Here is a 57,196-nt window from a genome sequence, read left to right as displayed (position 1 = left end):
TGCTGCTGCCCCTGCTGTTGCTCGCCGTCGTCCCCGCCGGCGTCGGCGCCGTCCTACACGCCCGGGTCACCTACCAGACCCACTACGCCAACATCGGCGACCGCAACGTACGCACCAACCTGCGCGGATGGGCCACCTCGGCCAAGTTCACCGACGAGATCCGCGCCAACACCATGACCGGCTACTTGACCTACTGGTACCGGGCCATTTCAGAGCGGATCGACGCGCGCACCCTGGCCGCGGCGCCCAAGATGCTGAAGATCAACCTGGCGAGCTCGGCGATCAGCGGAACCTTTCTCGTGGCGACCTGGGCCGCGCTGGCCTGGCTCGTGTCCACTGGGAGGATCGAGCCGGCGATCGCCGGTACCGCGGTCGTCGCCGTACAGACCACGCTCGGCGCCCTGTCCCAGCTGGTCATCAACGGCGCGGCCATGTTCCACACCTCGCTCTACCTCGCCGATTCGGACTCCTTCCTCGACTACGCCGCCCAACACGCCCCGATCCGGGGCCCGTTGACCGTAGACGGACCGCTGGAGAACATCACCGTGGAGGAGGCCGTCTACCGCTATCCCGGCAAGGAGAAGCCGGCCGTGGACGGTGTGTCCCTCACCGTGCGGCAAGGCGAGGTCCTGGCCCTGGTCGGGGAGAACGGCTCCGGGAAGTCCACCCTGGTGAGGCTGCTCGCCGGAATCTTCCTGGCCGACAAGGGCACAGTCCGCTGGAACGGCGAGAGCGTCACCGACCTGGACCCCGACAGTCTGTGGAAGGTGTCCGGGCTGGTGCCGCAGCACTTCGCGCAGTGGCCGCTGTCCGTGCGGGACAACGTCACCCTCGGCCAGCCCCAGGAGGAAGACGATCGCCTGGTGTGGGAGGCGCTGGAGGCGGTCGGCCTCGCCGAGGCCGTCCATGACCTCCCGGCCGGGCTGGACACGCTGCTCGCCCGTGAACTGTGGGGCGGCAGCGAACTCTCCGGCGGGCAGTGGCAGCGCCTGGCCTGCGCCAGGGCCCTGTACCGACGTGCCGGGCTGTTGATCCTGGACGAGCCGACCTCGGAGATGGATGCCCGCGGCGAGTACACCATCCTTCAGCAGATCAAGGCCCACGCCAGCGACTGCATCACGATCCTGGTGACGCACCAGCTGGTCAACTGCAAAATCGCCGACCGGATCCTCGTCATGAAAAGTGGCCGGATCGCGGAACAGGGCCCCTACGACGACCTTGCCGCCGGCGGCGGGCTCTTCTCGGAACTCCTGGCCCTGTCCACCGACCGCTGACACCCGGGGTGTCGCGCCGCTTCCGGGCCCGGCGCGGCGCCCCCTCCCCGTCAATATCCCGCCCGTCCACATGGAGGAACCCTCAATATGGCCGAGCCGCCCCCGGGCACCCCGCTTGCTGCCCTCCCCGTCCGCACCCCGGGCACCAGGACCGTAGCCAACATCGTCGGCGTGCACCTGTATGCGGAACGCGACGGTCACATCCTGCTCGGCATGCGCCATCCCGACTCCCCGTATGCGCCGTCGCACCACCACTTCCTGGCCGGGCACTGCGAACAGGAGTCCGCCATGGCCTGCCTGGTCCGCGAGGCCCAGGAGGAAGCCGGCCTCACCATCACGGCCGACGATGTCGAGTTCGTCCACGCTGTCCACGTCCTGGACGCGCCGGGCACCCAGCCGCGTCTGCAGCTCGTCTTTCGGGCGCGAGCGTGGTCGGGCGAGCCCCGCGTCATGGAACCGGACAAGTGCGTCAGCTGGGACTGGTGGCCCGTCGATGCTCTCCCGGAGCCCACAGTCGAGTACACCCGCGCCGCAATCGACGGCATCCGCCACGGCCGCCTCTACACCGAAATGGGCTGGACCTGACGTGTCATCCCGCGCCGCATCTGAAGACGACGACAACCACGGCGCTGACCCGCCACGCGAAGGACGCTCGGCGACTGGGCCGCGCAGCACCGTGAAGATCACGGAGTACACGCTGGCGGTCGACGTCCACATGTTCCTGCGCCAGCAGACTCCAAGCCCGCTGGTCCTGCTGTCCCGACGCGCGGGCCCCGTCTACGCGACGGGTATGTGGCACGCCCCGTCCGGCCGACTCGACGGCCCACACGAGGACGTGGTCGACGCGGTCATCCGCGAGACCCGTGAAGAGACCGGGGTTCTCGTCGACCGCCAGGACGTACGACCGACGGTCACCATCCACCACCGCGCACCCGGTGGCACGGCACGCATCGGGGTGTTCTTCGAAGCCCGGCGCTGGCAGGGCACCCCGCAGATCACGGAGCCGGACCGGTGCGACGCCATGGACTGGTTCACCCTGGATGCGCTGCCCGAGCCGATGGTGGCCTACTGCCGAGCGGGTATCGACGCCTACCGCGCCGGGGTCACCCTCGCCATGCACTTCCAGGAGAGCAACGACCCCATCGCCTACCAGCCGGCCAATGACCGGCTCACCCTCTCCACCAGTTTTCCCGCCGATGGCGCAAAGGGGCCGGAGGAGGCAGTGTGTGATTTCGTCGAGCGGGCGGTCGGCCCCATCGCCGCCTGGTCGGACCGCTCATGGCTCCGGCCGGAAAGCCGGGTATGGCGGGTCACCGGTGCACGCGGCGGCGCTTGGTACGTCAAGCAGCACCAGAACCATCGGTTCCATCAGCGTGAGGTACACGCCCTGCGGAACTGGACCCGTTCACTCGGCGCGTGTGCCCCGCGGCTCGTCGCGGTCGACGGCACGCAGCGGGTGGTGGTCCTCTCCGAACTGCCGGGGCAGCCCCTGCACGGACGGGTCCTCGCTCCCGAGATGGAGCGCGAGGTCTACCGGCAGGTCGGCGAACTCACTGCGCTGTACCACCAGGCAGCCGCTCCCGCCCCGGCTCCGCCACCAGGGCCCGGCAAACTCCAGCGCCACCTCGACGCCGCCCGGCCCCTGCTGGCCGACGGCGACGAGGACCTCGTGCTCACCCTGGCCGCCCTGCTTGACACCCGGACCGCCGACCCGTGGGTGCCGACCCTGGGCGACCTCCAGCCCCGCAACACGCTCATCACCACCACAGACGCCACGTCTCCCGCCTCCGTGCAGGTTGGGCTGATCGACTTCGAACGCAGTCAACTTGGCCCTGCTGTAAGTGACTTCGTCCGACTGGCCGACACCTGGCAGGGCCGGCCGGACCTGTACGAGGCGCTGTTCACCGGCTACGGCCGCCCCCTGACCGGCATGGAGCGCCAACGCCTGTGCTGTGAAGCCGCGTTGGACGCAACGAGCGGCATCGCCTACGGCCGCGGCCACGACGACCCCGAACTCATCGAACGCGGACTGCGCACCCTGCGCGCCCTGCGCACGCACACCTTCATCTGACCCGATCCTGGCAAGGAGCCTTCCCGGTGGCCTTCACCACGCCCGACGAGTGGGACGCGCACTACACGAGCGGCAAGACCTTCCGGCCTCTCAGCGACGCCGAGCGCCAGCTGCTGGCCGAGCACGCTCCGGCCCCCGACCAGGGACTCGCTCTGGAGGTGTGCTGCGGGCTGGGGGAACTCGCCCGCCACCTCGCCGCCACCGGTTACACCGTCGACGCCATCGACTTCGCCCCCGAAGCCCTCACCCTCGCCCACACCCAAACTCCCGCTCTCACGCCCCGGGCAGTCACCTACCTGGTGCACGACATCGAGCGAGACGGCACCGAGGGCCTGCCCCACACGGCGTACGACCTGATCACCATCCGTCTGGCCTGGGCTTTCGTCGGCGACCGGACACGCGTGATGAACCGGCTACGGGAACGCCTGCGCCCCGGTGGCGCACTCGTCGTCATCACCCCCGTCACCGCGAACGTCCCCGCAGACCGACGCAGCATCGCCCTGGACGAGGACGAACTCGCGGTGCTGGGCGAGGGCTGGCAGACCGCCGAACGCCACGACGCCGACGGGCTCGCTGTCCTCGTCCTGCGCGCCCCCTCCCCCACCCGCCCAACATGTACGGAAAAGGGGGAGCCCGCCTCCAACTGCCTCATCAGCGGCGGCGCCGTTGTCACCGACCAAGCGGGGCGGATCCTGCTGGGCTGGTCCGCACGGCACGGCGTCTGGGAGCTGCCCGGCGCAGGGCAAGACGCCAGCGCGGACTTCCTTCATGACGCTGTCCAGGCAGTTCAGGAAGAGACCGGCCTCACGGCGGATCCGGCCGGGGCCCGGCTGCTGGCCCTGTTGACGGACACCGTCCACGGTGTCCCGCGCCTGACCGCAGCGGTCCGCATCACCTCCTACGAGGGCAAACCGGCGGCCAGGCAGCCGGACGTGATCAGCCGCTGGGAGTGGCACGAGGTCGCCGACCTGCCTCATCTGTCACAGCCGCTGTTCACGCCGAGCACCCAGGTCATCGACACCGTCTGGCCCGGCCTGCTGGCCGGGCTGCCGCCCGTGAACCGCTACCCCGTCACCGTGCCTGTACCGCCTGGGGCTGCCCGGCAGAACGAGGAGGCTGCCGGGCTGCGAGCGGTGATGACCGACCGGCTGATCGACGCCGACTGGGTGGACGGCGGCGATGCGATCGAGGCCGCCTTTTTGCGTGTGCCCCGGCACCGCTTCCTGCCCGGCTTCAGCCTTATCGACGCCTACGACCCCTTCCCTGTGGGGGCAGCCGTCACCAAACGCGACTCGGCCGGCCGTGCCACCAGCAGCGTCTCGGCGCCCTGGCTGCAGGCCGACATGCTCCGTGACGCCCGCCTGCGGCCCGGCGACACGGTGATCGAGATCGGCTCTGGCGGCTACAACGCCGCCCTCGCTCAAGAAATCGTCGGCCCCGACGGCAGGGTGACGAGCATCGACATCGACCCCTGGGTCACCGAACGTGCCCGCCGCTTCCTTGACGACACCGGCTACCACCACACCCGCGTCCACTTCGGCGACGGCGAGCAGGCTCCGGCCGAACTCGCCGCCCCCGGCAGCGTGGACGCCGTCATCGTCACCGTCGAAGCCCGTGACATCCCGCCCGCCTGGACCAGCTGCCTGACCGACGGCGGACGCCTGGTCGTCCCCCTACGCACCCACGGATACACCTGGTCCATCCCCTTCACCCACCACAACGGAGTACTGACCGCCGACCGGTTCGAGGTGTGCGGATTCGTCCCCCTGCAGGGACCCGGCTACCGCGAGGACCACATCATCCGGCTGCGCGGTGGTGAGATCACCGTCCGGTTCGCTGACGGCACCCCAACCGACACCAGCCGTCTGGAAGCGGCCCTCGCCATGCCGCGCATCGAACGTTGGACCGGCGTCACCATGCCCGGCAAGACGCCGTTCGACATGCTCATGCTGTGGCTGGCCACCCACCTCGGTACCGGGTTCGCCCGCCTCGCCGTCGACAAGGACCTCGACACCGGCCTGCTCACCCGGCCCGACGGCTGGGACGCCGCCACCCTCGTCCGCGACGACACCCTCGCCCACCTCCTGATGCACAGGCTGGACGACCCCCAACCTGGCAGCAGCCTCTGGGAGTTCGGCATCCACGCCTACGGCCCCGCCGCCGACCGCCTCGCCGACATCATGGCCGACTGCGTCACCGCCTGGGACCGCACCGCCCGCCACACGACCCCCACTCTCACCGTCCACCCCGCGGATGCCCCCGACCCCGCCGAAACGAGCCCCCAGGTGATCACCAAGCGCCACGCCCGCCTCGTCTTCACCTGGCCGACCAAAGACAGAGACACGGCATGACCAATACTCCGGAGTCGGCCAACAGCAGCGCGTGGACGACGTACGGCGCCCACCACCTGCTGCGCGGCACCCAGCCGGCGGAGGTCGACCGCATCGACTGGGGCCCCGACGGCGCCGGCCCGGGCGACCAGCCGCTCGGTGACCTGGCCGGTAAGCGGGTGCTCGATCTCGGCTGCGGCACCGCACGACACGCCGCCCACCTCGCCCGCGTCCACGGAGCACGGGTGGACGCCGTCGACGCCTCGGCCCCGCAGATCGAGCGTGCCCGCGCCCGCTACCACCGGTTACCCGGGCTCACTCTGACCGTCGCGGACGCCGTTGCGCACCTGCAGACCTGCGCACCGTACGACGTGATCTACTCCGTCCACGCCCTCCCCTACATCGACCCGCACCGCCTCCTGCCTGCCCTGGCCACCGCCCTCAGGCCCGGGGGCCGTCTCGTCTTCACCGTCCTGCACACCAATTCTCTCGGCTGCGGGCCGGGCACCTCTGTGACCGCGCGGCCGGAGACCTTGCGCCTGGCCGGGGGCGACGACGTGACGGTGCAGATGTGGGTCCTCAGTTCCGCGCTGTGGCAGGACCTCCTCGTCCAGTACGGGCTTGAGGTGGAGAAGGTCACCGTCCTGGACACACCCGAGGCGACCAACCACGCTTCCTACCGGCTCTTCGAGGTCCGCAGGCCAAAGCGGATCCGCTCCCGCCCGCGCACCGGTCTGCCACCCCACGCACATGCGGCACTCGGGGTCGGCGCCGTCCTGAGCGGTCCGGACGGCGTGCTGCTGGGCCGGCACCGACGCGGCACGTGGGAGCTTCCAGGCGGACGCGCCGAGCCCGGCGAATCGCTCCAGCAGGCGGTCGTGCGCGAACTCATGGAGGAGACCGGGCTGGTCGCCGATCCAGCCGATGTGCGGCTTGTGGGGACGCTGCTGGACAGCGTGGGCGGCGTGGTCCGCATGACGGTCGGTGCCGTCGTCACCCGCTGGCACGGCGAGCCCGCCGACCAGGACGGCGAAAGCGTCGGCACCTGGCGCTGGTGGCCCCTCGATGCCCTGCCCAACGGCCTGTTCGTGTGCAGCGCGCAGATCCTCACCGCCTGGCAGCCCAAGCTACCCATCGACCATCCGCCTGCAGTCCTCAACCCCTTCGCCGACCGGCCACTGAATTCCGGAGAATAATCATGAGTTTGACCGTGATGAGTCTGAACGCCCAAATAGGCGCTCAGCACGACGGCCGCTGGGCCCACCAGACTCGCCTGGTGCGCGGCATCGATCCCGCGCTTGTGATGCTGCAGGAAGTGGACTGGCTCGCCGACCCCGTAGCAGCCGAAGCCGCCCGCGAGGCCCTCGGCATGAACCTGTACGTGGCTCCGTCGAGGATGTTCAACACCGCGATCGCCTGGAACCCTGATCTCCTGGAACTGCAAGACACCGAGTCCCGGTACAGCACCACGGATCTGCACCACGGTTACGCACTGGCTCTGTTCACTCCACTCGGCACCGGCACGCGATGGCCGGTTCCCCTGACCGTCCTCAGTACCCATCTGACGCCGTTCGCCGCGGACCGCGCCGGCGCGGAAGCGCAACTCGTCGTCAACCGCGCCTGGCGCTACGGGGGCATCGGCCTCGTCGGCGGCGACATCAACTACCAGGGCCTGACCGATCCGGAGCCCGACTGGCCCACCCTCCAGCCCCACCACCGTGTCTCGCGGTGCCTGCGCCGCGAACATCCCGACGACCCCTGGCGCGGCAACCCCGTCGTCGGGCAGACCTTCCGTGACGGCGAGTTGACCGACGTCGCGGCCCACCTGGCCGTTCTCCACCAGGACCGAGCATTCCTGGCGCCGACGGCCAGCGAGTTCCTGCGGGTGGATCAGTTCCATGTCACGCCGGCGCTTCGCCCCACGATCGTGGACTACCAACTCGTGGACACCGGTGACTTCACCGATCACAGCGGCATCCTCGCCACCTTCGATCTGGACCGGACCGACCACTCTGCCGGCCGCGCATACACCTGAGCCGCAACTGCAACGGCTCCCCACCCCTTGCCAGAGCTTCGAAAGGACACCGTCGCCATGAGACGGTTCATGAGCCGCTCCCGCAGGTGGGCCCCCGACGGTGCACCGGAGGAAGACTGGATCCGGCCACACGTGCTGTGGCTGCCGGACGGTCAGCTGCAGGTCGCGGCCTACTTCGCCCGCATCCGCGCGACCCTCGCCGACTATCCGGACATCATCACTCCGGTCGCCGACCCCGACCTCCACATGACACTCCAGAAGATCGAGAGCCACGACACCGACGGGCAACGGGTGAACGAGCAACGGCTGCGCCGTACCGCGCCCCTCATCCAGGAAGAACTCGCTCACCTGGCGCCGCTCGATATCCAGATCGGACCGCCCCGCACCTCGGCCTCCGCCGCTCTAGTGGACGTCGGACCGGACACCGCCCTGCACGAGGTCTACCTCGCCGTACGGGCCGCACTGCTCGCCGCCAACCTGAACCTGCCGCCCGCAGCCGACCTGTTCTGGGGACACCTGACCGGCGGCTACGGCCTGCAGGACACCGACACCCCCGAGCTCGCCGCCCGCTCGGACCGCCTCGCCTCCCAACTCGGGCGCGGCCTACGCCCTGGCAGCCGGACCGCTGCCACGCTCTCTTCCGTCTGGCTCGTCCTGGAGAAGCAAGACCCCCGGTCCAACACCTACACCTTCCGGCGCGTGCAAGAGATCCCTCTCGGCCGCCCCAGACAAGGAAGCAACGTATGAAGCCGTTCGTCCCGGTCTTCCGGAACCGGCCGTGGCAGTCCGGTGTTTCCGTGCTGCACCTGTACGTCGTCCCCGACCCGGCTGTGGACGCGGAGTTCGTCGACCTCGTCGCCACGTGCCGGACCGCCATGCAGGGGTATCCGATCTGGTGCCTGCCCGACGGCCTCGTGCACATCACCATCGAGATGGACGCCGCGGCCCCCAGCGAGCAGATCTCCGCCGGCCAGCGTGCCCGTCTCATCTCCGCCCTCACGGCCCGGCTCAGCGAGATCGAACCCTTCACGGTGCTGTGCGGTTCGCCGATCGCGAACCGCTCGGGCGCTGTCCTCGACGTCCATCCCGACCAGGGGCTTGGCGCCCTGCGGAACGTGTCCCGGGCCGCCCTGTGGGAGGTACACGATTCCCCAGCGATCGCGCATGAAGGCGGCCGCCCCCACGCATCCCTGGGCTACGCCTACGGCACCGCCGACTCCGACCCCCTCCAGAGCGCCCTGCGCAAAATCAGCCCGAGCCACGCCCCACTCAGGGTGTCTCATCTTCACCTGCTCGACGTGTGCTGGACCGCCCACCCTGCACCGGACGGCGGAGACCGGTGGGAAATGTCCTGGGAGACCGTCGTTGTACTCCCCCTGGGAACAGCAACATCCAGCACAGCAGGAACCGAACTGAAGCCGAGTCGTCCTTCATCCGCGGAAAGGACGATTCCATGACCACTGCCGCTGCCGGTGTGAAGAGCGTGCCCAGCAGGGTTCGCTCCGCCCCGGCCCGCTCCCGTGAGAGTTCGCTGTCAGTGCAAGGTGTCGGTGAAGTCTCCGCTTGGCGGGGGCCAGGTGGGCACGACAGCCCGGATGATCGCACCGAGGGTGGCCCAGTCACACAGAGGATCAGACCGATGGGCGAGCAGATCCGCGACCCGGTGGACTTCCACTGCCACCCCCTTCTCGCCCTCAGCTCTATGCATGGCTTCCAGCCCGTCGAATTCGACATCAGTCAACTCCAGTGCGAAGCACTGGTGTTCGGCGACCAGGAGACCGGACTCAAGGCGGACACCCACACCACGCAGCCGGTCCGTGCCGATCGTCAGGCCCAGACCGGCGGCCAGCGTCCGCAGAGCCGCGCCGCGGTCCTGTTGAAACCACTGATGGGCGCTGCTCACATCCACGCCTGGCAGCCGGAGCGGAAACAGCGCCGGCCCGGTGCTCAGCGTGCTCGGGTCCGCGCCGTTGGGGTGACGCCACAGGACGACCTGGCTGTCGGTCCATGTCGGCCTCCGTCGAAAAGCGGCGAGGCTGAGCACGCCAGCGCGGCCGACGACCAGTTCATCAGTGATGGAGTCGTTCTGGTGGCGGATCCGGGCGGAGATGGCCCACCAGGTGGCCGTGTCCTCGGGGCGACCAGCATGCTGCCATGTCCAGTCGACCGTGGCGTCCTCAAGGAGCAGGCGGTTGGAAATCAAGGCCGTCGTCCATCGGTGGTAACCGGAACTGCGGGCCACTCTCAGAGGCACATGCCGCTGTCCCCCCTTGCGTTCCAAGCCCCGGCCCAGGCGAGTGAGCACCGCCGCCGCGGCATCGGCCGGAGTCCGCGCCACCGGTACCGCATGCCGCCCCGCCCACCGCGCGGTCGCCTCATCCGGGGCGGCCATCTGCAAAACCAGCCGGTCACACGCAGTTCCGGCGTCCAACGATGGCTGAGCCGGAACGCCATCCGGGGACGGGAGCCCGGTGCTGATGATCGCGTCGGCCCACGTGTACGCATCATTGAGCCACTGGCGATGTTCCGGCGGTACCAGCCGGCCATCGGGCCGTTGGGGGACGAGAACGGCCAGACGTCCTCGCGCTGGGGGCCAGCCGCCGTCCAACGCCGTGATCACCTCGCGCTGCCAGGATCCGGCAGGCTCCGCGTCAGCCAGCAGCACGGCCCCGGCCCATTCCATGGGCATCGGCTGGCCCGCATACACCACCGCGAAACGCCGGTCCCACTCCGGCAGCGCCATGATGTCCGTAGCTGCGATGTCCGCCCGTCCCCAGCGGTCGTCGAAGCTGACGGTGAAGGAGACCGGGGGCTCCCGGCACAAACGTTGCTCGTCGTCGGTGCTCCAGGTGACCGCGGCCACCTTCCCGCTGCGTCCCTTGTGTACTCCTTCGGTCACCAGCACCTCGCGGAACAGAGAGATCGCGCCGCTGGCCAGCAGAAGCATCCGGTCGAGCACCTGCACCAGGTGCTGCACGCTGTTCTCGAACACCGTCCTGCCGGACGGCCTGTATCCCCGGTCAAGGCCCGATGCGTCGTAGGCGGCCAACTCGTCCGAGGTCAGGGTGTCCTCGTAGAGAACACCATGCGGCGCCTGGAGGGCGGCCCATCGCCGCCAGATCCGCCCCTCCAGGGGAACGGGCCCCGTAAAGGGGCCGCGCTCCCGGAGGACGGCCTCGATGTCGCCCCGGAGCAGCTCCTCCACATCCGAGCGGCCGGTGAACTGGCCTTCTTCATCGACGAGTTCATCGATCCGAATGCGCCTGGCCTCCGCGCGCCCGCCCTCCACCGTGTCGGGGACCTGGTCCAGCGGGCCGGGCAGTACAGCGGTCAGGGCCTCGTGCAGGCGGCCTGGATCACCCAGCCGGTAGCGCACCGCCCAGAGGGAAATGGCGTCGACCGTCGCCCCCTCTTCGGCAGCCGCCAGGGCATACACCAGTGCAAGAACATCCCGGTCATCCACGGCAACGCCCCTGAGTTGACCGGCCCGTTCACAGGCCGCGTCCCAGTGCGCCGCAATGCGGTTCGCCATGCCCGGATCCTAATCACCAGACGAACACACAGCCACGGGACTGCGCGACGGCCCGCCACAGATACTGAGCCGCTTCGTCGCAGCACGGGACATCCTCGCCCCGGACACCAGCAGCCGGCGTCCGAGCAGGGCACCGCTCCCCGAAATCCCGTACGGCGCCTTACCGCCGGCCGCCGCACCTGCCGGCGCTTTTCCTCATTCAACGTACTGGCCGAAGTGACGAACGAGAAGAACTGGCTCACGATGAACCGCGACCTCGCCGCCGAGCTCCACCGCCGCGCCGAAGAAGACCAGGCCGCGCGCCGCCTCGCGGCCAAGACTCAAGACGGACAAGAGATACTCCGAATCGACGCCGACAACACTGCCTGGCTCAAGGCGGTCATCGCCGAACACGGCTGGCCGGGGGTTGCGTTGGTGGGTGAACAGGGTGCCGAAGATGCATGGCTACTTGCTCAGCACGCCGACCGCGACCCTGCTTTCCAGCGCCAGACCCTCGAACTCCTGGAGGCTGCGGTTGCGGCCGAAGACGCCGCTCCCAGCCAACTCGCTTACCTCACCGACCGAGTTCTGATTGCAACCGGCGAACCCCAGGTGTACGGAACGCAGTACATCGCCGACCCGGACGGCTCGAATCTACGCCCGCACCCCGTGGCCGACCCTGGCCGGCTCGATGAACGGCGCGCTGCGATGGGGCTGGGACCGGCGGCGGAATACGACCAACGCATGCGGGATTCCTGACCGCCGGCCGACCTCAGCACGGTGCCGCCAGCCCGTCCTATAGACAGCGCCCCGCAGGTAACCGTCACTTGCGGATGCATCTGGCCGCCTCGACGGCACCGGCACCAGCAACCGGGGGACAGCCTCGGCAGCGTCTGACTACATTGGGATCATGGGCGACTACACGGTGCACGTCGAGATGACTCGGAATCTGAGCCTCACGCGGCTCACCCGCGAAGGCTCGCCCTCCGGTGCCGCTCAGGGCATGTTCCACCTGCCCACGCAGGTACGGATCACCGACCGCTACAACCCCCGCACAGCTGAAGAGATGCTCCACTCCGCGACCCATCTGCGGGGCGAGTAGTTCCGGAGTACTGTGATCCGATCAGAAGCTGGCGGGCAGAGGAGTCGGGGATGACGCAGCGGCCCGAGTCGCCCCACCGTCTGTCAGCGCTGTACGAATGGCACCTGCCATATGCCTGGATAGTCGCCACGGTAGGAGGCGGTGCCGCCGACACTCCGGCCGTCGGCCTTGAGATCCACGAGGACTCGGCGCAGGTCGACAGGGACTGGCCCGACACCGCCTACGCGTCCACGCTGGTCACCCTGCCTCCGCCCTGGCCGGTGCTTGCGGCCCGGATCCCGGCTCGCGGACCGGGCGCCTGGAACGCCGACGACTACCGGCAAGCCTGTGATGCATGGGAAGCCGAGGACAAGGCGCAGTCCGTGGCCGACCACATCGCAGCCCCGGCCGCAGGAGAGGAACCCCACCTCCTGATACGACGGCTCCTGGACCAGCACCAGGCCAAGGCCAGCGTCACCGTGGTCGACGGGCCCCGCACCGTCGTCGGGCTGAACTTCGGCGGGGACTCCGGAGCAGCGTTCGGATTCACCGCTCGCGTCACGGCCGAGGCACAGGTCACTCCTGCGCCCACGGTCCGGGCCCTGTACGGGTCCGCGTTGACCGCTTGGTGGCTGGACTGGCACCGGCGGACAGGACAGCCACCCACGATCACGATCGGTTCCGCCGACCCGCTGGTCGTGCCGTGGCCGACCGAGTTCAGGATCGACCTGCCTGGCACGGCGCCGCACTGGATCCGTCTGCAGCACATCACACCGGCCGCTTGGGGGCGCCGCGATCAGGGCAGCCGGCAGGACGCGTGAGCGGGCCGTCACCCGCCCGGTACGGCGAGAGCGAGGCGATGCCCGGATGTCGGCCATAGCTCCACCGCACGTCGCAAGGCGAGGGTCTGCGGTCGGACCTTGGTCTCCAATGCTGTTCGGTCCGCGTGAGAGCATCCGCCTGGGAGACAGCGGAAGTTGCCAGCTGGAGGAAGGCGCGGTATGACGGGGCAGTGGGGTCTGGCGGTCTCCAGGGCGCAGCAACTGGCATCCGCCACCTTGACCGTCACCGACAACAACTGGGAGCACACCGGCACCCGTAACGTGCTGGCCATCGCCCTTGCGGCGCTGGGCCGCCAGAATGGCGGTGGTGTGGAGGCGGTGACGCTCGGGTCACTGTTGTGGCATCTGTCGCGCCCGGACGGCGGTGTCCGGCAACTCGCCACCCTTCTGGTCGGCGAGGACCTGGCCCTGTCCACGGATGCGGATCCCGCCACGGTGAGCAACCGCAGCGATCCGCCGGTCGCCACCTGGCTGTGGCTGACCCGCACCTGGCCCACCGACCCCCACCAGCCCCTTTCGAAGGAGCGATGGGATGGAATGACGCGCGGTCTGGCACGCGATTCCGCGGAACCGGCCGTCATGGTCTGCCATGGCCTGGTCATGGACGCGGTCTGCCACGCTCTGGAAGAGGAGCTGCACCGTCCCCTGGCGGCCGGCACCGAAGTACGGGGCGTTGGCGGGGAGTTCGACGGCCTCACCGGTGCGGTGATCGCCCCCGCCTGGTACTTCGACGACGAACGGCGCGACCTGTCGGGCGGCCCCCTGCCACACGGCTACGAGGTGCAGCTGTCCGAGCCCACTGCCGACAACACCGTGAACATCATCTGGCGCACGACGGCACTGCAGGTCGTCCTGGACGAACAGGCGTGGGAGGCGACCCACCGCAGCGCCTACGGTCTAGATGCCTGGACGCGGGCCGAGCGCCAGGCATGGGTCCTGACCCGGCGGCACATCGGCTACGACGCGGACGACCTGGACCTGTATGCCTCCGATGTTTCCTCCGCCCCTGAGGCGGTGAGCGAGCGGGAATACACGTGGCTGCCCGCGAGCCAGCTTCTGGCGCTGGCCGTGTGGCGTGCGGCCCGCCATGAGGGGCTGCTGGTCGACGACGTGGATCTGGCCCGGCCGCTGTGGTGGCTAGGCGGCGCGCTCCACGAACGTCTCTTCGCCGGCCCGCTTCCCGCCTGCGATTCCGCTGCCGTCACGGGCTCTTGGGAAGAGCTGCGGGAGCGGGAGGAAGAACTGTTGGAGGCGGCCCGACGGATCGCGACGTGGCATCAACTCCGCGACCTGCACGACAACCATGCACTGCGCGACACCCAGGACGCCACCAGCCTGCAATCCCCGCCGCTGCTGCTGGGCGACCGCTGCCGGGACCTGATGTCCGGACCGTTCCGTGACGGGCACCCGCCGCGGTGGCAGCCCGCCGTCGACTACGCCACCGAGGCCGTCGCCGGCGCACTGCGCCAACTACACGCCGGAGAGTGGAAACCCCAGGCCCAGGCCCGGCAGGCAGCGGCCGAACTGCTGCCCACACTCCAGGCGCCTCCCGACATCCCCGAACTGCCCGCCCACATCAGCCAGCCGGCCTGGATCCAGCGGGCCCTGCGGATCGGACACCTGCACGCCACAATCCGAACCGTCCAAAAACACCACAAGGGCGAGGCCGAACTCGACATCCACCCTGCGCAGCCCCTTGGCCTGGCCATCGGCCTGGTCAGAAACGCCCTGGACAACAGCACGCCAGCCCTGTCCGGTCTTGAAGCGGAGTGGGTACACCGGCAGGACGACCTGGCCCGGTGGGAACGCGCCCACCTTCCCCTCGCGCTGCGTGCCTACATTCGCGCTCTAGAAGAGCTCGCCTCCGCACTGGGCACTCTGTGCTTCGACCTGAACACCGGCCAATCCAGCCGCTAGACACACCACCCGACCTGGCAACTTGACGGCCCGGGCAGCGTCAGTATCTGGCTGGTTACCCGTACGGCGAACCGTCACTGCGCCCCCTCGGGCTGGCACCGCAATAGCGAGCCGCCCGCTGCTCAGCCGCGCAGACTGCCGTGCCCGGCCGCTCCACCTCCGCCTGTCGGCGCCGTGTCTTTACGCCGGTGAGCGTAAATAGCCTGCTTCGATGCGATGAGGCCGATTTCATCGCAAAGTCGCAGTGCAGGACGGATCACATGCAGCAAGAATTCACCGCGACGATTAGCACGTCGCTGGGGCAGATCCTCGTGAATCTGTTCCTGGGAGAAGTAAGGGAGCCTGTCATCCAGTTCTACGCTCTCGCGTCGGGGACCGGGAGCTGGGTAGACCCGCGAACGGGCAGCATCGGGGTCGGCCCGATCTACGACGGGACGATCATCCACCGCGTAATCGACGGGGTCATGATCCAAGGGGGAGACCGGATGGGTGATGGGACCGGCGGCCCAGGGTTCTCGCGCCCGAATGAAGTCCATCCCGATCTGACATTCGAGCGGCCTTACATGCTGGCCCTGACTGCTACCGAACCAGATGCCATCGGCTCGCAGTTCCTCATCACGACCCGGCCAGCGCCGGACCTCAACGGCCTGCACACGATCATCGGCGAGGTAACTCAGGGACAAGACGTCGTCGACGCCATCGCCCACGTCCCGACAGACCAGGACGGCCGCCCCCGGGAGGAAGTAGTCGTTCACTCCATCAGGACCAACCGCTCCCCCTTCGAAGGGGAGCCGTACATCGACATCTGAGTACGTCATCAAGCGGGCCCAGCCACGGGCCGCACCCCAGGCCACCCTTCCCCGGCACGGGCGCCGCTTCAACGCCGACTGGGGAACTCGCGGCAAACCGGAGTACCACCCCGTCCTCCTGAACCTGGGTGCGGAGTCCCAAGCCGACATCGGCGTCGGCGGGGCCCGCGACCGCCGCCGACGGCCTCAGCTGGCTGCGCACCGCTACCGCCGACCTGGTCTCGCTGATGGAGAAGGGCAGGCCCATCAACCGCGGCCGGGTAGCGCAGATCCTCAAGACCGCGTCCGGCGGCGGCGCCCCGGTCCCCGGCCACATCGAGGCCCTCTCATGGGCGCTGAGCGAGCGCGGGGACGGGGCCGTGGAGCTGCTGCGCGACCTTCTCGACGCCCTTGACACCGGGATCCGGGAACACGACGCCGCCAAGGAGAAGGAGTAGAGACAGCTCGGCGGCTACAAGCCGCCGAACAGGCGCATGACACAGGTACAGCACATAAGCAAATCACCCGACATTCCGGAAGCGGTGCACGGTCTCCTGCGGCGCTGATGGCCGAGCAGCGCACATTTACCGACTGTGGCGTCCCGCTTTACCGTCTGGCCCATGCCGTGGATAACGCTGGCCAGCGCCGTCGTCGGCGCCCTGATCGCGACCGCCTCCGCCGCCTTGCTTGACCGCACCCGATGGCGCCGAGACAAAGACGAGCGCCTGCTCGCTGCACGCCGCACCCTGTACAGCGAGTACCTTGCCGTCCTTTCCCAGGCCCGCAACGCCTTCCGCAGCCTCGCGCGGACCGATGGCCTGGGTCCGGCCGAGCGGGAGCACGCCGCCCGCGACAGCTTCGGGCCGTGTTACGGCATGCGGTACCAGATGGCAGTCACGGCAACACCGGACGTCTTCGCAGCCTCCGAGCACGCCTTCCGCCGCCTCCGGGATGTACGCGACCTCGCCGCGGCCGGCACCCGCGCGGACGACGAAAGCTACGCCCACGGCCGCACCGAATACGAGGCCGCTCTCGGCCAGCTAGTCGACACCATGCGCCTTGGCCTGGGAGCCGACCGGACACCCGTCTAGGACATCCCGACCCGGCTTGCCCCAGCCACCCCGGAGGTAACTCGCCGCCCGAACGCCACCCGTGTGACCCGTGCGCCTGTTGCTCCTGATCTTATTTGCGATCGAGAAATGCCAGAGCGATCACCCCGACTCGTACGGGCACGCCACCTCCACACCGCGAGCAGGCAAAACGTCAAAACTGGACATACTTTCGCTCGTCAAGTCACCCAGAGAGCGCTCAGAGTGGCCGAAAACATCACCACCACACAACCGGCATGGCGACACATCGTCCAGCACATGCCACACGGAGGTGACCGCCCCCACATCCACACTTTCACCATCGGCAACTGACGTTAACTTGGCACTTATTACCGTTACGCCCGATTACCTCTCCCGTAAATATCTCGAAGAGATAACAGAAGTGTGCACTCGCGAGAGGAGTGTGACCAGTATGAACACAAGACGAAGCGCCAGGTCACACTCATGATCATTAAAGCGTTGAGTCGATTTGACGCTTTTCCGCACTCCGATCGGCACCTCTCCGTTGGCTACCGAGGGGTACTTTCCGGCCTTGATCTCTATCGAGCTTCACGTAAGGTCCGAGTGACCCCGGGGACCTCATCGAAGGATTCCTAGCAGGGTGATTGCTGTTCGCTCTAGTGACCGATGGTGTACGGGGTGGAGCATCTGCGTCCTCGTGACCCGCTCACGAAAGCGGACACGGACACTTCTTCCGGTGCCGGCCTGGGCTCTGTGATCACCCTCGTGCGTACCGCCGGGGCCAGACAACGTTGACCCGTGGTGGCTGGGACATGGCTCGCGCTCCGAGCCATGTCCCAGCCGGTACGAAGGGATTGCTCAATGTCTCCCGGAGGAAGCCGCCGTGGCGGCCCGGAACCTGCGGTGCCGGCGAAAGCTCGGGTGAGCCTGCGCCGGCTAGGACGGTGGCGCACGGCTGAGCGACGCACCGTGGAACGCGATCTCCACCGTCGGCTGCGCCAAGAGCTTCGCAGCCTGGGCGTCGTCCCGCCGCTTGACGTGGACAAGCTGGTCAAAGCCCTTAGCGAACGGCGTGGCCGGCCCATGGTCCTGCGCCCCTGGGCGCTGGAGAAGCCTGGGCCCTCGGGGCTGTGGATCGATTACCCGCAGATGGACGTGATCCTCTACCAGGAGGAGACGACACGGCTGCACCAGCGGCAGATCATCCTCCACGAGGTCCTCCACGTCCTCGTCGCCGAGTGGGACGAGGGCAAGGAGAACGCTCCAGAGGTACCTGCGGAGGAGTTCGTCGAGTCCTGGTCCGACCTCGTTCCTGACCTGGATCCCAAGCTGATCCGGCGGGTGGCCGCACGCTGCTCGTACGACGACGCGGAGGAGTGCTCGGTCGAGCTGGCGGCCACCATCATTTTGGAGTGGTCCTCGGTGGTCGACGCGCTCCCGGCGCTGTCGGAGGATCCACGCGTGCGTCGGGTGCAGGCTGCTTTGGGCGACCGGCGAGGGTGGTTGTAGACCGTGGCCAAGTACCTTCTTCTGATCATCGCGGGTGCCGTCGTGTGGCGGCTCTACCTGTGGTTGCGTGCACCGGACGATGCTCCGACCCGGTCGGTGGCGCTGGCTCTGCTGAGCATGGGCCTGTCATATCCGGTGGCCATGCCGGGCGGCGCCCATGGCATCGACACCCTGGCCGGCCACGGGATGGCGCGGCTCGTCCAGAACCTGCTCCTGCTGCTGGCCATGTACTTCCTGATGTGCTTCTACCTGTACTCGGCCGACGGGCCTGCCGCGCACGGTCGCGCCCGGCGTGAGGCCCTGGTCATGGGCCTGGTCGCGGTGGCAATCACCGTGGCGGCGGTGAGCGTGCCGGATCAGGAGCTGGGCGCGCCGTACGCGACGGTGAACATGACCGTGCTGCCGATCTTCTTGTTCTACACCGTCGCCGGCCTGTACATGATGTATGCGGTCGGCGCGGCGGGGTGGTGGTCGGCACGCTACGCGCGCATGTCCGGCCGTCCGTACGCCACCGGGTTGTGGATGGCGGCGATCGGTCTGGGCGGGATGGCGTTGGCCTGCGCGATCCGCGCCGTCTTCGTCACCATCCGGTGGACCGGCGGTCTCGTGCCGATCCGGATCAACACCTACGTGTCGGTGCTCCTGGTGGTCTCCAGCCTGGCATTCGCCGCCGGCGTCACCTATTCCGTGGCGCGCGCGAAGATCACCGCCACGAAGCTGTGGCTGCGCCGACGTCGGGACCACCGCCGGCTGGCGCCCTTGTGGCAGTTGCTGATCGAGGTCTATCCGGAGAACGAACTGCGTCCCGCTTCGCAAGGGGTGTGGGACCGGTGGCGGTCGCGTGGTGTGCATCGCCGGTACCACCGGCGGATCGTGGAGTGCCGTGACGGACTGGTGGATATCAGCCCTTACGTGGTGCACGAGTGGGAAGGTGTCAACGTGCTGGACCTCGGGCCGGCGCAGTTGGCCCAGCGTCTGCGCACCGCGGCCGAGATGGTCAAGCAGGGTGTCCCGGCTCCCGGGCCGGCGATCGCGCTGGCGGTACCGAAGGGGGACGACACGAACGCGGACGTACACCAGCTGCTTGCGGTGTCGGAGAACCTCCGGCGGGCCGCGTGACCTGGGCAGGATAAGGAGACGAGAGCACATGCTGATCACGGCAGGCCGGGTCCTGACCGGTTCGGGAACATACCTGGAGGACGGTGCCGTCCTCGTCGAGGGCGATGCGATCGCCGCCGTGGGCCCGCGCGTGCAGCTCGCCGAGCGCGCAGGGTCGGACGGGGTGCAGCTCGCGTTTCCCGACGCGACGGTCGTGCCGGGGCTCATCGACGCCCACGTTCACCTGGTGTTCGACGGCAGCGCCGATCCCCTGGCCGCGCTCAGCGAGTGCGACGACGATGCCCTGCTCGCGGGCATGCGCCAGCGCGCAGAACAGCTCGTCTCCAGCGGCGTCACGACCGTCCGGGACCTGGGTGACCGCAACCACCTGGCCCTGCGCCTGAACGAAGAGATCGAACAGCGGCGCACGCGGGGACCACGGATCGTGTCGGCAGGCACGCCGTTGACGGTGCCCGGCGGGCACTGCCACTTCCTGGGCGGCGAGGTCTTCGGCGAGACCGCGGTCAGGGCCCTGGTACGTCGCAACCTGGCGGCCGGCGCCCGCGTGATCAAGGTCATGGCGAGCGGCGGCGGTCTGACCAAGGACGGGCCAAAGAGCTGGCAGCCCCAGTTCTCCACAGGCGAGCTGCGGGCCCTGGTGGACGAGGCCCACCAGGCCGGGGTGCCGGTGGCCGCGCACGCCCACAGCGCGGCCGGCATCGCGGCCGCCGTGGAGGCCGGTGTGGACACCATCGAACACTGCTCCTGGATGACGGAGGACGGATTCGCCCTGCGCCAGGAGGTCCTCAAGAAGATCGTCGAGCGGGGCATCGCGGTCTGCCCGGCCGTCAGCCCGCACTGGCAGATGGCGGCCCGCATCTTCGGCGAGGAACGGACGAAGGTCCTGTTCGGGCAGGTCCGGGAGATGGCCGAGGCCGGTGTACGCCTGATCGCCGGGACCGACGCCGGGGTACAGCGCACCGGGTTCGACGGCACGCTGGCCGGCGCGCTCGGCTTCTACGCGCACCTGGGCATGCCGAACGCCCAGGTCCTCGACATGGCGACCGCTGACGCCGCCGACGCTCTCGGAATCGGCGGGTCGACCGGCCGGATCCAGCCAAGGTTCAGCGCGGACCTGCTGGTCATCGACGGCGACCCGCTGACCGACCTGAGTGCGCTCAAGGAAATCCGCGCCGTCGTCACCGCAGGCCAGGTGCACGATCCCGGGCCGCGGCCCGGGCAGCAGTCCTAGCCCGTTTCCGGCCTGCACCCTCGCGTGGGAGTGCAGGCCGCGCTACGTGGAGCCGCCCTCCTGCTCCGCCATCTCCGCCGCCAGCTGGTTGATCAGCGCCAGCGTCTTGGGCGGCAGGCCCCGCCCGCCCAGGCCACGGGCCCTCACCCGGCCCACGGCGCCCTGTCTCGCGCCGGCCAGCAGCTGCAGACCTTCATAGACCTGGGCAGCCACGGCCTCGTCCGGCTCGAAGTACATCCGCGACACACCGAACACGGCGGCCAGCGCATCCAGGACCACCGGTGCCGCCGCGTCCGTGACACCGGTCCGCAGATCCTCGAAGTCGTTCTCCGTGAGGACATCCGCGCCCGCGTGCGCGTTGACCGCGGCCGCCATCTCCTCATCCGAGGGAGGTCCCTGCGGGCCGGGGTAGGAGCGCTGCAAGATCAGGGTGATTTTCTCGCTGAGGGACTCCGGTGGCCGGCCCGAGTCCACAGCCGTGGCTTCCTGGGTGCCGGGCTCTGGCTCTGTGCCGTTCTTCCTTGCCTCTGCGGCGGCGAAAGAACGATCCTCCGCCCGGCGCAAGTCCATCTCGCTGACGCCGTACTTCGCAGCCAGGATGGGGATGTACTTGGCCTGGAGCCGACGCTCCCCACGTTCAGCTCCCGCGACAGGGCTGGCGCTCTTGGTACCGAGCACCGCCGCCGTCTCCTTCTGGTAGATGCCGGCATCACAGCGGAGATCGGCCAGGTCAGGCAGCCCGACACGGGGAAACAGAACGTCCAGATCGCCCCCGAGCGCCGCGGCGTAGGCAGGAAGCTTCTCCGGGTCGGGCGCGGTGTTGCCGGCCTCCCAGTTCGCCACCGCGGAGTCGGTCATACCCAGCTCTGTCGCCACCTCGATCTGGTGGCGGTCAGCTGCTCGCCGAACACGGCGGGCACGATGCCGGTCGAACTGGCGGGCAGACATCTGACCTCGGATTCTCTCCAAAATGAAGCGGGCACATCGTGTTGACTTTCGCTTCTGCCAAGAATAGCTTCAGTTTAGCGATAACGCGACAGACCCGCACGTCAGCGGCCTGTCGAATCGCCCGCAGTCCCGCCGGGCGGCGGTGAAAGCCGCCCCACACCGGGCCCTCTCGCCCTCATCAGGAAGTCCGCACGATGTCGCACCAGCTCTTACGCCGTCCGGCGTGACGTACACCGCGGCACCCGCATCACGCACGATGCCGGAGGCACGGATCGCTCTGGATTTTCGGCCGTCGGCGTGAGGCCGACGGTGACAAGAGTGACGTTGCGCCCTGTCGGGGTCACGTCTGCCCACAGCGCAGCACGGTCTACCGCATGCCTATCGCCGCCGAAGCGGTCGCCCAGGCCCAGCGCGAGGAGCAGTAGGAGGAGGAAGACGGCGACACAGCCGCGGGAGACGAGCATGCCGCTACCTCCGGCGCCGCCCCACTCACACTGCTCTGCTTCGCGTCGCGGCATGACTCATGAAGAGCGGCGCCAAGGTCGCCTCCGAGTACGCCGAGGCCATCAGTCTGCTGTCTGCATGCCTGATGCCTCCATCCGTAGAAGCATGCGCCGCTGCCCGCCGCTGCGACTTGTAGAGAGTCCTTTAGCAAGGTCTGGATCTTGCCGCACCGCCTGCATATGTTCGTCGTCCCTCGCAGGGCACCCCGCCCGGCGGCAGACGACGCTAGGAGCCATGTGCTGAACGGGCGATATAGCCAGCTGAGATAGCCCTGAACACAGCGACGGCGCCCAGGGAGCGGTAACTCCCGGACGCCGGACGCCAGATGGCACTCCTGCCCCGGCAAGGGCGGAGTTTCACCCACCTTCACCGCGCCGGCCCTTTCCACGGGGCACACCGGCGCGGGCTTCACTACGGAGAAGAGTCTTCCATGCCGCCTGCCCTGCGCAAAAGACCGGTGTCCCCGGCTCGCGCGGCAGCCATCCTCGCTTCGCCGCTCGGCTCCCTGACCGCGCACCGGCTGTTCTGCGCCGTAGTGCCGGAGTCGGCGCCCAGGGCCCGGTACGTTGGGGCGGTGACCCGATGAGCCGGGACACTCGTGAGTGGGCGTGGGAGTACAGCGCCAGCCGCGGAAACGCGCGCCTGGTACTGCTGTCGATCGCCGACCGGATCCCTGACGAGCAGTGCGTCGCCTGGGCGTCCCTCACCTCGCTGATGAAGCGTACGAACGCCAGCCGCAACGCCGTGCGCGCTGCTTTGGCCGCCCTGGTCGAGAACGGCGAGCTGGAGGTGCTGGACGACCTCGACGGCCCGCAGCACAGCACGGTCTACCGGCTTCCCCGCGCCGCTGCGTGGCTGGCCAAAGTCGCGGCTGCCCGCATGGACGACGCCGAGGCGTACGTCGCGCCCCCTGCCCAGTCCGATCCGGTGCCCGACCTGGACATCGAACGGCTGCGCAGGCACGGGATCTGGCCCCGGACCGGGTCGGAATCCGACCCCCATCGTCGGGATCTGACCGGGTCGGATTCTGCACCCCCTCGTCGGAACTTGACCCCTCCCCGGGTCAAAGCCCGACCCTCCTCCGGGTCTGAATCTGACCCCCAGAACCGTAGTGAACCGAAGGTGAACCGTAGGTACAGCAGCAGTGGTGCTGCCGACCTCACCTCCGTCGCGGACTGGCAGGTCGACGACGCCAGCCTGTCCTGGGCCCAGCAGCAGGGGCATCTAGCCCGCCTCGGCGAGCACGGTCTGGAGGCTGCCGACGCGAAGTGGCGCCACCATCGAGCCTCCTGGAGCCCACGGCCCGCCTCGACCTGGGCTGCCGACTGGCGGAGCTGGATCGCCCGCGAGCACAGCCCCGCACCCCAACGCGCAAATCTCTACGCCCTGCCCGGCGGCACCCCCGCGCCGCAGGCCGGTATGACCCGCGCCGATGCGCACATGGCCGCCCTGCTCGCCGCCGTCGACAAGCGAACCGGAACGGAGTAACTACCTTGAATCACCGCGAAGTTGCTGCCGTGCTCACCTATGCCGGCCGCCTCGACCCCCGTCTCATCCGCACCGACCCGGGCGAGGCTGACAACCAGCTCGACACCTGGCACGAGCTGCTCGGCGATGTCCCTATGGCCACCGGCCGGGGCTGGGACGTGCGCGAGATCGTCCGCAAGCGCATGGTGAGTTCCCCGTATCCGATCCTGCCAGCCGACGTGGCCCGCGAATGGCAGGCACACCGCCGCGACCGCCTGGCCCGGCACACCGACCCGACCCCGATGGCCGACCCGGACAATCCGGAAGCCTGGAGGGCCGAGCTGCTCGCGGCGCGCGACGCCGTGGCCGCCGGGCAGACGGCCCCCTCGCCTCACCGTGGGATCACCGCCGGGCGCCATCGGCCGGGCCTGAAGGACCAGCTGGCCGCCGTCGGCCGGTACATCCCGCCCGCCGTGCGCGCCGAGCTGGCCCCCTACCGCCCGGCCCGCGCCGCCCGGGAAGCCGCCATCGCCGCCGGAGGACCCGATGTCCTCAGCGTGCCGTGCGAGTGGTGTCACGCCCCCGAGGGCGAGCCCTGCCGTCGCCGTCGCCTCACCCTCGACGGCACCGCCCGGGGCAGCGCACCGCGCGCCACGGCTCACCCCGGCCGCATCGACCGCGCCCGGGCTGCTCAGACCCAGCAGGCGTCCACCGCCTGACCGCAGCCCACTTCTCCACAGAAACGTTCCTTCTGCGGTTCGGCCCCACGCCGCACCCCGAGCCCGCCTCGCCGTCGACACGCCGCACCCCTGTCCGCCACCGGTACCGCGTGGCCCGCGCCCGCCGAGGCGACTTCCGGAGACTGCCTTGCGTCACATCACCACCAACAACACGCCCACCCCCACGATTAGGGGCATCGCCGACCACAGCTGGCAGGAACGCGGCCAGTGCCACGGCCTGCCAGCCGAGGAGATCGACGAGCTGTTCTTCCCCGCGGCCCGCAACCGCGCGGCCATCGACACGGCCAAGGCGATCTGCGGCAGCTGCCCGGTGAAGAAAGCGTGCTTCGACTACGCCCTCGACAACGAGATCCGCCAGGGCGTGTGGGGAGGGCTCACCGAGGACGAGCGCCGCCCCTGGCACGCCAAGGTCAACAAGCGCCTCGACTATGCCCGCATCAAGGCCGCCTTCGAAGGCCGCGACGTCCACCTCAGCGACGCCGAGCGTGACGCCGTCACCCGCCACGCCTACGTCCGCGGCTGGAGCCCCGAGCGCCTCGCCTACGCCCTGCGACTCGACAACCTCGACTGGGCGCGCGACCTGATGCGCAACGCCGCCCACGCCGTCGCCGACCGCGACCGCTACTGGGGCCACACCGAACCGGAAGAGGCCACCACCGACGAGAACCCCGAGGACGACGTCTCCTCGGAGGAGGACACCGAGGACGCGGTCTCCCCGGTGCAGGTACCCCGCCAGGCGCACACCCACGCCCTGATCGCCGCTCTCCGAAAGGCCGCATGACTCCCCCCACCGCCATGTCCCCCCTTCCCTCCGGCATCGACCCTGTCCACCTCGTCGCGGCCGTCGGCGTGCTCGCCGGGCTGCTGGCCGGCTGGTCGCTCAGGCGCCGTCGCACCCGGGCAGGCGGCCCGCGCGCCTCCACCCCCGCGGTCTGGGTCGCGGCCCTCGCCGCCCTGAACTGCACCGTCTACAGCGCCGACACCAGCTGGCGGTTCGCCGCCGACTATCTCGACATCGCAGGCACGGCGGAGCGGGCCATGATGTTCAGCGCGGCCGAGCTGGCGCTGTTCGCGACCGCCCTGATGGCCCGGCAGAACCTGAAGACCAAGGGAGCGCCCGGCCTGCCGGGCGGTCTGGTATGGGTGATCACCGGGGTGCAGGTCATCCCGGCGTACGCCGAGTCGGGCACGGTGGGCGGCACCGTGCGGGCCTTCGCCGGTCCGGTCCTGGCGGCCGTGCTCTGGCACCTGGCCATGGGCATCGAGCTGCGGCTGCACAAGCCGGACGCCGCCTCCCAAGGGCTCCTCGCCACGCTCGGACGCGAGGTGCGGGAGCGCCTTCTTTCGCGTCTGGGCGTCGCCACCCGCAACCGCGACGCCGCGCAGATCACCAAGGACCGCGCGACCCGGCGGGCGGTGGCGCTCGCCTCCCAGCTGGCCTCGATGCCCGAGGAGGAGCGCGAGAAAGGCCATGGCCGCCGCATCACCCGCCGGCTCCAGTCGGCTCTCGCGCGATCCGGTGTCGGCACCGACCCGGCCCAACGCCGTGTCCTTCTGGAGCAGCTGGCTGCCCGCAGGCACGCCATGGCGCTCGCCACCGTGACCCTGCCGTCGCCCTGGAGTCCGCCCGCGCGCGACCAGGACGCCGATCGCGGGGACCGGTCCCCTCTCCCCGCGTTCCTCGCGGCTGCAGCGGCGGACGGGACGCAGGCGAGTACGGCCGTGAGCGCGGTCCCCGGCGGCGGTCCCCGCAGCACCGCATCGATCGGGGACCGGGCAGCCGGGGACCGTAGGGAACCGGGGACGGGACACGAACCCGACGGGGACCGTCCCCGCCCGGACTCCGCCGGCCAAGGGGACCAAGCCGCCGAGCGCGGCTCGGGCCCGCTGCACGAGGGCCAAGAAGCGGCGGTCGGTGACCGGGAGGCCGTACCCGCCAGGACCGAAGAGCCCGACAACGACGCGAGCCACAGTGCCGACAATGGGCACGAAGCCGCTGCTCAGGGGGGCATAGATGAGTCCCCGGTCCCCGTCCCCAGTGGGGACGGGGACCGGGAACACCCGGACGCCGAAACGGGGACGGAACACCACGGGGACCGTCCCCACACCGTCCCCGACGACGACGGGGACCGCGACCACCCCGCCACCGAAACGGGGACCGAGTCCCGTGGGGACCGTCCCCGCACGGTCCCCGTGCGGCGGGCGCCGAAGGCGCGGGCGTCCCGGAACCGGCCACACAGCAGTCAGCCCGCCCGGTCCCGGAGGCAGCCGAAGCTGAGCATCGAGGAGATGGTAGAGCGGGTCCGTCCCCACGTGCCCGCGCTGCTCAAGCGCGACGGGAACGAGTCCCTGACTCGGCCTCAGCTCCGGGAAATCCTCCGCGCCCAGCAGCTCCCGGGCGGCCGGAACGAGCACCTGACGCCGGTTCTGCAGCAGCTCCGCGACGAAGCGGGCACCACGACGGCACGGAGTACGACTCGATGAAGAACTGCCAGCGCTTCGCGCACATCAAGTCCGGCTTCGAGCAGGACATCCGCCTCCTGAGCGGTCATGCCGAGCGTTACCGGGGATCCGCCTCGGCGAAGACCAGCGCAAGGAACGCCCTCTCGCTGAGACGGAACATGGCGCGGGCCTTGAACCAACACCTCGACCGCTGCCCCGAATGCGGCTGACACCTGCAAAGCAGCAGGTCGAACCCCTGATTCCACCGATCCTTCCGGTGGCCCGACCTCGGCCGGGTCACCGCCACCGCGCTGGAGGAACCCGCTATTCCTGCCCGTCACCCGCGCACTCACGCGCCGTCCGTCGCTGAGGCCGCTGCCTGGGCGGAGGTGCTCGTGCGGCACGAGTTCCTGCACGCCGCCGTGCTCGCGCCGAACGGCCAGTGGCTCGTCCAGCACCACGCCGAATCCCCCGTCCAGATCCTCGGCGGCCCGGCCGCCATGGTCGATCTCGCCGCCGACATCCAGCACCGCATCCGTACCACGAGGAACCGCATCCGATGACAGATCCGACGACAACGCCCACCCCCGCTACGGGTGAGCCGGGAAGCAACTCCATTTCAGCGGGAGCAAGTTGGTGCAAGAGCATTGCTCCCGTTGGGAGCAATGCTCTTGCGTCTCCCGCCCCGGGGGTGGCGGGAGCGGATCGGCACCGGGGGGCGCCGATCCGCCAGGATGCGGCCGAGGGCGGCCCGCATCCTGGAGAGGGGGACAGCCACTCCTGCCACAGCAGCGACTGCGCCCACGCCATACCGCCGAAGCCCCACGTTCAGCAGCGTGAGCGCCTGCGCGACGAGAAGAAGCGCATGCACCAGCCGAGCTGCCGTATGAACGACGACGAATACCAGCTCCTCGTCCGTGCCGCAGCCGCCTGCCACATGAGCGTCGCCAGCTACCTCGCCCGCGCCGCGCTCACAGCCGCCCGCAACCTCGACCGCACCGCCGCGGAAATCGCCGGCGAACGCGAGATGCTGCACGAGCTGTTCGCCCTGAGAACCGCACTCAACCGGATCGGCAGCAACCTCAACCAGGTTGCGGCAGCACTGAATTCGGACGAGCCCGCGCCGCAGGCCAAATCGGTCCTTGCCGGTGTCGACCGGATCTCCCTGCGTGTGGACGCCTTCGTCCAGCGCCACCTGGACGGCGAGCGTCCCGCCGTATGATCCCCAGAGTCCACGACATGGGCGACGACACTTACGGCCTGCTGGAATACCTGTACGGCCCCGGCAAGGCCGAGGAGCACATCGACCCCCACCTCGTCGCCGCGTGGGATCGCCTGGCCCCCGACCCCGGCCGCGACCCCAAGACAACCAAGCGCGACCTGCAGCGCCTGCTGGACCAGCCGGTCATGGTCCTGCCCGAAAGCGCCAGGCCCGCCGAGCACGTATGGCACCTGTCCGTACGCGCTGCCCCCGAAGACCCGGCCCTCACCGACGAGCAGTGGGCGGACATCGCCCGCCGCATGGTCGCCGCCACCGGCATAGCCCCCGAAGGCGACGATGCCGCCTGCCGCTGGGCAGCCGTCCGCCACGCCGACGACCACATCCACATCATCGCCACCGTCGTCCGCCAGGACGGCCGCCGAGCCCGCATCCGCCACGACGGGGCCCGCTCCCAGGCGGAAGCCCGGAAGATCGAAGTCGACTACGGGCTGCGCCGGTTGAACACCGGCGACGGCACCGCCGCCCAGCGCCCCACCAGCGCCGAACGCCACAAGGCGAACCGCCGGGGCAGAGAACGAACCCCACGCGAGGAACTACGCGAGACGGTACGCCGCGCCGCCGCCGGCGCCGGAGGCGAGCAGGAGTTCTTCGACCGCCTGGCCGCCGCCGGCCTCCTGGTCCACCAGCGTGTCGCGCCCTCCGGCGATCTGCTCGGCTACAAGGTCGCACTGCCAGACGACCGCAACGAGGACCGGGATCCGATCTACTATTCGGGCTCCACCCTCGCCCCCGACCTGTCCCTCCCCAAGATCCGCGAACGGTGGGCCACGAGCGCCTCCCAGCCCGACCGCGACGCCACCGCCGAACCTTCCTCCGGCTCTGCCCTCATCAGCCCGTCGACCGCGCGTCGCCAGGCGACACGGGCGGTGTGGCAGGCCGTGCTCGTCCTCGACCAGGGCGATGACGGGCAGATTGCCGCGCAGCTCGCCGCGGCCGGCGAGGTCCTCGACGCCCTCGCCAAGACCTCGGCCGCGCACACCCGGCGCGAACTGCGCGATGCCGCCTTCGTGTTCGAGCGGGCCACGCGCTCCCACATCCGGGCCCAGCGAGGTCACGCCCGCGGTCTGCGGCAGGCCGCCCGTGACCTCGTCCACGGCGGGCCGACGCTCGGCCGTGGGGAGGACGGCGCCACCACCGCCATGCTGATCGACATGGTGTTCTTCCTGGTCACCGCCGCCGCACACTGGCACGGGATGAAGGAGCACGCCCAGCAGGCCGCTGCTGCCCGCGAGGCCGCCGAACACCTGCGCGCCGCCTACCAGGCCGCCGCCCCCGTGTTTCTGGGCGTCCTGCACCAGCGCGGCCGTCACCTGTCCCAGCCGCTGCGGCGCAGGCAGGCCGCCTTCCTGCGCCAGGCGGTGCCGGAGCTGGCCGAGCAGGTCCTGGCCGAGCCGGGCTGGTATGCGCTGGCCGCCACGCTCGCCGATGTCGAGAGCGCCGGTCACGACCCGGCCGGGCTCCTGGCCCAAGCTGCCGCCCGCCGCGAGCTGGACACCGCCGACTCGATCAGCGACGTCCTCGTGTGGCGGCTGCGGCGAATGGCCGATCTGCCCGCGGACGCCTCCTCCACGCCACCGCACACCTCCCCCGCGCGCACCGGCGCCCGCGAAACCGCGCAACGCACGGCGAAGGGCAAGGACCGTTCCAGCAAGACCCGCTGAATTCAACAATTCTAGAGTTGCAGCAGGTCAGAGACTTGCGGCACTCTCCTCGTGCAGGTGAGACGACAGAGATGGAGACCGCGTGTTCCGACGCAACCGTGCGGAGAGAGACTTCCGTGAAACCCAGCGTGCCGGCCAGGCGCTGCTGGCGATGCACACCGAGTGGCCGCTGCCCGACACACCCGGCCCAGCCAGCCCGGAGACCACGGTGCCGGACTTCCTGCCGCCGGACTTCCGGGCGCCGGTCCGCCAGGACGTCTCGGGCTTCATGATGCCCTGGGACCGGCCGCTCGTCATCGACGGGGAGGTCCACCAGTGCCACTGCGGTGCGTACCGGAACTGGATCGTCTTCAACATGCGCGACGAGTCGGTGTGGCTGCGCTGCCCGGCCGGCCACGAGACGAAGGAGCCGCGCCTGGACACCGCCTGGTACAACCGCAACTCCGGTCCGGTCGACCACTTCCACCCCACCCTCGAAGACGGGCTGCGCCACCTCGGCCACTGAAAGCCCGCGAAACCCCTGCCCCTGCGTTCGTCGGCGCCCGGAGAGCCGACCCGGTCAGACCGTCCGTCCCGCACCACCTAGGGGTTTCCGCATGCGCCTGTCCACCACGACCGCCCTCGGCCTGAGCGCCCTCTCCGTCCTTGTCCTGGCCGGCTGCTCCACCAGCACCGAGCCCACCACCTCCACGTCATCGTCCACACCCGCGCACCAAGACGGCACGGCGAAGGCGTCCAGGCCGCTGTCCTCGGCCCAGCTGAAGGCGCGGCTGCTGGGTGAGAGCGACCTGGGCGAGGGCTACACCCGCGCGCCACAGCCCACCGTCCGGCACGACGACGTCACTGTGATCGGCTGCCCGGCACTGGCCGAGCTCGGCGGCGACACGGCCACCAGCGGCAGCCTCAGTTTCCCCCGCAAGGCCAAGGTGTCCTTCACCTACGCCGGCGGCAGCAGCTCCGAGATGTCTGAGGAGCTCTACAGCGACAGCGCGGCGAAGCTGTCTAAGAGCATAGGCACGGTCTTCGACGCGATGCTCTCCTGCCCCACCTACCAGGTGGTGTCGGGCAGCACCGTCATCGACATGGGCACCACGAAGACGAGCGCCCCTCCGCTGGGCAACGAGCGGTGGAGCCAACTGCTCACCTACTCCGCCGGCGGGCAGCGCAACGTCGTCAAGCAGACGGCAATCCGCACTGGCAACGTCCTGGTCATCCTCTCCGGGTCTCCGGCTCTCGTCGACACCCACCTCACCGACGCCGTCCGGGCGGCGCAGGCCCGCTGACGCACGGCGCTCCGTCACGTCTCGTCCTCCCCTGCTGACCCAGGGCAGGACGAGACGCTCGTCGTCCGGCACTACCGTGTCGGCGGACGACGAACGCCCCGTCGGCGCCCTGATGCGGCCCGGGCTTCTGTCGTGCGCCATCAACACGTCGCCGTACGAGAGGAGGTCGCCGGGGTGGTGAAGCGTCCCACGAAGACACGCGGGTGTTTCGCGTTCGTCACCACACCGCGCCGTGAGGTCGTCCTGCAGCTGCGGGACGAGAAGGCCGGCATCGCCTGGCCGGGACACTGGTCGCTTCCCGGTGGCGGGTCCGAGGCGGACGAAACGCCGTTCGACACGGTCCTGCGGGAGTTGCTGGAGGAGACCGGCATCGTCCCGGAGACGATCGAGGAAGTGCCGGTCACCGCCTACGAGAAGGGCAAGAGGCCGCCCCACCTGTTCGCCGTGTCCTGGGCCGGCACCGAACGCGATCTCGTCCTCGGCGAAGGCCAAGCCCTGAGCCTGTTCCCCCTGGACTCACTGCCCGAGCCGATGCCGCCCCACGTCCGGCACTACATCGAACAACTCGCACCACGCCTGCCGCCGCCGTACCCCTGACGCGTCCAAGTTGTCCGGGCACCTGGCGTACGGGAACGGCACAGCGCCCCGACGTTACGGAAGCGGGCCCGCTCTCTCACCATGACAACGGTGAGAGAGCAATGCCCTGAAGCAGTGGGAAACTCAGCGGACAGCGTGGCACGGTCGACGCAGGCCCGGCACGAGGTCATGACAGCGCGGGCATACCCGCCTCCGGCGCATGAGGCTGTTCGATGGCGAGCAGCCGATCGTGGTGGAGGCCCAGCTCCACGATCTCGTCGTCCGCAGGCAGGTAGGCGAGGATCGTGAGCCGCCGCCCCCGGGCGTGGCGGGTCACGGCCAGGACGTGATGCCGGTCCAGACAACCGGACACGGTGTACGCGTCACCGGAGTTGAGGTCCGCGGCACGTCCCTGAACGGTCTTCACTTCCCGGCGCTGGGTCCACCAGCGGGCCCTCGCCCGCATCCGGGCAAGTGCCGTCGCCCGTCGCTCACGCTCGGTCGTCCAGGCGCGAGAGCAGGGGGCGCACTCCACGGTGGTATCGGGGTTCGGAGCGGAGAGCGGCAGGCCGCACAGGGCGCTGCTGGCGGCGGCGTTGCGGCGGTGTCCGGTGACAAGGTTGCCCCGGCCGCTGGGCGCCCACAGCACGTCGCCCTCTCGCGGGCACACCTCGTCGGCGGGCACGCGTACCTCGCCCGCCAGGCGATGGAAGCGGTTCAGGGCGGCGAGGAGCGCGGTGCAGTTCGCGCACTTCCGTCGGGCGGACGTCGGGCGGGGATCGAGCGATTTGCCGCAGTAGCCCATCAGGTGGCCCGGGATCGGCCGGTGCGCAGTGGCCCCTTTCCCCGTCCCGACGGCGGGCCGGAGATCCGGTTCGCCGCCGGGGTGCGGCGGCGTGGTCAGGATCAGGAAGGCGCGCGTGCAGTTCTGGCACAGGGAGTGCGCCGTGTTCTCTCCGACCGGCGCGAGGTCCGTCGAGTGGGTGGCGCACACCGTCAACGGCTCGGTGCCGAGCATCACGCCGTGGTGCGCGGTCCCGTTGACAGGCGAGATGGACAGCCGGGTCAAGGGCAGGGGCAAGCAGACCTCCAAGGCCAGGGTCGGGATGGTGAGGGTGTGCCGTGTCGTCAGTCGCGGCGTACAACGGTGAGCCGTTCCCGCGCGCCGTCGGGCAGCGTGCGCCGGGGAACGGGGCCGGGGGAGGCGAGCGAGGCTGCGAAGACCGCGACCAAGTCGTGGGGGACGCTGGCGCTGAAACTGGCACACCACAGATACGGCGCTCCCAGCACGGGTTCCGCCCACGCCTGCCATCCCAGAAGGTCATCCCGAGGGTCGGCGTCATGGATGAGCGGCGGCAGCGTCTCCAGCGAGATGCTGGCGGAGAAGCCCGGGTCGGTGGCGGTCGTACGTGGGCGGTCCAGGTCGCGCAGCCAGCCGCGCGCGCCGAGTACGGTGAGCACCGTCTCCGCGTCCTCGAACCCGGCGTCGGGGGCTTCGCGGGCGTCGAGCGCGAGCAGGAGGTCGGCGAGCGCCTCGTGCGGGACGCCAGCGGTGAAATACGCGTTCCACTCGGTCATGGCCGAGGCGGAGTGCGGGCGGGCCGACAGCTGCCAGGCCACGGGGAGCCCGCCCAGCTCGAACGGGTAGGCAGCGAGGATCCATTCGGCGCCGCGCAGACCGTCGGGGCTCACGTAGAGGAGGGTGTTTCGGGAGGTCGGCCACATGCTCCAGCCGAGCCCGCTGAGGGTGTCGCCGATCCGCTCGGCGAGGACGTCGTCATCGCCGGCCAGATGGCGCGGGGTGACCCAGTACACCGGGCCCGGCGAACGGGTGTGGGAGGGATCGATGGGGTGGTGCGGGTGCAGGGGCGCCTCCGTGGGTTCGATGGATCACTGGCCGGCGTGCGGACCGGTCGCGCCGCGCCGGCGACGCGAGGGTCCCTCAGCCGGGGGCTGCCAGGTCAGAGCGACCGACACCGCGGGCGGCAGGGGGCCGAACTGCACGGCCTCCTTGGACTCGGCGATGTAGACCACCCGTCCCCTCTGCTCGTCCACCGCCGACTCCACGCCGCCCAGGATGTGGGCCATGGGGAAGAAGGGGTTGACGGCGAGGCGGACCGGCGCGTCACGGTCGTACGCGGACAGCAGGTCGAGCAGGTCACCGACGGTCATCTCGCGCGAGTGCGGGTCCAAGGTGTTCTCCAAGCAGTAGCGAACGGGGTCGCGAGAGCAAAGGCAGGGTACGCGGCGCGTACGGAAGGAACGCGACGTGCCAGTCACGGGGGCGGGAGGCGGCCAGGATCTGGACGACGACAGCTGCAATGATCTCCGCCGGGCTCTCCGTCCCGAAGGACATCCGGTAGCCCGGGACCTTCGCGGTGCCGGTGACTGCGATCGCCCAGCCGTCATCCGTCCACGCCGCGGGGCCGCCCGTTGGGGAAGTATCCGAGGTAGAACCGGCCGTCGCGCGAGCCGATGTGGACATCAGCCCGGTCGTCCACGACGTGGGTGAAGTCGGCCTCCGTGAACTGGTCGATCACCTGCATCGGCTGGCCAGCCCCGACCTTCCAGGAATGGAGCCGCAGTCCGCGACCGTAGTGGCAAGTCCAGGTTGAGCCACATTCAATGACACCGCATCACCTCTCTCACCTGGCTTTTTATGGAAGGTCGTTTAGGTTGACATGATGTCGCGGCGATCACCAGTCCTTGCCTGATCTTTCCTGTCTGCCACAGGCGAACTACTGTCCCGTCTCGATGTAGGGTCTCAGATTTCGCTGCACAGTCTCACGCTCCGCTTCATATCGGCTGCACCTGTGAAGCGGTCGCGAGACAAGCAGGTCGGTTCGCTACCCTCGGACTGACCAGCACGGATACACGCTTATGACCTGACCGACGACGTCACCGCCCAAGAGCTGCACCCGATGGGAATAGGATTCACCGGGTGAGCGCCGTCTCGCAGCAGGGGCAACTGGGGTCGACATCTGACCTAGCCTCGACGAGAGAGGCCATCCGCACCAGGTCCGGAAAGTTACGCGGTGATGGTGTCCAGGAGTTCCAGCGGAACCGGTGCACGTGCGCTCACGGCGTTAATCAGCTCGGTGCCGAACGGTCCTGGGAGGGGTCTTCCAAAGCATTCGTGCGCCAAGTCCAGCAGCACCTGGTGGCTAACAGGCGGGTCGGGAATCGCTGCTCCCCGGGCACGCGCAATTGTTCCGTCGAGCGGGGCCCGCCGGTGGACATCTCTTTCATGTAGGCGGACCCACCGATCGGCGCGCTCGATAGCACTGGACATAAGGGCCCGGCCGTCTTCCTGGTCGGGCTCGGACTCAGGGAGGTAAGCGGCCTCTTCCTTGCGGGCCCGTTCCAAGAAATGTCCGGCCCCGGCCGGATCGGCCCAATAGGTTCCCCGGCGGAACGAAATGGCGGCCAGGCCCTGGATGTAGGCCCACTGGAAGGAGAGCATGGAGAGGGTCCGCATGGCCTCGTCCATGTCCCTGTCCGACGTATTCTCGGCGATATGGATCAGGGCCAGCTCGCGTGCGACCGGATCCGCGATTCTGCCCAACCAGGACATGGCCAGCTTGGTGTCCCCGATACAGATCATCAGATTGGCCCACGCATGGTCGGCCTCCTTCCCGGGCTGACGACGCCGGACCGCTGCCATCTCGCGGTTCAGGTCGAACCTCGGCAACTGGGAGAGCTCGCGCGCGAACCACTCGATGTGACCGAACCGTTCCGTCGCTGCGGCCACCAGGCTCGACACCCGTCGCGGCGCCAAAGTGTTCCAGCACAGGAATACCTCGTGGAGCGCGGCCATGAAGGCTGCCGGATCGGATTCCAGCTCCCACATCCGTGACTCGGCAGCCTCCACCAGCTCCAGGGCGAGCGCGGGACTCACCCGGGTCGCCAGATAGGCCGCTTGGGCGAGAGTGAAGACTTTCGTCGAGGTCCTGACCCGCGCCAGGAGCCCGGCCACGAGTGGGCCCTCGATTGGGTGGCCGCCGAGCGCCTGGGCCACGGGGAGGATCCCTCCGGGCAGGTTCCGGATCCGAGACAGCACCGCCGACACCTCCCGCGCTGAATCCGGGCGCCGCGCTGGGTCCTTCTGCAGCAGCGCGGCTGCGAGCCGGTCCAGTTCAAAGGGGACATCGGCGCGCCAGCTCCGCAGCGGGGGTGCCGTGTCGTCGAGGTGCTTGTGCATCAGAACGTACGGGGGACCGCTGAAGGGCGGGGACCCGGTGAGCAGCGTGTAGAGCACGCACCCGAAGGCGTACAGGTCGCAGCGGGCATCGATCTGGGCGCCGCGCCACTGTTCGGGAGCCATGTACTCCGGAGTACCGATAGCCAGTCCTGCCGCCGTCAGGCGGGTGGTCGAGTCGGCGGCACGGGCAATGCCGAAGTCGCAGATCCTCACGCGTCCGTCGGCCTCGCGAAAGAGGTTCTGGGGCTTGAGGTCCCGATGTACGACGCCTTCCTCGTGCGCGGCGGCGAGCACTTCGGAGACCTTCAAGGCCAAGTCCACGGCCTCGTACAGCGGCAGGCCCCCGGACGTCCGGGCGAGCAGCGCAGCCAGGTCCGAGCCCTCAAGGAGCTCCATGACGATGAACGGCTGCTCTGCGTCCTGTCCCGCGTCGTACACAGGGACGACTCCCGGGTGCCGGATCCGCGAACCGATCCGGGCCTCGCGGCGGAACCGAGCTACAGCCTCCTCGTCCCCCACCTCGGCCAGCAACAGCTTCACGGCCACGAACTCGCGCGATTCCAGATCGTGGGCCTTCCACACCTCCCCCATGCCTCCGCGGCCGATCTGTTCCACCAGGGCATATCTCCCCGCCACCTGCTCGCCTGCCCGCACAGCGCCCCCAAGTTCAGGCCCACCCGTCCGGAAGCGTACCCATGACCGCCCACCCACGGCCCCCAGAAGGCGCACCGGACACCCGGCATAGTTCCCGCGTCAAAACAGACCTAGGAAATGGCCACGCTCCTGACCCCGCGGAGACCTCGGCGCTGTCCTCCGTGCCGCCCATTCCGCTGGCGCCGACATCACCCCAGCGACTGTGCCGAACATTCGTACTTCCTTTGCTGATTCGGTCGTCGTATCAGCGTGACCACGGCTCCGGCCGTCCGTGGTGAAGATCCTTGCCCGGCACGGCGTCGCCGCTTCACTGTCCGCAGCCGTTGAACGGGCCCTGCCAGAAGTTATCCACAGGGCAGCACACGGTTGTGGACGAGGTAGTACGGCGCCGAGCCAACGGAGACGTGGCGTGAAGTGCTGGGACTTGTCGCTGGTGGGCGTCAGCCCGCGCGCGTGGCCGGACGTACGAGACCCGGGTAACTCCGAGGAGATCCACGAGGCGTTCAGACGGAACTGCTGGATTCAGTACATGCCGCACGACAGGGCCATCCAGATAGGCTAGATCGGCTGGGCCGCCTAGCGGCGCCAAGCCGCTCATCCGCCTGAGCATCGGCAGCTCTCACCTAAACAACTGCGGGGATCCGCGCGCGACAAGGTCCTTAACGGCCACGCCCGGAGCGTCGCTGGCCGGCCGGTGCAGCCACGCACCAGACGGAACTGCGCAATCAGCCGGCTGTCCAACCGCCTGTGCACTCCTCGCCTCGTACATGAAGGCCGCCGGTCAGGCTCCGGATGGTTTTGATCGAACCAGCCCGGAGGCTACGCCGTTCCGATACCGTCGTCCGCGCAGTATTGCCACTCATGGGATCGTTGGACCTGAAAGTGACGAATGTTCATCGAGAAGCTCGTGCTGAAGAACTTCAAGTGCTTCGGACCGGAGGGCGCCTCCGTCCGCCTGGGCCCGGGCATCACAGCGCTTATTGGCGCCAACGGCGCGGGCAAGACCGCGGCCTGCGAGGCGCTGCTGCGGTTGTTCGGGATATCCGCGAAAGAGCGGACCGTACGTGTGGACGACTTTCACGTGCCCCTCGGCGAGACCGCCGTGCCTCCCACCCGCGAGTTGACGGTCGAAGCAGTGCTCGCCTTCCCTGAACTCGACGGCGATGACGACGGTGGGGCCACGGCAGGCGCGAAGCGGCAAGGGCAGGACAAAGTGCCCCGGCTGATTCCGGAGTTCTTCAGGCGTATGGCAGCCACGGAGGATGGCGACCTGAAGGTTCGGGTGGTGCTCCGGGCCGAATGGGTCGATGACGGCACGGTGGAGGGTGCCATCACCGAGACACGGTTGATCGTCAACACCCTTGCCGAGGAGTACGGCGAGGAGGACTACGCGCCACTCACTCCGGTGGAGCGCAGCCGTATCCAAATGGTCTATATTCCGGCGTCCCGCGACGGCGTGCGCCAGGTGACCTCCTTCCTCCGAGGTCGGCTCTGGCGAGCCGCGCAGTGGTCAAGCGGCCTGCGTGACCTCGTCAGTGAGCACGCGGCCGAGGTCGCCGAGAAGTTCACCGACGAACCCGTCGTCCAAGCCATCGAGGGAGCTCTGACCGCGCGCTGGCAGCAACTGCACGATGCAGGGGTGCACTCGGACCCGAAGCTGCGGCTCCTCGACGGCGACTTCGACCAGTTGATCCGCGATTCCGAACTCGTCTTCGAACCCGACCACAACGGCCGCCCCCGCCCAGCCCGCACACTGAGTGACGGGCAGCGATCCTTGCTGCACCTCGCCCTGGTGGCAGCCGCCCTTGACGTCGAGGGCGCGATCAACGACGGTCAGCACGCCGACGACTTCGCGCTGGACGGCGCCCACCTGCCAAACCTGACGCTGATCGCTGTCGAGGAACCCGAGAACAGCCTTTCGCCGTTCTTCCTGTCCCGGATCATCACCCAGCTGCAGGAGCTGAGCGGCGGCACAACGACGCAGACGGTGATCTCCAGCCACTCCGCCAGCGTCATGGCCCGTATCCGCCCCGAAGACGTCCGGTACCTCCGCACGGAGCCCGCCACCGCGACCGCATCAGTCCGCGAGATCACCCTCCCGGAAAACACCACCGAGGCCGGCAAGTACGTGCGCGAGGCCGTGCGCGCTCACCCGGAGCTGTACTTCGCCAAGTTCGTGGTGCTCGGCGAAGGCGACACCGAGGAACTCGTGCTCCCCCGCATCGCCCAGGCACACGGCGTCCAGCTGGATCCGTCGTTCATCGCCATGGTGCCGCTCGGTGGCCGGCACACCAACCACATGTGGACGCTGCTGAACGATCTGGACATCCCGCACGCCACCCTGCTGGACCTCGACTATGGCAAGGAAGGTGCAGGTCCGGGTCGGCTGCGCGACGCCTGCAAGCGCCTGGCCGCCAGCGGACTGAAGCCACTTGAAGAGCTCGCCGGCTACGACAAGATCGACGACATCACCGACGACCTCGACGTCGATGCCATTCGCTCGATCTTGAAGCACCTGCGTACGTTCGGCGTCTTCTACGCCACTCCCCTCGACCTCGACTACGCCATGCTCAGGGCGTTCGAGAACGCCTACACACACCTCGAAGCGGGCGACCGCGGACCGGGTGCCGGCGACCCCACCATCACGGTCATGGGCGAGAACGGGACCAGGGAGGACTACTGGAGGAACGCCAAGCGCCTTGAGCGGCTGAGCTGGTACCGCTACTTGTTCGTGAACCGATCCAAGCCGAGTTCCCACATGAGCGCGCTCGGCCGCCTGAGCGACGCGGAACTAAAGGCGGATGCGCCCAACGTGCTCAGGGCCCTCGTGCTCCACATCCAGGAGAAGATCTCCCTGTGAGCGTCCCCAGCCAGCCGGACCCCACGAACCCGCCCGAACCGCGCGTCACCACACTGATTCCTGCCGAGGAATGGCGGCCGATCGGCATCCCGGACCTCGAACCGGCCGCGTGGGAGGCTCTGCGGGACACCGGCAATGTCGCAGTCGTGGCGGGTCCGGGCGCGGGCAAGACTGAGTTCCTCGCGCAGCGCGCCGCCTACCTCCTGCAAACCGGCATCTGCCCGTGGCCCCAGCGCATCCTCGCCATCTCCTTCAAGAAGGATGCCGCGGCCAACCTCGGCCGCAGGGTCGCCTCCCGGGTTCCGGAACACGCCGGCCGATTCGCGTCCATGACGTTCGACGCGTTCACCAAGAGCCTGGTCGACCGGTTCGCGGCGGCGCTGCCAGCGGACTGGCGGATGAACGACGGGTACGACATCCGCATGGCGCCCGATTCCGAGGTGAGCCAGTTCCTCAACGGCATCGCCTTCTCGGCACCGCAGGCCCTGTCCGGGAAACTCGGCTTCCAGCCAGGGCGATTCGTCTCCGAATTCGTGGGTGGTTGGCACCTGCCCGAGAACCTTCCGACGGATGACGAGGTCGACGCCGTCTCCTACGCCGTACGCGAGTGGTGGCGCGCACGCTACCTGCGGCCGGGAACAGCGGACGTCGACTTCGTCATGCTCAACCGGCTCGCCGAGCTGCTCGTCCGCGCGGTACCGAAGCTCAGACGCGCCCTGCGCATGACCTACCCTGTGGTCTTCGTCGACGAGTTCCAGGACACGACCAGCGCGCAGTTCTCCTTCCTCACCTCCGTGTTCGGCGAGAAGACCGAAGTCACCGCGGTCGGGGACAGCAAGCAGCGGATCATGGGCTTTGCCGGCGCCCTGCCCGAGGCTGTCCAACGCTTCACCGACGGCTTCAACGCCACGTCCTACGCGCTGGCGTGGAACTTCCGATCCAGCGACGCGCTAGTAGAGCTGCAGCACGTCATCGCGAGCAGACTGGACCCGGCCGCCGTACGGGCCATCTCGAAGGCCGCCGCCGAAGTCGGGCATGAGCCCGCCGTCTTGTGGACGTTCTCCGGCAGCGACCGGGAAGCGACCTTCATCGCGGACTGGATCGCCCGGGACATCGCCGCCTCGGACCGTATGCCGTCGGATTTCGCACTCATCGCCCGGCAGAGGGTCAAAGACTTCGAGCCCCTGTTTCGTGCCCGCCTCGCCGCCCACGGCATCAGAGTCCGCAACGACGACGCCCGCCTCGGCAAGATGACCCTTCAAGACCTCCTGAAAAGCGAGACCGCCCGCCTCCTGCTGGGTCTCCTCCGGCTGGCCAACGAACCCCGTGGCCTCACCAAGGTCTGGCGGGACGTATCGGCAACCATGGAACAAGTTCACGGAGCAACCGGCGACAAGACTGCCCAGCACCGCGTCGGCGAGAACCTGGCCGAACTGACCACCGAGCTAAGAGCCTGGCTCCGCTCTCACCCACCGACGACCACATCGGCCACCGACACTGTCAAGCAGGTGGTCGGTCTCCTCGACGGCACTGCCCTCCGCCGCTACGTGAAGTCGGCAGCCCCTGGGGAGGATTTCGATCTAGTCCTTGTCGCGTTCGAAGCACGCCTTGAGACCGCGATCGACGGCACCGCAGAATGGGGGTCCGTCCTCGACGAGTTCGAGGGCGTTGATGCTGTCGTCCTGCTCACCGCCCACCGCAGCAAGGGCCTTGAGTACCACACCGTGTTCTTCCTGGGCATCCACGCGAGACAGTGGTGGGCGTACGGAAGCGACCGGCGCGAAGGAACCTCAACCTTCTTCGTAGGCTTGTCCCGGGCTGCACAGCGACTGATCTTCACCACGGACCAGACAGACCGTACCGGCCCCATCGGCGACCTCTTCACGATGCTCACCGAGGCGGGCGTGCCCGAGATCAACCAGGGGTGACCGCGGCTCCGACCACTTCGCCACCTGTCGGGAAGACAAAGAGCCCGGGAGTCGACATGAACTCCCAGGCCCTGCTGCAAACGCTGGCGCAGGTGTGTCAGCCTTCACCGGACGGTGTCTTCTCGCGGCCACGGCGGGTGCGCGTAGCAGCAACTACTCCGGTACCGCCGACGACAAGGAACCCTGCGCCGCCGAGGAGCCACGGGCTGGCGTCGGCGCCGGTGTGGGCGAGAGAGCCCTTAGAAATGAGTCCGGTGCTGCTCGAAGCTCTCTCCTCAGCAAGCGGAGTACCCGGCGGAGTGGTGGACGACGAGGAAGCGCCCTCACCCTGCCCCGGGGCCGAGGCGCCCGGTGCAGAGGTGCTGGCGGTCACACCTTCGGAGGAGGCGGGTGCCGGAGTCGTGGTGCTGCTCTTCTTGGTGTTGGTGATGGTCACGGTGACCGGATCACCGGGCTTTGCCGTGAAGCTCTTGGCGGGCTTGTACAGGGCATACCCCGCGGGTGCGGTGGTCTGTCTGGCCCAGAAGGCGGTGCCGGTGCGGTTGTTGACGGGCAGCTGAGCGGAGGCAGTGCCGTCCGACCCGGTGGTGAGGGTGATCAGGGTGGTGGTGCCGGTGCCGATGGTGACGGTGGATCCGGGCAACAGCTTGCCGCTCTTCGTGTCCGTCGTCTTCAAGGTGAGGGTGGCGGCCTTGAATGGGTCGGTGATCGTGAGCGGAGTGGTAGCGCCGGGGGTGACGATGGCGTCCTGGTCGTCGACGACCGCGTGCAGTCGGCTGCCGGAAGCCGTCTGCTTGAGCCGGTAGACACCCGGCGTGAGGTCAGGGAAGGTCAGCTTCCCCTGGGCGTCGGTCTTGCCTCGTCCGGCTTCCTGGCCGGCAGAGTCGAGCAGGAGAAACCCGGCGTCGGGGAGCACCTCCCCGGCCGTGTCCTTAACGGTGATCTCGACGCCGCCCGCGTCTGGGGCCGGTGTTTCTGCGGGAGCAGCGGAAGCCGAGGGCGTCGGCTCGGTCGGCCGCGCCGTCGCGGCCGACGCCCAGCTGCCGGTGCCGACTACCACGGCGGCGACGGCAGCAGTTCGGACGGCGCCGCGGACGAAACGAGGATGCACGAGAAGAGGGGCTCCTTGATCAGGGGGGAGGGTCATCGGGTCCGGCCGGAGGCCGGGGCGCGAGGCGGCGGGGCCGCAAGTGTGTTGCCGGGCGTCTGCCTCGCTGTCGTGGTGGTGACATAGAGGGCGCGGCGGGTCTGGACGGGGATGTCCTGGACGGTGCGGTGCAGCGGCTCGGTGGAGATCAGCGAGGCGGTGAAGGCTGCGACCAGCGTGGTAGGCGTCCCGAAGGAGAAGCGGGCCGTCCAGTGGGGCTCGCTGGGAATCCGCCCCAGGCCCGCCAGACCGGTCTGTTGGCGCCGTTGGCGTATTGGTGGCGTACGCCGCCGAGTCCTTCCGGGGCGAGGAAGGTCTGTGTGCCGTCGGTCTTGACGTCGTGGCTCCAGCCGCGGGCGAACAGCGGTCCGTATGCCTCGTACGGCGCCGTGTCGTCCTGGCACAAGCGGTCCTGGTCGCTGTGCCGGTCTTCGAGGTAGAGGTCGAGCAGTTCGGTGTGGACGTCTTGGAGCAGTTCGACGGGGGTGGTGGCGTCGAAAGTGATCTGCCAGGCCGGCGGGGTGAAGGGGGCCTGGTGTGCGGTGATGGTCCATGTGCCCTTGCCGCGCCTGTCGGGCTGGGGGTCGTAGGTGGTCTGCAGTCGCAGGCAGGGGCTGAACGCGGCGGCCGTGCCTTCGTCGGTCTGGGCGAACGGCCAGCCCTCGTCGAAGGGGAAGGCCCATGCCGTACGAGGGTCAAGGGCGGTGGGCCCGGCGAGGTGCCGGGGAAGCACCCGCACGCTCTGGGCCGGGTCGAGGTTCTCCAAGGGGTGGGTCATCACGGGCAGTGCTCCTGCTGGAAGTGTGCGGAACGCCGGGAGCGGCAGGTGTGGGGCGGTTCAGCGGGTGCGGGAGCCAGCGCGGGTGACGGGCACGGCAGGTGAGGGCCGCCGGGCACGGCCGGCCGTGCGGCTGGGCGCGGATGCGGTCCAGGCGCCTGGGCACCAGACCTGCGCGTACTGCTCAATGGCGTCGCGCAGCCGGTTGGTGTGGGCGCCTTTCCAGGGCACCCAGTCGGGGCGGTCAGGGAACTCCTGGAACCTGCCGTAGCCGGACTGGCCCGGCCGGCGTCCTTGTGCCGAGTCGCGGTGGTCGAAGGTGTGGTGGTCGGTGAACTTGAGGACGGCGACGTCGAGTTCGCCCCGGTCCTGGTGGACGGTCGCCAGCCGCAGGCCGTCGTACTCGTCGGCCCGGATTGTGGGACAGAAGTCGATCTTCAGGCGTAGTGGCCCGCCGGGCACCGGGGTGGCGTAGTAGGTGTGGCCGACGACGGCGTGGTCGAACGGGAGCCCGAGTTCGGTGAAGAACTCGCGGGCGTACATCGACATGAGCGGCTTCCTGGTAAGAGTCAGCGACGGGGACCGGGCAGGGCGGGGCGGCTGGTGGTGCTCCAGCGCGGGACGCTGGTCGTGGGCAGCGCGGCCGGGCGGCGGGAGGCGACGCGCTGCACGTCGAGCGGGGTCGGGGCCGGCGGGCGCGGCGGGAGGATGGGGGTGAGCTGGGCCAGGTCCTTGACGTAGCTGTAGGTGGAGTCACGCCAGCGGGGCAGCGGGGCGGGATCGCAGACGGACTCGGTGACGGCTTTGAGCAGGGCGACGGGGGTATCGGTACTGAAGGTGGCGTACCAGAAGGGACGGTTGAGGGAGGTGCCGGCCCACAGCTGCCAGCGGGCGTCGCGGGTGGTCAGTTCGGTTTCCGCGGCGAGATCGCCGGTGGTGTACTCCAGGGCAGCGAGGGTGTCGGGTGCCTGGACGGCGAAGACGCCTCGACGGGGCCGGTCGAACAGCCAGCCGCGGTTGATGAGCGGATCGATGGCGAGGAACGGGTCGAGGTCCTTGCTCCCGGAGACCGGCCGGGCGAGATAGCGGTCCGGGCCCTGCTCGTACGCGGCTGCGAGCGCGGTGGTGAAGGCGGTCACGAATTCCGTGGGTGCGGAGTCGTTGAAGCAGGCGCCCCACGCGGGCGGGCCGAAGGGGTCCTTGTAGGCGTTGATGCGCCACAGCCCGTCGTCGTCGCCTTCGGGGAGATAGCCCAGGCGGACCTTGCGGTCCGGGGCGTTCAGGTAGGCGTTAGAGGTCGTCGTGGTGCAGTTCCCAGCCGAGGTTGCGCAGCGGGTCGAGGCCGGGATCGCCGACAGCGGTGGCGCGGGCGAAATGGCGTGGGGAGACGTAGACGTCTCCGTCGATGGTGTCGTCGTGGAGTGGCACAGGATCCTGGGAAAGGGAGGGAGGCAGGTCAGGGGGCAGGGGATCAGGCGGTTAGAGCGAAGGCCGTTCGCAGGTCGGCGGGGCGGCCGGTGTAGTGCAGCGTGCGCAGCCCCAGGCGGCGGGCGGCGCGGCAGTTGTCGGCCCGGTCGTCCACGAACAGCACGCGTCCCGGGTCCGCGATGCCAGTGGCGGCCAGGGCCTGTTCGTACGTGGCCGGATCTGGCTTGCACACGCCGAGGCGGGCGGAGTACAGGGCGTCGTCCATAAGGTGGCGCCGCCAGTCGGTGGTGTCCAGGACGTTGCTGAGGTGGGCCGGGGCGTTGGAGAGCAGCACCATCGTCTGCCCCGACGTACGGGCGCGGTAGAGGATGTCGAGGACCTGGGGGTCAGTGCGGGCCCACATGGCGGTGTCGGCCGTGCGTAGTTCGCGCAGCAGGCGCGGGCCGGGGTGGTAGCCGAGCACCTTGGCCCAGTACGCGAGGTCGCTGAGCTGTCCGGCGTCGTACGGTTCGCGGGCGTTCCAGAAGGCGTTTTGGAGGGAGGCGAGGTCGGTGTCGGGCCAGCCGGCCAGCCGGGCGAGGTGCTGCCACTGGGCGAGGGTCGGCTGGACGCCGAGGACGCCGTTGTAGTCGAGGATCGCGGCGTCCACGCCGGTCGGGGAGGCGCAGGTGCGGGTCAAGAGGTGGGCCTCTCCAGGGCTTTGGGGGCAAGGGCGCCGACGGCTGCGGCGAGGAGGGCGGGCAGCAGCAGCGCGTGCGGGAGAGCAGTGAGGGTGGCTAGGCCGCCGATGAGGGCGGGGCCGGCGAGCAGGCCGACGTAGCCGGTGACCGCGACGGTGGCGACCGCGCGCGGGCCTCCGGCGCCGGCGGCGGTGATCAGGCTGGGGATGGTGACGGACAGGCCCAGGCCAAAGGCCGCCCAGCCGAGCAGGGCGAAGGTGATGATGGAGCCAGCCAGGCCGGTGGTGAGGCCGAGGGCGGCCAGGGTGGCGCCGGTGCGCACGACGGCGGGAGCGCCGAAGCGGGCGGTGAGCCGGTCTCCGACGAGACGACCTGCGGCCATGGCGCCGCTGTAGACGGCGTACGCTGCCGCGCTGGTCGCAGTGGTCGCGCCGAGGTCGTGCAGGTGGACGGCGGCCCAGTCGGCGGCGGCTCCCTCGCCCAGCAGGGTTGCTGCCGCGAGCGCGCCCAGCAGCCACCTCCGGGACTGCGGTAGGCCACGGCGTCCGTCCGGGCCCAGGGCGACACGGTGGTGTACGGGTTCGAGTGCGGGAGCGGCGAGGCAGCGCGTGAGCCTGCTTGCCGCACCTGCCGCCGCTGTGGCGGCGGCTCCGACGGCGGCGAACACGACGGTGTTGGAGATGTGCGCGGTGGCCGCGGCCAGCGCGGCGCCGGCGAGGGCGCCGGCGCTGTACGCCGCATGCAGCCCGGCCATGATCGGACGGCCGTGAGCATCCTGGCAGCGGACCGCGGCAGCATTGGCGGCGACGTCGAGGACACCGTGCGCGGCGCCGAAGACCAACGCCGCCACCAAAAGGCTCCCCAGGCTGCGGCAGGCCCCGAGGACCGCAAGACAGACGGCAAGACCGATCGCGCCGCCGGTCAGCAGCACGGGGAGGCGCGCCGGGTGGGCGAGACGTCCGCCCGCCTGCAGTCCGGCGACCATGCCGAGGGCGGCGGCCAGCAGGACCAGGGCGAGGGCAGCAGTGCTCACCTGGGCGGCGTGCTGGACGGCGGGTATGCGTGCGCCCCAGACGGCCATCACCACGCCCAGGCCGACGAAGTACCCGGTCAGCAGTCGGCGGCTGTACGCCAGTTCGGGCGCCACGGTCAAGGTCACGCCGTGTGCTCCCCGGTGCCCGAGGCGCTCTGCGCGGCCGGAGTCACCTGGACGTCGAGGGCCCGGTACGCCTCCTGGGCGCGGGCCTGGGCGATGGTAGCGGTCGGCCCGGTGGTGATCAGGTAGCCGACGCGGGCGGTGAACAGGTCGCCGCCGTCCTGCGGGAGCACAAGCTGGTCGCCGGCCTGTCGCTGGAAGACCACACGCTCCACGCCCGCGATGGGTTCCCTCATACGGCGGGTGGTGAGGGCGCCGGAGTAGGCCGGGTAGAGGAAGCGGATTGCCGCGGCCTGGTGGCGGGTGGGGGTGAGGTCGGGGGTGCGTCCGCAGGCGATGTCGGCGGCGGCGCGGGCGAGGTCAACGCCGGTGGCCAGGCGGACGAGGTGGCTGATCATGTCGCCGGCGATCCTCGCGTTGACCTCGATGAGGCGGGGGCGGCCGTCGACCAGCCGGAGTTCGACGTGGCTGACACCGTCGGTGACCCCGAGGGCGTCGAGCGCGGCGACGGCGGCAGGGGCGACGATGGCACGGAGCGGGTCGCCAGCGTCGACCATATGCGCCAGTTCCTCGAAGTACGGCGCGCAGCCGACGGTCTTGCGGGTGACGGCGACGACGGTAGTCTGCCCCTGATGCGTGACACACTCGACGCTCATCTCCGGGCCATCGAGGTACTCCTCGACCAACACCTGGGTGCTCTCCACTCCCTGGCCGGCGGTCCTGGCGGCGACGGCATACGCGGCCGGCAACTCGTCAGCGGTGTCGACGCGGACGACGCCCATGCTCGCGGCGTGCGCGGCGGGCTTGAGAACGACGGGAAAGCCGATACGCAGGGCCGCAGTCTGTGCCTCGTGCTCGGTGCGCACGCCCACCGAGGCGGCGGAAGGCACCCCGTGGCGGGCGAACAGGGTGCGCGAGGTGTGCTTGTTGCGGCAGCCCTGAAGTGCCTCGGGGGCCGTGGTGGGCAGGCCCAGTCGGCGGGCGAGCCGGGCGACGGGGACCAGGTGCCACTCGGTCCACGTCATCACCCCGGCCAGCGTGTGCCGCTCGGCGAGCGCCCGCCCGGCCTCATTCAGCGCCGTCTGGTCAGCAAGATTGGCGACCTCGTGGTCGAGAAGGAACTCCTTCTCCCAGGTCGGTGCGGCGCCGGAGATCAAGACGACGTCGTAGTGGGCGGCGACGTTCTCCAGGCATGTGCCGCGATACGCCTGGGCCTCCATGTCGGCGGCGGCCACGACCAGGACGACGGGGCGAGAAGACAACAAGGGCTCCAAACAGTGTGGTGAGGAAAGCGAGTTGAGGCACGGCGTGTGGGTCAGGGGGTACGGCGTCGGCGCAGTTCGAAGGCGGACGCCCACTGTGGGTGTTCCTCGATCAACTTGCGGGCGTACAGGGCGGTGAAGGAGTTGTTCAGTCCGCGCACGCCCGCCGGCAGCTGCCAGCGCAGGTCCTCGAACAGCGCCTTCAACCCGACCCGGGTGGCGCCGGCGGCGATCCGGTCGGCCGTCAGACGCTCCAGCGCGCGGTAGACGTAGGGGTGTTCGGCGTCGAAAGCCAGGAAGCGGTCGGTCAGCGTCGGGCGCGCACCCGCTCGCCACGACGGCCGGTCCATCGACAGGGCGTAGGGGGTGGCAAGGGCGTGGGACGTGGGCATGGCGGCGGTCTCCGAGGGGGGATCTGGATGTGACCGGGAGGGTCAGACATCAGGTGCGCAGGGCGGGGGCGGTGCGCAGCCGGGCGAAGGCGGCGGTAAGGCCCAGGGCCTGCGGTGCGGCGCACAGGGTGATCAGGTGGCCGAGCTGGGCGGGCGGCACGGTGGCGACCAGGACACCGGCAAGGGGGAAGGGCAGCAGGAGCAGCAGAATGGTCAGCGACAGGGTGGCGCCGAACACGTCGGCGGGGATGAGGCGGGAGCGCACGGTGCGCAGCACGACCGTCAGGCCGCCCTCGCCGGCCATGAGGACGGCGATCAGGGAGAGATAGGCGTGGTAGGTGTCGGCGAAGGAGACCGCCAGGCACGCCGTGGCGGCGGTCGTGGCGGACACGGCGCCGACCGGCCACAGGCCGAAGCGGTCAATCAAGCGGCGGCACACTGCGACCGCGATGAGGGTGGCGACAGCGGCGGCCGACCAGATCAGCCCCACATCGGCCGTGGAGTGTCCGAGCCGTTGGACGACGATCACCGGAGTGGCGGCCTGCAGCATCCCGACTGCCAGGTTGGAGGCGATCAGCCCGGCCACCAGCCAGCTAAGGGCCGGCTGCGCCCGCAGGACCGACCAGCCGGTGCGCAGCCCCTGGACGGCCGGCTGCCGTACGGCGGGCTTGGCCCGGTGGCTCTCGCGAGGTGCCAGCACGCTGGTGAGCAGTGAGAAGAAGGCGATCACGCCCAGCATCGCGGCGGCGCCGACCCATTCCAACAGCAATCCGGCCAGTGCCGGGCCCAGCAGGGTGGCGACCTGGTCGATGCCGAGCAGCGCCGACTGCACACGGTGCGCGCGGACGCCGGCCTCTCGGCCAGCTACCCCGCCCGCGGTCTCGGCCGCGATGTAGGAGCATTCGCTGAGGATTCCGGTCAGCGCGGCGAGCAGCATGACGGTGACCGTCGCGCCATATCCCGCGGCGTGCGTCGGCAGGATGACCGCGGCTGCCAGGACAACCAGGGCCCGGCCGGCGGAGGCGGTACGGAGCACGGCGGTGGTGCCGTGGCGGTCTACCAGCGTCCCGGCGAAGGCGAACGCGCCCAGGCGCGGTACCCATTCCAGCGCGAACGCGAGGCCGGTCAGGGCGGCGGAGTGGGTGGTGGCCAGCACCAGCAGCGGGATGCCGTAGGTGGCCGTGGCGAGCGCGGCGGCGTCCGTGCCGCGCGGCAGGTAGATGCCGCGCAGCAGCGTGGGAACCGGCCGACGGTCATACCGGGGTACGGCACAGGACCTCACGCAGCGCGCCCCGATTCCTGCGCGAAGTCCAGGGTGCGGGCGATGTCCTGGCGCAGGTCGCGCGGGTACGCCGTGAGCCAGGCGGACAGTGCCGTCCACGGGGCCGCCAGCTCAGATGCTGCGCCGGTGTGCTCCGGGCTGTCCTCCCGTACCTGGAGGGCATACTGGACGCGGGCGACGAAGTCGCTGGTCGGACCCGGCAGTTGGTGGGTGCGAGCCCAGCGGGCTGCGGTGTCGTACACCTCGGCGAGGTCCTGGCCGCTCGCGGTGAGCTGGTAGCGGGCCGTGGCGCGTCCGCGGGCGTGGATGAGGCCGAGGGCGTGTGCGGCGTCGATGGCGTGGCGCAGTTGTCCGGTGGTGAGGTCGCCGAGGGCGCCCTGCAGGCTGCCGCGGTGGCGGCTGATGGGGCCGTTGTCGTCGATCTCGGTGACCAGGCGGATCAGGGCCGGCAGGGTCAGGGTCCGGATCGCGCGGCGTTCGTGCAGGGTGCGGGCGGGCGGGGAGGCGGTCATCGGCGGGGGCCTCCTGCCGGAGTGATGGGGCGGGCGGGTATCTGGTGGGAGAAGAGGTCGCCGGGCCTCCACGCCGGGCCGGCCGGCGGCGTGGTGGCCAGAGCGGGCGTGGGAGACGGTGCGGCCGGAACTGCGGGTGCCGGAAGGCGGGCCGGGGTGGTCGCCCACGGACCGGAGAGGATCTGGGAGGGGGGACTCTCTCGCCGGCGCAGCGGGTCGGTCTCGGCAGGTGGGCGGGTTGCCCAGGTGGTGATGGCCTTGAAGACGGGGGCGAGTGCCTGGCCGCTGGCGGAAAGCCGAAAGTCGCCACTGGCCGTGACGAGGCCGTCGTCCATCAGACGGTCCAACGGCTTGTAGACGGCGTTCAGTCCGTAGCCGGGCATGGCCTCGGCGGCCAGGGTCTTGGCGCTCGCACGGCCCCGGAACATGAGGGTCATCAGGATCGGGGTGGCGTGGCGCGGGGCGATGAGGGTGATCGTGTCGTCGATATTCTGGGCCGGGGGGATTCGCTCGGGCCCTAGCGCGCCGGTGGCCTTGCTGCTGACGAGTTGCTTCTCCAGATGGGTGTCGCCCCAGGAGGCGATCTGGGCCAGGACCGGCAGCAGCCCGGTGCCGCGGTGGGTGAGGCCATAGGTGACGTGGCGCGGTGCGTACTCGGTGCGTTCGACCACGCCAGCGCTGGTGAGGTGACGCAGCCGGGGGTGGAGCTGGCCGTCGGCGAGCCACGGCAGCTTGGGCTTGATCTCGGCGTAGCGCAGCGGCTGGGAGGAGAGGGTCATCAGCACCCACACACTCCAGCGTGGGGCGAGCAGGTCCAACGTCTTGGTGACACTGATGAGGTCGTTCGGGGGGACGGGGGGCTGAGCAATGGTGGCCAAGGATGGTGCTCCTCAAGCGGTGCGGGGCAGATCAGCGGGTGCGGGACGGGGCGGGCGCCGGGGCGGCAGGTGTGGGCGGCATCGCAGGGTCGGGGTCCGGGGCCGGTGCGCGGCGCAGCCCTGCCAGGACCGCGCCGGTGTTCTTGGCCAATGCGTCGCGGGTGGCAACGGCTTCGGCGATGCGGCGGGCGCAGTCGAGGATGTGACCGGCGGCGAAGCGGCCAATCTCCCTCTCGGGAGCGGTGAGTTCGCGCAGCCTCTCCAGCTGGAAGGCGATGGTGCGTTCGGCGAGGACCAGGTCGCTGTGGCTGCCGGTGAGTGCGGAAAGCAAAGTGGCGTCGGGAGCGCTGTCGGCGAGGGCTTCGAGTTCGGCGAGCGACTGCCCGAACAGCGCCTCGATGCGCTGGGCAATGATCTCGGAGACCGGGTGAGCCGTGTCGGGCTGGGGCAATCGGCGGGCTTTCAGGGGCGGCTGGTCCGCACCGCCCCGGCACCGGGGGCTGGCGGAGCAGTGGCGGTGATCTTCGGCTGGGCGAACTGCACCAGCCGCCGCGGGCGCTGGCTGGGAGCGGGCATGGTCCGCAGGAGGTCGTCAAGGGCGGCGACGTACCCGTTGCGGCCGGCCAACGCCGCTTCCAGCCACCCGGCGTCCCAGCGCAGGTCCTCGGCGGACAGCTCGCCCAGGTCGCGATCGGGGGACATGGCGGCGCGGACGCGGTCCCGTACGCGGACGACCTGTTCCTCGGCGACGGCGAGGAAGCTGCGCAGTTCCAGCGCGCGGTGGAGTGCGGCATCCGTCTCACAGCGGGCCGCCTGCGCATACAGGTCGGCGACGGATGCGCCGAATGCCTCCTCTAGCGCGGAATCGCGGCTGGTGGACTTGTCGATGACGCTCATCGCGTCACCCCTCGCGCGGGGATGCCCCGCGCGCCGGGCGGTGTGGGCGCGGAGGTGGGCAAAGCGGGTGCGCGGCGCGCGGCAGGGGTGGCGCGACGCCAGGCGCCGGGTCCGCGCTTGCCGGGGGCGAGGGGGTCGAGGAGGTAGTCCACGACCATGGCGCGCCCGTCCCGTGCGGCGACCGCGGCGTCGACCCGGTGGGCCAACTCCACGGCAGCGTCGTCGAGTTCGCCCGGCTCGGTGCCGAGCGCCGTGACGAGCGCGTCCTCCGCGGTGTCGAGTGCGTCCTGGGATTCGGCAAGCAGGCCGTACCAGCGCACGACGCTGGTGGCATCGGGGTTGGCCTGGGGTGCCGCCGCGACTGCCCGGCGCAGATCGGCGAGCGGCATCTGAAAGCGGTCTTCGATCCGCTCGGCGACGACGCCCAGCACGTCCTGGCTGAACTCAGACACGAAATGGACTCCTATCATTCGCGTTCTCGGGGGCGGGAAATCCTGCGCCGCGAATCCGGTCCACGCGAAGGCGAATCCTCGAACTCAGTGCTGCACAGGGGAATTAGGCGCCAGCCAGTCAGTCCAGGCACATGCCGGCCGGGCGGTGGACGTACGTGGCGGAAACCCAGTCCGTGACACCGGTCGTCTTGTCGATGAAGCAGGGCCACTTTCCGCTGGTCTTGTGCGTAGTGAACTTGTGGCCCCGGTACAGGATCCCGAGCGCCTTGGAGTTGACGGATGCCTTGGCGCGGATGGTGACGGCCTTGGTGGTGAGCGTCCACGGCCTCGGCTTGCTGCAGGTCAAGTCGGTCACGGAGGCGGGCGCCAGGGCGGGTGCGGCGCTCGCGGTGGCGGCGGAGGCCAGCGGCAGCGCGAGAGCACCGAGCAGAGCCGCGGAGACGGCTATGCAGGTTGAGCGCATGGGGAATTGAGCTCCCTATCGATCAGAGGGCTTACGGGAGGAACAGCCTGCGGGCGGATGCCGTGCGGCCGAGAACAAGAGTCCGGAGAATTCCCGGTTTCGGTAACCGGGGATTGCGTGCTACATTCCACGCCACCTCCCCGAAGGCCGCTGGCATTTCACCTGCGCGTACGGCAGGAGCTAGGCCCGCGAGCCCTGAATTCAGTGGCCCGGACGTCGCGGTGAAGCGGGGCGCGCGGGCGGAGCAGGGACGCCAGGGGCGGTGGTGCGGCGGGCGACTGGGGAGGCGGTCGGCAGCTGGATCCCCTCGCCGCTCCAGTGCGCCTCCCACCACTGGGTGGCGGCCTCGAAGGTGGTGAAGCCGCCCTCGCGCAGAGTGTGCGTCCACGACTGGGTATCGATCTCTTCGAGCAGGATCCGGAACGGAAGCGGCACCTTCTCGTCGAGGGCGCGCAGCAGCACCGTGGTCTCCATCGGCTCGGTGTCGTGCGTGTAGCTGGTCAGCAGGGCGAAATGGTCGCCGTCGCGGCGCAGTCGCTGCTCCAGGGCACGGGTGGCCTGGTCGGCAGGCGTGGTGCCCGTGCCGCTGGCAAGGAGGATCTGTTCCTCGGGGCAGCCGCGGGCGATCAGCCAGGACTGGGCCATCGCGGGCAGGGCGAAGGCGGCGTGGTCGAACTGGAAGGTCCGCGCATTGCTGTCGCGCTGGAGATGGAGGGCGACGAGCTGGGGCTCGCCCGGGATGCCCCAGGTGACGGCGCCGTTGTGCAGCACGTAGAAGCTGTTCCGGTCGTCGCTGGTGTGGTGCTCGGCCAGGACGGTTAGCTGGTCCTCCTCGATGCCGATGTGCTGCCAGAACTGGTCGTCGACATGATCGTTGACGGCGCTGTAGCCGTCGAGGCGGAAATCCGGTGGGTGGGTGGGCATCGGTGCCTTCGGTTCGGCAGCACCAACAGCGCTGCGGTCGGTGAGGGTTGATCCGCTCAGCGACGCGGGTGCACGGGAGACGGAGAGGCCGCCGGCCGGGGCGGCGGCGTGGTACCGGGCGGGCCCGCGGGGCGCGGGACGGTGAGAGCGGCCCGGCCGGCGTCGGTGAGGGTGACGGGCTGGCCGGCGTGCACCGGATGGGAGGTGTCACGCTCCACGAAGCCGCTCGCCTCCAGGTGCTGCAGCTGGGCGTAGGAGATGCGGGTGCGCGAGCCGGTCGCCACAGCGAGCCGGTGGGTGATCAGGTTCTCGTGCAGCTTGGCGCCCTGGGCGATGGCGAGCAGCGCCGCGAAGTCCTTCGCCGCCACGTGCTGGGGCGTACGCGGCGGGGCGGCGGCTTCGATCGGCTCAAGCGCGGCGGCAGTCGTGGCCTGCCGGGCGTCGCGTGCGTCGATGGCGTGCGCGAGCTGGTCGACGGTGCGCTCGATCCGCGCGAACAGGGCCTGATCGACCGGGAATTCGCCGGAGGCCAGGCGGGCGAGACGGGCGCGGTGGAAGGTGACATCCCGCTCGGCCCTGACGAGTTCGCGGTGGGCGTCCGCCAAAGCCGCGTGCAGGGTGTCGAGGAGACCGGTGGTGCGGTGCCTCCACAGCGCCTCGACGCTGCACCCTGCGGCTGTCTCGATCCGGTGGTCGAACACGGTGCGCGGGCGGCGGTCGGGCGAGGACGCGGGAGGTGAGGTCATGTCGGAGCGGTCCGTGTGGGCGCGCGGGGGTCCGGGGCGTAGGCGTCCAGGGCTACGCGGACCTCGACGTAAAGGCCGTCGTGGGTGTGCCGGGTGGGCCCAAGGCTCTCCAGCAGCCAGAGCATCGGCCTGTTGGACACGTGCGTGAGCGCGGTGAGGGTGTGCGCCCCGCGCGTGCGGGCCATCCGGGCCGCGTGGCGGGCCATGGCCGTTCCGATGCCGCGGCGCTGGTGGTCGTCGGCGACCTGCAGTCCGAGGTCGAAGACGCCCGGCTCACGGCTGACGGGTCCGACGCAGACGAAGGCCAGGGGCCGCTCGTCCACGTCGAGTCCGATCCAGCACCGCGTCTGGGCGAGCAGCCGAGCCAGGTCACGGGGTGTGAGGCGCAAGCGGCCCCAGCGGCGCAGCAGATTCTCCGCGGAGCACTGTGCGTGGAAGGCGGCGACCAGGTCCCCGTCTGCCGCCGTCACCTCGCGGGTGTATGCGAGGGCGGGGTGGGTCAGCAGGAGCAGTCCGGGCGGGCGGCCTGCAGGTCATCGCGCCGGTAGGCCCGGTAGCGGCTGCCGTCGGGGGTACGCGGTTTGCGGGCCTGGACGCCGTAGGGGCGCAGGAGCAGGGCGAGACGGACCGGGGTGAGGTCGGCGTGGCGCCAGCGTCCCTCGGCCTCGCCGGGCAACTTGCGCAGCCGCGAGACCAGTTCTGTGGTGCTGATGTACTGGGCCGCGCCCAGTGTGTCGAAGATGTCGAGGCAGGCGTGGACGATCGTCCGCGGCAGGCTCGGGCAGGTCAGGAACTCCTCACACGTGTCTTCATGGCGGTCGTCGACATCGTCGTAGCCGTCGAGGTCGTCGGGAGCCTCCGGTTCCTCGAAGCCGAAGTCGTCGAAGCTCTCGACGTCGGGATCGAGGTCCGGTTCACCGTCGGGCTCCTCGTCGTCCAGCGGCTCGTACTCGCCCGCCGGTTCGGGCTCGTACGCCACCGCGCAGCAGCAGGTGGCGGACAGCAACGCGCTCAACTCGGCTCCGGCCGCCATGCGTTCGACCAGCAGGTCGGTGAGCGCATCGAGCCGCTCGGTCGCGGTGACGTCGGCGGGACGTTCTGCGCCGGCGAGGTCGGCGAGCTGCCTATCGAGGTTCTGGATCTCGGTGAACACATCGACGATGGCGCGGTGGTGCGGGTTCTCGGCGACCTGGGCCGGCGCCAGTACAGCGGCGGCGACCTGGTCGATCAGGCTGGGGAACTGCGTCAACGAACGGGGCCCTTCAGGGTCGGGGACAGTGCGGGGCTAGGAAGGCCGGGCAGTGTGTAGGGCGGAGGTCCGGGCTTGGGGACGGGCGGGCGGACGCCCAGCTGCGGGGAGCGGGTGCGGGCCGCGTGGGTGCGCTCGCCCAGGGGCCGCCTCGTAATGCCGAGGCGGGCGCGGGCGGTGTCGTACACGTCGTGCGCCTCCCGCAGTCGGACGGCCACGACATGAATCTCGGTGGTGTACGTGGAGGTGGCGGGCGCAGGCCGCTGGGCGTAGACGATCCGCCACGCGTTGCGGTGATCGACGTAGACCTTGCGGCATCCGGCGAGATCACGGGTGAGCTTGGCGCCGAACAGGCGGGCGCTGACGATGTCCTGGAGCTGGGCGAGCGCCAGGTCGCGGATGTCGCCGGGGGCCTGGAGAAGGTCAGTCAGGGCGCGCGGGTCGAAGGAAAGCCCGAAGGCCGGCCGGTCCTGACCGCTCATCCGGCCACCCGGCCGGACTCGCCGTTCCCCGCCGGCCCCTCCGGCTCCTCGGGCTTTTGGGCGGCGGCGGTGCGGCTGGAGGACCGCGGGCCGGGCAGCAGGCGGTGGGCGGGCCGGTCCGGATCGGTCATGCACGCCGACAGCGGCCCGCCGGCCGCCCGGACGGCGGCCATGGCGTGGGTGAGGAAATCGCGGTGCCACACGAACAGGCCGGACAGGCCCGCCTCGGGGTCCTTGTGCTGCTGGTAGGCCAGCCACAGAGCGTGGAGCCAGGCGACGACGTCAGGGTGTTCCTGCCACTGCTGGCACCACGGGGCGGCGGTGGTGACCTCCGCCCCGTAGACCCGGACCAGGAAGTCGTCCACCCAGTCGGACAACGCGTCGAGTTCATCCTCGTACTCCTCGCCCTCCAGCTCCAGGATCGGGCGGGGCTCCGGCAGCGCGGGCTGCGGCGCCAGGCCCGCGAAACCCGGCATGCCGAAGGCGCCGAACGCCGTGTCCGGGGGCAGCGGTGCGGAGGCGAGGCTGTCGAGCTGGCGGGCCTGTTCCGCGGACTGCTCCAGCAGTTTGCGGACGCTCGCCGAAACACTCTCCAGGTCGGAGTCCGGCAGCCGGACCGGTTCCGTCTCCCCGTCCCGCCGGGGGTTTATGGATTCAGGCACGAAAAGGGGCCTCCTTGAGCCGCGGCCGTCGGGCATGAATTGCGACTCAAACAATCCGGAGAATCCCCGGTTTCGGTAACCGGGACTTGGCTGCTATAACGCCAAGCACGGCACGGCCAGGGCGCGGCGGGCCACACCCCACCGGCCCGTCCGCACTGCACACAAGGATCAGGACGTGAGGACCAAGTCGTCCTGGGAGAGAGTCTGTTGCATCGTCTCCAATAGCCGCTCATTGGCGATCTTCGCGTAGTGCTCGGTCTTCTCGACACCGATGAACGAGCGGCCCTCCAGCAGGGCCGCGACCCCTGTCGAGCCCGAGCCGCAGGTGAAGTCGAGCACCGTGCCGCCCGGCGGGGAGATCTGCACCAGCTCCCGCATGACGGAGATTGAACCGCCCCGGGTCGGGTGGAGGCTCGATTCCATGTAAGGATTGAGTCATGGCACGACCCTCCCGTTACCCGCTTGAGCTGCGCCGTCGTGCG

General features: G+C 69.8%; 58 protein-coding genes and 3 pseudogenes (1 of these 61 cut by a window edge). 31 read left to right on the top strand and 30 right to left on the bottom strand.

What is annotated here, in order from left to right; translation table 11 throughout:
• From ACZ619_RS40605 to ACZ619_RS40570, 8 genes are all read left to right on the top strand, one after another.
• Positions 1-1,274 carry the 3' portion of an ATP-binding cassette domain-containing protein gene (locus ACZ619_RS40605; protein ID WP_469610471.1) on the top strand. It extends 622 nt beyond the left edge of the window, so only the last 1,274 of its 1,896 coding nucleotides appear in the window; the start codon falls outside the window, past its left edge; its stop codon occupies positions 1,272-1,274.
• Positions 1,275-1,361: 87 nt separating this feature from the next.
• Positions 1,362-1,859, top strand: coding sequence for an NUDIX hydrolase (locus tag ACZ619_RS40600; RefSeq protein ID WP_469610425.1), 498 nt, complete (start codon positions 1,362-1,364; stop codon positions 1,857-1,859).
• A gap of 91 nt (positions 1,860-1,950) precedes the next feature.
• Entirely contained in the window at positions 1,951-3,345 is a 1,395-nt protein-coding gene (locus ACZ619_RS40595) for a phosphotransferase (protein WP_469610422.1), read from the top strand.
• A 26-nt stretch (positions 3,346-3,371) separates the two neighbouring features.
• On the top strand, positions 3,372-5,696 hold the full coding sequence (fxlM, locus tag ACZ619_RS40590) for a methyltransferase, FxLD system (protein ID WP_469610419.1): 2,325 nt from the start codon (positions 3,372-3,374) through the stop codon (positions 5,694-5,696).
• A complete protein-coding gene (locus tag ACZ619_RS40585) occupies positions 5,693-6,871 on the top strand; it encodes a bifunctional class I SAM-dependent methyltransferase/NUDIX hydrolase (RefSeq protein WP_469610416.1) in 1,179 nt (392 codons plus the stop codon). Before fxlM ends, ACZ619_RS40585 begins: the two co-directional genes overlap by 4 nt.
• Before the next feature lie 2 nt (positions 6,872-6,873).
• Positions 6,874-7,710, top strand: a complete 837-nt coding sequence (locus tag ACZ619_RS40580; protein WP_469610414.1) for a hypothetical protein — start codon at positions 6,874-6,876, stop codon at positions 7,708-7,710.
• 57 nt (positions 7,711-7,767) lie between these two features.
• Positions 7,768-8,457, top strand: coding sequence for a hypothetical protein (locus ACZ619_RS40575; RefSeq protein ID WP_469610412.1), 690 nt, complete (start codon positions 7,768-7,770; stop codon positions 8,455-8,457).
• Positions 8,454-9,167: a 2'-5' RNA ligase family protein gene (locus ACZ619_RS40570; RefSeq protein ID WP_469610410.1), complete on the top strand. Its 714-nt coding sequence runs from the start codon at positions 8,454-8,456 to the stop codon at positions 9,165-9,167. The genes ACZ619_RS40575 and ACZ619_RS40570 overlap by 4 nt, the downstream gene beginning before the upstream one ends.
• A gap of 77 nt (positions 9,168-9,244) precedes the next feature.
• Here the strand turns inward: ACZ619_RS40570 and ACZ619_RS40565 are convergent, their stop codons facing one another.
• Positions 9,245-11,242: a hypothetical protein gene (locus tag ACZ619_RS40565; RefSeq protein ID WP_469610407.1), complete on the bottom strand. Its 1,998-nt coding sequence runs from the start codon at positions 11,240-11,242 to the stop codon at positions 9,245-9,247.
• Between the two features lie 216 nt (positions 11,243-11,458).
• Between ACZ619_RS40565 and ACZ619_RS40560 the strand changes: the two genes are divergently transcribed.
• From ACZ619_RS40560 to ACZ619_RS40515, 10 genes are all read left to right on the top strand, one after another.
• Positions 11,459-11,980, top strand: coding sequence for a DUF6624 domain-containing protein (locus ACZ619_RS40560; protein WP_469610404.1), 522 nt, complete (start codon positions 11,459-11,461; stop codon positions 11,978-11,980).
• Between the two features lie 151 nt (positions 11,981-12,131).
• Complete coding sequence (locus ACZ619_RS40555) at positions 12,132-12,323, top strand: hypothetical protein (protein WP_469610401.1); 192 nt, start codon at positions 12,132-12,134, stop codon at positions 12,321-12,323.
• Between the two features lie 50 nt (positions 12,324-12,373).
• Positions 12,374-13,123, top strand: a complete 750-nt coding sequence (locus ACZ619_RS40550) for a hypothetical protein (protein WP_469610398.1) — start codon at positions 12,374-12,376, stop codon at positions 13,121-13,123.
• 180 nt (positions 13,124-13,303) lie between these two features.
• Complete coding sequence (locus tag ACZ619_RS40545) at positions 13,304-15,061, top strand: hypothetical protein (protein ID WP_469610395.1); 1,758 nt, start codon at positions 13,304-13,306, stop codon at positions 15,059-15,061.
• 260 nt (positions 15,062-15,321) lie between these two features.
• Entirely contained in the window at positions 15,322-15,870 is a 549-nt protein-coding gene (locus ACZ619_RS40540) for a peptidylprolyl isomerase (RefSeq protein WP_469610392.1), read from the top strand.
• Between the two features lie 128 nt (positions 15,871-15,998).
• Positions 15,999-16,307, top strand: a complete 309-nt coding sequence (locus ACZ619_RS40535; protein WP_469610390.1) for a hypothetical protein — start codon at positions 15,999-16,001, stop codon at positions 16,305-16,307.
• A gap of 162 nt (positions 16,308-16,469) precedes the next feature.
• Positions 16,470-16,940, top strand: a complete 471-nt coding sequence (locus ACZ619_RS40530; RefSeq protein WP_469610389.1) for a hypothetical protein — start codon at positions 16,470-16,472, stop codon at positions 16,938-16,940.
• Between the two features lie 1,062 nt (positions 16,941-18,002).
• Positions 18,003-18,428: a hypothetical protein gene (locus ACZ619_RS40525; RefSeq protein WP_469610386.1), complete on the top strand. Its 426-nt coding sequence runs from the start codon at positions 18,003-18,005 to the stop codon at positions 18,426-18,428.
• A 3-nt stretch (positions 18,429-18,431) separates the two neighbouring features.
• The gene (locus tag ACZ619_RS40520) at positions 18,432-19,547 is read left to right on the top strand and encodes an MAB_1171c family putative transporter (RefSeq protein ID WP_469610384.1); all 1,116 of its coding nucleotides are present in this window, start codon (positions 18,432-18,434) and stop codon (positions 19,545-19,547) included.
• A 28-nt stretch (positions 19,548-19,575) separates the two neighbouring features.
• On the top strand, positions 19,576-20,778 hold the full coding sequence (locus tag ACZ619_RS40515) for an amidohydrolase family protein (RefSeq protein WP_469610381.1): 1,203 nt from the start codon (positions 19,576-19,578) through the stop codon (positions 20,776-20,778).
• Between the two features lie 42 nt (positions 20,779-20,820).
• On the opposite strand, the gene ACZ619_RS40510 is transcribed toward ACZ619_RS40515, so the two are convergent.
• Complete coding sequence (locus ACZ619_RS40510; protein ID WP_469610379.1) at positions 20,821-21,726, bottom strand: helix-turn-helix domain-containing protein; 906 nt, start codon at positions 21,724-21,726, stop codon at positions 20,821-20,823.
• A 1,086-nt stretch (positions 21,727-22,812) separates the two neighbouring features.
• Here ACZ619_RS40510 and ACZ619_RS40505 point away from each other — a divergent pair.
• From ACZ619_RS40505 to ACZ619_RS40455, 11 genes are all read left to right on the top strand, one after another.
• Complete coding sequence (locus ACZ619_RS40505) at positions 22,813-23,718, top strand: helix-turn-helix domain-containing protein (protein ID WP_469610376.1); 906 nt, start codon at positions 22,813-22,815, stop codon at positions 23,716-23,718.
• A 5-nt stretch (positions 23,719-23,723) separates the two neighbouring features.
• The gene (locus ACZ619_RS40500; protein ID WP_469610373.1) at positions 23,724-24,416 is read left to right on the top strand and encodes a zinc finger domain-containing protein; all 693 of its coding nucleotides are present in this window, start codon (positions 23,724-23,726) and stop codon (positions 24,414-24,416) included.
• Positions 24,417-24,564: 148 nt separating this feature from the next.
• Entirely contained in the window at positions 24,565-25,218 is a 654-nt protein-coding gene (locus ACZ619_RS40495) for a WhiB family transcriptional regulator (RefSeq protein WP_469610370.1), read from the top strand.
• Positions 25,215-26,921: a hypothetical protein gene (locus ACZ619_RS40490; protein WP_469610368.1), complete on the top strand. Its 1,707-nt coding sequence runs from the start codon at positions 25,215-25,217 to the stop codon at positions 26,919-26,921. Before ACZ619_RS40495 ends, ACZ619_RS40490 begins: the two co-directional genes overlap by 4 nt.
• Positions 26,918-27,109, top strand: coding sequence for a hypothetical protein (locus ACZ619_RS40485; RefSeq protein WP_469610366.1), 192 nt, complete (start codon positions 26,918-26,920; stop codon positions 27,107-27,109). The genes ACZ619_RS40490 and ACZ619_RS40485 overlap by 4 nt, the downstream gene beginning before the upstream one ends.
• 165 nt (positions 27,110-27,274) lie before the next feature.
• Positions 27,275-27,442, top strand: coding sequence for a hypothetical protein (locus ACZ619_RS40480; RefSeq protein ID WP_469610364.1), 168 nt, complete (start codon positions 27,275-27,277; stop codon positions 27,440-27,442).
• Positions 27,443-27,744: 302 nt separating this feature from the next.
• On the top strand, positions 27,745-28,101 hold the full coding sequence (locus ACZ619_RS40475; RefSeq protein WP_469610362.1) for a plasmid mobilization protein: 357 nt from the start codon (positions 27,745-27,747) through the stop codon (positions 28,099-28,101).
• Complete coding sequence (locus ACZ619_RS40470; protein WP_469610359.1) at positions 28,098-29,822, top strand: relaxase/mobilization nuclease domain-containing protein; 1,725 nt, start codon at positions 28,098-28,100, stop codon at positions 29,820-29,822. Before ACZ619_RS40475 ends, ACZ619_RS40470 begins: the two co-directional genes overlap by 4 nt.
• 82 nt (positions 29,823-29,904) lie before the next feature.
• Positions 29,905-30,327 (top strand): hypothetical protein, encoded by a 423-nt coding sequence (locus ACZ619_RS40465; RefSeq protein WP_469610357.1) that lies wholly within the window; start codon positions 29,905-29,907, stop codon positions 30,325-30,327.
• A 91-nt stretch (positions 30,328-30,418) separates the two neighbouring features.
• Positions 30,419-31,105 carry a hypothetical protein gene (locus ACZ619_RS40460; protein WP_469610355.1) on the top strand — a complete coding sequence of 229 codons (687 nt, stop codon included), beginning with the start codon at positions 30,419-30,421 and terminating at the stop codon, positions 31,103-31,105.
• A 174-nt stretch (positions 31,106-31,279) separates the two neighbouring features.
• On the top strand, positions 31,280-31,702 hold the full coding sequence (locus tag ACZ619_RS40455; RefSeq protein WP_469610352.1) for an NUDIX domain-containing protein: 423 nt from the start codon (positions 31,280-31,282) through the stop codon (positions 31,700-31,702).
• Between the two features lie 166 nt (positions 31,703-31,868).
• Here ACZ619_RS40455 and ACZ619_RS40450 read toward each other — a convergent pair whose 3' ends face one another.
• The 5 genes and pseudogenes from ACZ619_RS40450 to ACZ619_RS40430 form a co-directional block, all read right to left on the bottom strand.
• Positions 31,869-32,762, bottom strand: a complete 894-nt coding sequence (locus ACZ619_RS40450) for a hypothetical protein (protein WP_469610350.1) — start codon at positions 32,760-32,762, stop codon at positions 31,869-31,871.
• Positions 32,763-32,809: 47 nt separating this feature from the next.
• Positions 32,810-33,496 (bottom strand): SPDY domain-containing protein, encoded by a 687-nt coding sequence (locus tag ACZ619_RS40445; protein WP_469610349.1) that lies wholly within the window; start codon positions 33,494-33,496, stop codon positions 32,810-32,812.
• A gap of 75 nt (positions 33,497-33,571) precedes the next feature.
• Positions 33,572-33,853: a hypothetical protein gene (locus ACZ619_RS40440; protein WP_469610346.1), complete on the bottom strand. Its 282-nt coding sequence runs from the start codon at positions 33,851-33,853 to the stop codon at positions 33,572-33,574.
• Positions 33,854-33,965: 112 nt separating this feature from the next.
• Positions 33,966-34,313: pseudogene (locus ACZ619_RS40435) on the bottom strand (SPDY domain-containing protein); the annotation flags it as partial.
• A gap of 396 nt (positions 34,314-34,709) precedes the next feature.
• On the bottom strand, positions 34,710-36,497 hold the full coding sequence (locus tag ACZ619_RS40430) for a serine/threonine-protein kinase (RefSeq protein ID WP_469610343.1): 1,788 nt from the start codon (positions 36,495-36,497) through the stop codon (positions 34,710-34,712).
• 928 nt (positions 36,498-37,425) lie between these two features.
• Between ACZ619_RS40430 and ACZ619_RS40425 the strand changes: the two genes are divergently transcribed.
• Positions 37,426-39,396 carry an ATP-dependent nuclease gene (locus ACZ619_RS40425; RefSeq protein WP_469610340.1) on the top strand — a complete coding sequence of 657 codons (1,971 nt, stop codon included), beginning with the start codon at positions 37,426-37,428 and terminating at the stop codon, positions 39,394-39,396.
• Positions 39,393-41,324, top strand: coding sequence for a UvrD-helicase domain-containing protein (locus ACZ619_RS40420; protein WP_469610337.1), 1,932 nt, complete (start codon positions 39,393-39,395; stop codon positions 41,322-41,324). Before ACZ619_RS40425 ends, ACZ619_RS40420 begins: the two co-directional genes overlap by 4 nt.
• Before the next feature lie 97 nt (positions 41,325-41,421).
• Here ACZ619_RS40420 and ACZ619_RS40415 read toward each other — a convergent pair whose 3' ends face one another.
• From ACZ619_RS40415 to ACZ619_RS40305, 23 genes and pseudogenes are all read right to left on the bottom strand, one after another.
• A complete protein-coding gene (locus tag ACZ619_RS40415; protein ID WP_469610334.1) occupies positions 41,422-42,435 on the bottom strand; it encodes a carboxypeptidase-like regulatory domain-containing protein in 1,014 nt (337 codons plus the stop codon).
• 32 nt (positions 42,436-42,467) lie between these two features.
• Entirely contained in the window at positions 42,468-42,701 is a 234-nt protein-coding gene (locus tag ACZ619_RS40410) for an SPDY domain-containing protein (protein WP_469610468.1), read from the bottom strand.
• A complete protein-coding gene (locus ACZ619_RS40405) occupies positions 42,620-43,249 on the bottom strand; it encodes an SPDY domain-containing protein (RefSeq protein ID WP_469610331.1) in 630 nt (209 codons plus the stop codon). The genes ACZ619_RS40410 and ACZ619_RS40405 overlap by 82 nt, the downstream gene beginning before the upstream one ends.
• 60 nt (positions 43,250-43,309) lie before the next feature.
• Positions 43,310-43,798, bottom strand: coding sequence for a hypothetical protein (locus ACZ619_RS40400; protein ID WP_469610329.1), 489 nt, complete (start codon positions 43,796-43,798; stop codon positions 43,310-43,312).
• Positions 43,799-43,818: 20 nt separating this feature from the next.
• Positions 43,819-44,677 (bottom strand): annotated as a pseudogene (locus ACZ619_RS40395) (SPDY domain-containing protein).
• Positions 44,678-44,720: 43 nt separating this feature from the next.
• Positions 44,721-45,356, bottom strand: coding sequence for an HAD family hydrolase (locus tag ACZ619_RS40390; protein WP_469610326.1), 636 nt, complete (start codon positions 45,354-45,356; stop codon positions 44,721-44,723).
• Complete coding sequence (locus ACZ619_RS40385) at positions 45,353-46,516, bottom strand: MFS transporter (protein WP_469610324.1); 1,164 nt, start codon at positions 46,514-46,516, stop codon at positions 45,353-45,355. Before ACZ619_RS40385 ends, ACZ619_RS40390 begins: the two co-directional genes overlap by 4 nt.
• Positions 46,513-47,733, bottom strand: a complete 1,221-nt coding sequence (locus ACZ619_RS40380; protein WP_469610466.1) for an ATP-grasp domain-containing protein — start codon at positions 47,731-47,733, stop codon at positions 46,513-46,515. The genes ACZ619_RS40385 and ACZ619_RS40380 overlap by 4 nt, the downstream gene beginning before the upstream one ends.
• A gap of 95 nt (positions 47,734-47,828) precedes the next feature.
• Positions 47,829-48,167, bottom strand: a complete 339-nt coding sequence (locus ACZ619_RS40375) for a hypothetical protein (RefSeq protein WP_469610321.1) — start codon at positions 48,165-48,167, stop codon at positions 47,829-47,831.
• Positions 48,168-48,216: 49 nt separating this feature from the next.
• Positions 48,217-49,449: an MFS transporter gene (locus ACZ619_RS40370; protein ID WP_469610319.1), complete on the bottom strand. Its 1,233-nt coding sequence runs from the start codon at positions 49,447-49,449 to the stop codon at positions 48,217-48,219.
• Positions 49,446-49,961, bottom strand: coding sequence for a hypothetical protein (locus ACZ619_RS40365; protein ID WP_469610316.1), 516 nt, complete (start codon positions 49,959-49,961; stop codon positions 49,446-49,448). The genes ACZ619_RS40370 and ACZ619_RS40365 overlap by 4 nt, the downstream gene beginning before the upstream one ends.
• Positions 49,958-50,839 carry a winged helix-turn-helix transcriptional regulator gene (locus ACZ619_RS40360; protein ID WP_469610313.1) on the bottom strand — a complete coding sequence of 294 codons (882 nt, stop codon included), beginning with the start codon at positions 50,837-50,839 and terminating at the stop codon, positions 49,958-49,960. Before ACZ619_RS40360 ends, ACZ619_RS40365 begins: the two co-directional genes overlap by 4 nt.
• A 31-nt stretch (positions 50,840-50,870) precedes the next feature.
• Positions 50,871-51,290: a hypothetical protein gene (locus tag ACZ619_RS40355; RefSeq protein ID WP_469610310.1), complete on the bottom strand. Its 420-nt coding sequence runs from the start codon at positions 51,288-51,290 to the stop codon at positions 50,871-50,873.
• An 11-nt stretch (positions 51,291-51,301) separates the two neighbouring features.
• Positions 51,302-51,736, bottom strand: a complete 435-nt coding sequence (locus tag ACZ619_RS40350) for a hypothetical protein (protein ID WP_469610308.1) — start codon at positions 51,734-51,736, stop codon at positions 51,302-51,304.
• On the bottom strand, positions 51,733-52,188 hold the full coding sequence (locus tag ACZ619_RS40345) for a hypothetical protein (protein WP_469610305.1): 456 nt from the start codon (positions 52,186-52,188) through the stop codon (positions 51,733-51,735). The genes ACZ619_RS40350 and ACZ619_RS40345 overlap by 4 nt, the downstream gene beginning before the upstream one ends.
• Before the next feature lie 118 nt (positions 52,189-52,306).
• Positions 52,307-52,651, bottom strand: coding sequence for an SH3 domain-containing protein (locus ACZ619_RS40340; protein ID WP_469610302.1), 345 nt, complete (start codon positions 52,649-52,651; stop codon positions 52,307-52,309).
• A gap of 201 nt (positions 52,652-52,852) precedes the next feature.
• On the bottom strand, positions 52,853-53,575 hold the full coding sequence (locus ACZ619_RS40335; RefSeq protein ID WP_469610299.1) for a hypothetical protein: 723 nt from the start codon (positions 53,573-53,575) through the stop codon (positions 52,853-52,855).
• A 56-nt stretch (positions 53,576-53,631) separates the two neighbouring features.
• The gene (locus tag ACZ619_RS40330; protein ID WP_469610297.1) at positions 53,632-54,321 is read right to left on the bottom strand and encodes a hypothetical protein; all 690 of its coding nucleotides are present in this window, start codon (positions 54,319-54,321) and stop codon (positions 53,632-53,634) included.
• Complete coding sequence (locus ACZ619_RS40325; RefSeq protein WP_469610294.1) at positions 54,318-54,791, bottom strand: GNAT family N-acetyltransferase; 474 nt, start codon at positions 54,789-54,791, stop codon at positions 54,318-54,320. Before ACZ619_RS40325 ends, ACZ619_RS40330 begins: the two co-directional genes overlap by 4 nt.
• Positions 54,792-54,820: 29 nt before the next feature.
• Positions 54,821-55,570, bottom strand: a complete 750-nt coding sequence (locus ACZ619_RS40320) for a DUF3631 domain-containing protein (protein WP_469610291.1) — start codon at positions 55,568-55,570, stop codon at positions 54,821-54,823.
• Complete coding sequence (locus ACZ619_RS40315) at positions 55,567-56,052, bottom strand: hypothetical protein (protein WP_469610288.1); 486 nt, start codon at positions 56,050-56,052, stop codon at positions 55,567-55,569. The genes ACZ619_RS40320 and ACZ619_RS40315 overlap by 4 nt, the downstream gene beginning before the upstream one ends.
• A complete protein-coding gene (locus ACZ619_RS40310; protein ID WP_469610463.1) occupies positions 56,049-56,615 on the bottom strand; it encodes a DUF4913 domain-containing protein in 567 nt (188 codons plus the stop codon). Before ACZ619_RS40310 ends, ACZ619_RS40315 begins: the two co-directional genes overlap by 4 nt.
• Positions 56,616-56,882: 267 nt before the next feature.
• A pseudogene (locus ACZ619_RS40305) lies at positions 56,883-57,101 on the bottom strand (DNA methyltransferase); the annotation flags it as partial.
• Positions 57,102-57,196: the final 95 nt, after the last annotated feature.

It is taken from the genome of Streptomyces sp. NPDC104367, assembly GCF_055583825.1.
Note: the sequence above shows the minus strand (reverse complement) of the source record. Positions and strands in the feature narration are given on the sequence as shown.

Bases quoted from the DNA above. Each gene is read 5' to 3' on its own strand.
- ACZ619_RS40600 (WP_469610425.1), top strand. From the start codon at position 1,362: ATGGCCGAGCCGCCCCCGGGCACCCCGCTTGCTGCCCTCCCCGTCCGC.
- ACZ619_RS40585 (WP_469610416.1), top strand. From the start codon at position 5,693: ATGACCAATACTCCGGAGTCGGCCAACAGCAGCGCGTGGACGACGTAC.
- ACZ619_RS40580 (WP_469610414.1), top strand. From the start codon at position 6,874: ATGAGTTTGACCGTGATGAGTCTGAACGCCCAAATAGGCGCTCAGCAC.
- ACZ619_RS40575 (WP_469610412.1), top strand. From the start codon at position 7,768: ATGAGACGGTTCATGAGCCGCTCCCGCAGGTGGGCCCCCGACGGTGCA.
- ACZ619_RS40570 (WP_469610410.1), top strand. From the start codon at position 8,454: ATGAAGCCGTTCGTCCCGGTCTTCCGGAACCGGCCGTGGCAGTCCGGT.
- ACZ619_RS40565 (WP_469610407.1), bottom strand. From the start codon at position 11,242: ATGGCGAACCGCATTGCGGCGCACTGGGACGCGGCCTGTGAACGGGCC.
- ACZ619_RS40555 (WP_469610401.1), top strand. From the start codon at position 12,132: ATGGGCGACTACACGGTGCACGTCGAGATGACTCGGAATCTGAGCCTC.
- ACZ619_RS40550 (WP_469610398.1), top strand. From the start codon at position 12,374: ATGACGCAGCGGCCCGAGTCGCCCCACCGTCTGTCAGCGCTGTACGAA.
- ACZ619_RS40545 (WP_469610395.1), top strand. From the start codon at position 13,304: ATGACGGGGCAGTGGGGTCTGGCGGTCTCCAGGGCGCAGCAACTGGCA.
- ACZ619_RS40540 (WP_469610392.1), top strand. From the start codon at position 15,322: ATGCAGCAAGAATTCACCGCGACGATTAGCACGTCGCTGGGGCAGATC.
- ACZ619_RS40530 (WP_469610389.1), top strand. From the start codon at position 16,470: ATGCCGTGGATAACGCTGGCCAGCGCCGTCGTCGGCGCCCTGATCGCG.
- ACZ619_RS40525 (WP_469610386.1), top strand. From the start codon at position 18,003: ATGGTCCTGCGCCCCTGGGCGCTGGAGAAGCCTGGGCCCTCGGGGCTG.
- ACZ619_RS40515 (WP_469610381.1), top strand. From the start codon at position 19,576: ATGCTGATCACGGCAGGCCGGGTCCTGACCGGTTCGGGAACATACCTG.
- ACZ619_RS40510 (WP_469610379.1), bottom strand. From the start codon at position 21,726: ATGTCTGCCCGCCAGTTCGACCGGCATCGTGCCCGCCGTGTTCGGCGA.
- ACZ619_RS40505 (WP_469610376.1), top strand. From the start codon at position 22,813: ATGAGCCGGGACACTCGTGAGTGGGCGTGGGAGTACAGCGCCAGCCGC.
- ACZ619_RS40490 (WP_469610368.1), top strand. From the start codon at position 25,215: ATGACTCCCCCCACCGCCATGTCCCCCCTTCCCTCCGGCATCGACCCT.
- ACZ619_RS40485 (WP_469610366.1), top strand. From the start codon at position 26,918: ATGAAGAACTGCCAGCGCTTCGCGCACATCAAGTCCGGCTTCGAGCAG.
- ACZ619_RS40475 (WP_469610362.1), top strand. From the start codon at position 27,745: ATGCACCAGCCGAGCTGCCGTATGAACGACGACGAATACCAGCTCCTC.
- ACZ619_RS40470 (WP_469610359.1), top strand. From the start codon at position 28,098: ATGATCCCCAGAGTCCACGACATGGGCGACGACACTTACGGCCTGCTG.
- ACZ619_RS40460 (WP_469610355.1), top strand. From the start codon at position 30,419: ATGCGCCTGTCCACCACGACCGCCCTCGGCCTGAGCGCCCTCTCCGTC.
- ACZ619_RS40440 (WP_469610346.1), bottom strand. From the start codon at position 33,853: ATGACCGTCGGTGACCTGCTCGACCTGCTGTCCGCGTACGACCGTGAC.
- ACZ619_RS40425 (WP_469610340.1), top strand. From the start codon at position 37,426: ATGTTCATCGAGAAGCTCGTGCTGAAGAACTTCAAGTGCTTCGGACCG.
- ACZ619_RS40405 (WP_469610331.1), bottom strand. From the start codon at position 43,249: ATGACCCACCCCTTGGAGAACCTCGACCCGGCCCAGAGCGTGCGGGTG.
- ACZ619_RS40400 (WP_469610329.1), bottom strand. From the start codon at position 43,798: ATGTCGATGTACGCCCGCGAGTTCTTCACCGAACTCGGGCTCCCGTTC.
- ACZ619_RS40380 (WP_469610466.1), bottom strand. From the start codon at position 47,733: ATGGAGGCCCAGGCGTATCGCGGCACATGCCTGGAGAACGTCGCCGCC.
- ACZ619_RS40375 (WP_469610321.1), bottom strand. From the start codon at position 48,167: ATGCCCACGTCCCACGCCCTTGCCACCCCCTACGCCCTGTCGATGGAC.
- ACZ619_RS40365 (WP_469610316.1), bottom strand. From the start codon at position 49,961: ATGACCGCCTCCCCGCCCGCCCGCACCCTGCACGAACGCCGCGCGATC.
- ACZ619_RS40350 (WP_469610308.1), bottom strand. From the start codon at position 51,736: ATGAGCGTCATCGACAAGTCCACCAGCCGCGATTCCGCGCTAGAGGAG.
- ACZ619_RS40340 (WP_469610302.1), bottom strand. From the start codon at position 52,651: ATGCGCTCAACCTGCATAGCCGTCTCCGCGGCTCTGCTCGGTGCTCTC.
- ACZ619_RS40335 (WP_469610299.1), bottom strand. From the start codon at position 53,575: ATGCCCACCCACCCACCGGATTTCCGCCTCGACGGCTACAGCGCCGTC.
- ACZ619_RS40330 (WP_469610297.1), bottom strand. From the start codon at position 54,321: ATGACCTCACCTCCCGCGTCCTCGCCCGACCGCCGCCCGCGCACCGTG.
- ACZ619_RS40315 (WP_469610288.1), bottom strand. From the start codon at position 56,052: ATGAGCGGTCAGGACCGGCCGGCCTTCGGGCTTTCCTTCGACCCGCGC.